Annotated in this window: 53 protein-coding genes, 1 tRNA gene, 1 pseudogene and 2 riboswitches (2 of these 57 only partly in view); of the genes and pseudogenes, 29 read left to right on the top strand and 26 right to left on the bottom strand. The window is 55.8% G+C overall.

The features are described from left to right. The 4 genes in view from NBV64_RS08665 to NBV64_RS08680 are tightly spaced (at most 4 nt apart) and all read left to right on the top strand, a layout consistent with a single transcriptional unit that may run on beyond the window. Positions 1-598 carry the 3' end of an AMP-binding protein gene (locus NBV64_RS08665; protein WP_250757104.1) on the top strand. 1,064 nt of this gene lie to the left of the window's left edge, so the window shows 598 of its 1,662 coding nt (coding positions 1,065-1,662); the start codon falls outside the window, past its left edge; the stop codon is at positions 596-598. Next, a complete protein-coding gene (locus NBV64_RS08670; RefSeq protein ID WP_250757105.1) occupies positions 595-1,788 on the top strand; it encodes an acyl-CoA dehydrogenase family protein in 1,194 nt (397 codons plus the stop codon). Before NBV64_RS08665 ends, NBV64_RS08670 begins: the two co-directional genes overlap by 4 nt. Further along, the gene (locus NBV64_RS08675; RefSeq protein WP_250757106.1) at positions 1,785-2,975 is read left to right on the top strand and encodes an MFS transporter; all 1,191 of its coding nucleotides are present in this window, start codon (positions 1,785-1,787) and stop codon (positions 2,973-2,975) included. Before NBV64_RS08670 ends, NBV64_RS08675 begins: the two co-directional genes overlap by 4 nt. Positions 2,976-2,979: 4 nt before the next feature. Further along, on the top strand, positions 2,980-4,020 hold the full coding sequence (locus NBV64_RS08680; RefSeq protein ID WP_250757107.1) for a hypothetical protein: 1,041 nt from the start codon (positions 2,980-2,982) through the stop codon (positions 4,018-4,020). A gap of 114 nt (positions 4,021-4,134) precedes the next feature. Here the strand turns inward: NBV64_RS08680 and NBV64_RS08685 are convergent, their stop codons facing one another. Further along, entirely contained in the window at positions 4,135-4,509 is a 375-nt protein-coding gene (locus NBV64_RS08685) for a DsrE family protein (RefSeq protein WP_009454590.1), read from the bottom strand. Between the two features lie 21 nt (positions 4,510-4,530). Then, entirely contained in the window at positions 4,531-4,875 is a 345-nt protein-coding gene (locus NBV64_RS08690) for a carboxymuconolactone decarboxylase family protein (RefSeq protein WP_009454588.1), read from the bottom strand. A 119-nt stretch (positions 4,876-4,994) separates the two neighbouring features. On the opposite strand from NBV64_RS08690, the gene NBV64_RS08695 reads away from it, so the two are divergent. From NBV64_RS08695 to NBV64_RS08710, 4 genes are all read left to right on the top strand, one after another. Then, positions 4,995-5,306 (top strand): ArsR/SmtB family transcription factor, encoded by a 312-nt coding sequence (locus NBV64_RS08695; RefSeq protein ID WP_009454586.1) that lies wholly within the window; start codon positions 4,995-4,997, stop codon positions 5,304-5,306. A gap of 87 nt (positions 5,307-5,393) precedes the next feature. Continuing rightward, a complete protein-coding gene (locus NBV64_RS08700; RefSeq protein ID WP_009454584.1) occupies positions 5,394-5,591 on the top strand; it encodes a YgaP family membrane protein in 198 nt (65 codons plus the stop codon). Positions 5,592-5,788: 197 nt separating this feature from the next. Further along, positions 5,789-6,337 (top strand): ATPase, encoded by a 549-nt coding sequence (locus NBV64_RS08705; RefSeq protein WP_009454582.1) that lies wholly within the window; start codon positions 5,789-5,791, stop codon positions 6,335-6,337. After that, entirely contained in the window at positions 6,330-6,518 is a 189-nt protein-coding gene (locus tag NBV64_RS08710; RefSeq protein WP_083053684.1) for a hypothetical protein, read from the top strand. Before NBV64_RS08705 ends, NBV64_RS08710 begins: the two co-directional genes overlap by 8 nt. A gap of 221 nt (positions 6,519-6,739) precedes the next feature. Here the strand turns inward: NBV64_RS08710 and NBV64_RS08715 are convergent, their stop codons facing one another. After that, positions 6,740-7,576, bottom strand: a complete 837-nt coding sequence (locus tag NBV64_RS08715; protein ID WP_060185896.1) for an AraC family transcriptional regulator — start codon at positions 7,574-7,576, stop codon at positions 6,740-6,742. Between the two features lie 285 nt (positions 7,577-7,861). On the opposite strand from NBV64_RS08715, the gene NBV64_RS08720 reads away from it, so the two are divergent. Then, the gene (locus tag NBV64_RS08720) at positions 7,862-9,532 is read left to right on the top strand and encodes a 2-isopropylmalate synthase (RefSeq protein ID WP_250757226.1); all 1,671 of its coding nucleotides are present in this window, start codon (positions 7,862-7,864) and stop codon (positions 9,530-9,532) included. Between the two features lie 76 nt (positions 9,533-9,608). Here the strand turns inward: NBV64_RS08720 and NBV64_RS08725 are convergent, their stop codons facing one another. From NBV64_RS08725 to NBV64_RS08735, 3 genes are all read right to left on the bottom strand, one after another. Next, entirely contained in the window at positions 9,609-10,079 is a 471-nt protein-coding gene (locus tag NBV64_RS08725) for a MarR family winged helix-turn-helix transcriptional regulator (RefSeq protein ID WP_250757108.1), read from the bottom strand. 33 nt (positions 10,080-10,112) lie between these two features. Then, a complete protein-coding gene (locus tag NBV64_RS08730; RefSeq protein WP_009454572.1) occupies positions 10,113-10,988 on the bottom strand; it encodes an alpha/beta hydrolase family protein in 876 nt (291 codons plus the stop codon). 107 nt (positions 10,989-11,095) lie between these two features. Beyond that, on the bottom strand, positions 11,096-11,968 hold the full coding sequence (locus NBV64_RS08735) for a LysR family transcriptional regulator (RefSeq protein ID WP_009454570.1): 873 nt from the start codon (positions 11,966-11,968) through the stop codon (positions 11,096-11,098). A gap of 143 nt (positions 11,969-12,111) precedes the next feature. Between NBV64_RS08735 and NBV64_RS08740 the strand changes: the two genes are divergently transcribed. The 10 genes from NBV64_RS08740 (at position 12,112) to NBV64_RS08785 (ending at position 22,206) form a co-directional block, all read left to right on the top strand. Beyond that, complete coding sequence (locus NBV64_RS08740) at positions 12,112-13,287, top strand: muconate/chloromuconate family cycloisomerase (RefSeq protein ID WP_250757109.1); 1,176 nt, start codon at positions 12,112-12,114, stop codon at positions 13,285-13,287. Between the two features lie 68 nt (positions 13,288-13,355). Beyond that, entirely contained in the window at positions 13,356-14,291 is a 936-nt protein-coding gene (gene catA / locus NBV64_RS08745; protein ID WP_250757110.1) for a catechol 1,2-dioxygenase, read from the top strand. 125 nt (positions 14,292-14,416) lie between these two features. Next, the gene (locus NBV64_RS08750) at positions 14,417-15,112 is read left to right on the top strand and encodes a 3-oxoacid CoA-transferase subunit A (RefSeq protein WP_009454565.1); all 696 of its coding nucleotides are present in this window, start codon (positions 14,417-14,419) and stop codon (positions 15,110-15,112) included. Next, a complete protein-coding gene (locus tag NBV64_RS08755) occupies positions 15,109-15,807 on the top strand; it encodes a 3-oxoacid CoA-transferase subunit B (protein WP_009454563.1) in 699 nt (232 codons plus the stop codon). Before NBV64_RS08750 ends, NBV64_RS08755 begins: the two co-directional genes overlap by 4 nt. Next, positions 15,804-16,607 carry a 3-oxoadipate enol-lactonase gene (gene pcaD / locus NBV64_RS08760; RefSeq protein ID WP_009454561.1) on the top strand — a complete coding sequence of 268 codons (804 nt, stop codon included), beginning with the start codon at positions 15,804-15,806 and terminating at the stop codon, positions 16,605-16,607. The genes NBV64_RS08755 and pcaD overlap by 4 nt, the downstream gene beginning before the upstream one ends. A 33-nt stretch (positions 16,608-16,640) precedes the next feature. Continuing rightward, a complete protein-coding gene (catC, locus tag NBV64_RS08765; protein WP_009454559.1) occupies positions 16,641-16,916 on the top strand; it encodes a muconolactone Delta-isomerase in 276 nt (91 codons plus the stop codon). A gap of 97 nt (positions 16,917-17,013) precedes the next feature. Beyond that, positions 17,014-18,177, top strand: a complete 1,164-nt coding sequence (locus NBV64_RS08770) for a benzoate/H(+) symporter BenE family transporter (RefSeq protein ID WP_060185891.1) — start codon at positions 17,014-17,016, stop codon at positions 18,175-18,177. 17 nt (positions 18,178-18,194) lie between these two features. Continuing rightward, complete coding sequence (locus NBV64_RS08775; protein WP_250757111.1) at positions 18,195-19,457, top strand: GTPase; 1,263 nt, start codon at positions 18,195-18,197, stop codon at positions 19,455-19,457. Further along, positions 19,457-20,998 carry a GTPase gene (locus NBV64_RS08780; RefSeq protein ID WP_250757112.1) on the top strand — a complete coding sequence of 514 codons (1,542 nt, stop codon included), beginning with the start codon at positions 19,457-19,459 and terminating at the stop codon, positions 20,996-20,998. The genes NBV64_RS08775 and NBV64_RS08780 overlap by 1 nt, the downstream gene beginning before the upstream one ends. A gap of 269 nt (positions 20,999-21,267) precedes the next feature. Then, complete coding sequence (locus NBV64_RS08785; RefSeq protein ID WP_060186076.1) at positions 21,268-22,206, top strand: ZIP family metal transporter; 939 nt, start codon at positions 21,268-21,270, stop codon at positions 22,204-22,206. 43 nt (positions 22,207-22,249) lie between these two features. On the opposite strand, the gene NBV64_RS08790 is transcribed toward NBV64_RS08785, so the two are convergent. Further along, positions 22,250-22,396 (bottom strand): hypothetical protein, encoded by a 147-nt coding sequence (locus NBV64_RS08790; RefSeq protein ID WP_250757113.1) that lies wholly within the window; start codon positions 22,394-22,396, stop codon positions 22,250-22,252. Positions 22,397-22,605: 209 nt separating this feature from the next. On the opposite strand from NBV64_RS08790, the gene NBV64_RS08795 reads away from it, so the two are divergent. Together NBV64_RS08795 and NBV64_RS08800 are read left to right on the top strand one after the other, a co-directional pair. After that, positions 22,606-23,220 carry an ATP-binding cassette domain-containing protein gene (locus tag NBV64_RS08795; RefSeq protein ID WP_060186075.1) on the top strand — a complete coding sequence of 205 codons (615 nt, stop codon included), beginning with the start codon at positions 22,606-22,608 and terminating at the stop codon, positions 23,218-23,220. 199 nt (positions 23,221-23,419) lie between these two features. Continuing rightward, a complete protein-coding gene (locus NBV64_RS08800; RefSeq protein ID WP_009454546.1) occupies positions 23,420-24,529 on the top strand; it encodes a histone deacetylase-like amidohydrolase in 1,110 nt (369 codons plus the stop codon). Between the two features lie 46 nt (positions 24,530-24,575). Here NBV64_RS08800 and NBV64_RS08805 read toward each other — a convergent pair whose 3' ends face one another. The 7 genes from NBV64_RS08805 to NBV64_RS08835 all read right to left on the bottom strand — a co-directional run bounded on the left by NBV64_RS08805 (position 24,576) and on the right by NBV64_RS08835 (position 32,682). Then, positions 24,576-25,511, bottom strand: a complete 936-nt coding sequence (locus NBV64_RS08805; protein WP_035267935.1) for a helix-turn-helix domain-containing protein — start codon at positions 25,509-25,511, stop codon at positions 24,576-24,578. Between the two features lie 232 nt (positions 25,512-25,743). Further along, a complete protein-coding gene (locus NBV64_RS08810; RefSeq protein ID WP_250757114.1) occupies positions 25,744-26,355 on the bottom strand; it encodes a superoxide dismutase in 612 nt (203 codons plus the stop codon). A 53-nt stretch (positions 26,356-26,408) separates the two neighbouring features. Continuing rightward, a complete protein-coding gene (locus NBV64_RS08815) occupies positions 26,409-26,888 on the bottom strand; it encodes a DUF2753 family protein (protein ID WP_021446677.1) in 480 nt (159 codons plus the stop codon). A gap of 302 nt (positions 26,889-27,190) precedes the next feature. Then, on the bottom strand, positions 27,191-28,624 hold the full coding sequence (locus NBV64_RS08820) for a hypothetical protein (protein ID WP_239055540.1): 1,434 nt from the start codon (positions 28,622-28,624) through the stop codon (positions 27,191-27,193). A 245-nt stretch (positions 28,625-28,869) separates the two neighbouring features. Next, positions 28,870-30,792: a DUF8189 domain-containing protein gene (locus NBV64_RS08825; RefSeq protein ID WP_250757115.1), complete on the bottom strand. Its 1,923-nt coding sequence runs from the start codon at positions 30,790-30,792 to the stop codon at positions 28,870-28,872. Positions 30,793-30,959: 167 nt separating this feature from the next. Continuing rightward, entirely contained in the window at positions 30,960-32,123 is a 1,164-nt protein-coding gene (locus tag NBV64_RS08830) for an NnrS family protein (RefSeq protein ID WP_009454535.1), read from the bottom strand. A gap of 79 nt (positions 32,124-32,202) precedes the next feature. Further along, positions 32,203-32,682 carry a MarR family winged helix-turn-helix transcriptional regulator gene (locus tag NBV64_RS08835; protein ID WP_009454533.1) on the bottom strand — a complete coding sequence of 160 codons (480 nt, stop codon included), beginning with the start codon at positions 32,680-32,682 and terminating at the stop codon, positions 32,203-32,205. Positions 32,683-33,095: 413 nt separating this feature from the next. Here NBV64_RS08835 and NBV64_RS08840 point away from each other — a divergent pair, with 413 nt between their 5' ends. Both NBV64_RS08840 and NBV64_RS08845 read left to right on the top strand, forming a co-directional pair. Further along, entirely contained in the window at positions 33,096-34,235 is a 1,140-nt protein-coding gene (locus NBV64_RS08840) for an FAD-dependent monooxygenase (RefSeq protein WP_009454531.1), read from the top strand. A gap of 268 nt (positions 34,236-34,503) precedes the next feature. Further along, positions 34,504-35,820: an MFS transporter gene (locus NBV64_RS08845; RefSeq protein WP_035274317.1), complete on the top strand. Its 1,317-nt coding sequence runs from the start codon at positions 34,504-34,506 to the stop codon at positions 35,818-35,820. Between the two features lie 140 nt (positions 35,821-35,960). On the opposite strand, the gene NBV64_RS08850 is transcribed toward NBV64_RS08845, so the two are convergent. Both NBV64_RS08850 and NBV64_RS08855 read right to left on the bottom strand, forming a co-directional pair. Beyond that, the gene (locus NBV64_RS08850) at positions 35,961-36,230 is read right to left on the bottom strand and encodes a hypothetical protein (protein WP_009454527.1); all 270 of its coding nucleotides are present in this window, start codon (positions 36,228-36,230) and stop codon (positions 35,961-35,963) included. Next, positions 36,227-37,030 (bottom strand): YggS family pyridoxal phosphate-dependent enzyme, encoded by an 804-nt coding sequence (locus NBV64_RS08855; protein ID WP_009454526.1) that lies wholly within the window; start codon positions 37,028-37,030, stop codon positions 36,227-36,229. Before NBV64_RS08855 ends, NBV64_RS08850 begins: the two co-directional genes overlap by 4 nt. A 77-nt stretch (positions 37,031-37,107) precedes the next feature. Between NBV64_RS08855 and NBV64_RS08860 the strand changes: the two genes are divergently transcribed. Beyond that, positions 37,108-38,415 carry an aminotransferase class I/II-fold pyridoxal phosphate-dependent enzyme gene (locus NBV64_RS08860; protein WP_021446672.1) on the top strand — a complete coding sequence of 436 codons (1,308 nt, stop codon included), beginning with the start codon at positions 37,108-37,110 and terminating at the stop codon, positions 38,413-38,415. 101 nt (positions 38,416-38,516) lie between these two features. On the opposite strand, the gene NBV64_RS08865 is transcribed toward NBV64_RS08860, so the two are convergent. Further along, positions 38,517-39,386 carry a DMT family transporter gene (locus tag NBV64_RS08865; protein ID WP_083053673.1) on the bottom strand — a complete coding sequence of 290 codons (870 nt, stop codon included), beginning with the start codon at positions 39,384-39,386 and terminating at the stop codon, positions 38,517-38,519. Positions 39,387-39,471: 85 nt separating this feature from the next. On the opposite strand from NBV64_RS08865, the gene NBV64_RS08870 reads away from it, so the two are divergent. The 3 genes and pseudogenes from NBV64_RS08870 to NBV64_RS08880 all read left to right on the top strand — a co-directional run. Continuing rightward, complete coding sequence (locus NBV64_RS08870) at positions 39,472-39,981, top strand: MarR family winged helix-turn-helix transcriptional regulator (protein ID WP_250757116.1); 510 nt, start codon at positions 39,472-39,474, stop codon at positions 39,979-39,981. Positions 39,982-40,020: 39 nt separating this feature from the next. Continuing rightward, on the top strand, positions 40,021-41,688 hold the full coding sequence (locus NBV64_RS08875) for a VRR-NUC domain-containing protein (protein ID WP_250757117.1): 1,668 nt from the start codon (positions 40,021-40,023) through the stop codon (positions 41,686-41,688). Positions 41,689-42,485: 797 nt separating this feature from the next. After that, positions 42,486-43,862, top strand: a pseudogene (locus NBV64_RS08880) (ATP-dependent DNA helicase); the annotation flags it as partial. Here NBV64_RS08880 and NBV64_RS08885 read toward each other — a convergent pair. From NBV64_RS08885 to NBV64_RS08910, 6 genes are all read right to left on the bottom strand, one after another. Then, positions 43,807-45,168 (bottom strand): D-amino acid dehydrogenase, encoded by a 1,362-nt coding sequence (locus NBV64_RS08885; RefSeq protein ID WP_031232121.1) that lies wholly within the window; start codon positions 45,166-45,168, stop codon positions 43,807-43,809. The pseudogene NBV64_RS08880 and the gene NBV64_RS08885 overlap by 56 nt on opposite strands. A 48-nt stretch (positions 45,169-45,216) precedes the next feature. Then, positions 45,217-45,297, bottom strand: a riboswitch (glycine riboswitch). Positions 45,298-45,301: 4 nt separating this feature from the next. Continuing rightward, a riboswitch (glycine riboswitch) is annotated at positions 45,302-45,389 on the bottom strand. 223 nt (positions 45,390-45,612) lie between these two features. Then, positions 45,613-47,379 (bottom strand): L-aspartate oxidase, encoded by a 1,767-nt coding sequence (nadB, locus tag NBV64_RS08890; protein WP_250757118.1) that lies wholly within the window; start codon positions 47,377-47,379, stop codon positions 45,613-45,615. Next, on the bottom strand, positions 47,379-48,518 hold the full coding sequence (gene nadA, locus NBV64_RS08895) for a quinolinate synthase NadA (RefSeq protein WP_250757119.1): 1,140 nt from the start codon (positions 48,516-48,518) through the stop codon (positions 47,379-47,381). Before nadA ends, nadB begins: the two co-directional genes overlap by 1 nt. Before the next feature lie 204 nt (positions 48,519-48,722). Beyond that, positions 48,723-49,769, bottom strand: coding sequence for an NADP(H)-dependent aldo-keto reductase (locus NBV64_RS08900; RefSeq protein WP_250757120.1), 1,047 nt, complete (start codon positions 49,767-49,769; stop codon positions 48,723-48,725). A gap of 82 nt (positions 49,770-49,851) precedes the next feature. Then, positions 49,852-51,510 carry an amidohydrolase gene (locus NBV64_RS08905; protein ID WP_250757121.1) on the bottom strand — a complete coding sequence of 553 codons (1,659 nt, stop codon included), beginning with the start codon at positions 51,508-51,510 and terminating at the stop codon, positions 49,852-49,854. Positions 51,511-51,878: 368 nt separating this feature from the next. Next, on the bottom strand, positions 51,879-52,295 hold the full coding sequence (locus tag NBV64_RS08910; RefSeq protein WP_009454502.1) for a YkgJ family cysteine cluster protein: 417 nt from the start codon (positions 52,293-52,295) through the stop codon (positions 51,879-51,881). A 458-nt stretch (positions 52,296-52,753) separates the two neighbouring features. On the opposite strand from NBV64_RS08910, the gene NBV64_RS08915 reads away from it, so the two are divergent. Beyond that, a tRNA-Val gene (locus NBV64_RS08915) sits at positions 52,754-52,830 on the top strand. Positions 52,831-52,990: 160 nt separating this feature from the next. On the opposite strand, the gene NBV64_RS08920 is transcribed toward NBV64_RS08915, so the two are convergent. Genes NBV64_RS08920 through NBV64_RS08930 form a run of 3 tightly spaced genes read right to left on the bottom strand, consistent with a single transcriptional unit; the run spans position 52,991 to position 54,922 of the window. Next, complete coding sequence (locus NBV64_RS08920; protein WP_250757122.1) at positions 52,991-54,211, bottom strand: tyrosine-type recombinase/integrase; 1,221 nt, start codon at positions 54,209-54,211, stop codon at positions 52,991-52,993. Between the two features lie 16 nt (positions 54,212-54,227). Then, positions 54,228-54,452, bottom strand: coding sequence for a helix-turn-helix transcriptional regulator (locus NBV64_RS08925; RefSeq protein ID WP_250757123.1), 225 nt, complete (start codon positions 54,450-54,452; stop codon positions 54,228-54,230). A 2-nt stretch (positions 54,453-54,454) separates the two neighbouring features. Beyond that, positions 54,455-54,922, bottom strand: coding sequence for a class I SAM-dependent methyltransferase (locus tag NBV64_RS08930; RefSeq protein WP_250757124.1), 468 nt, complete (start codon positions 54,920-54,922; stop codon positions 54,455-54,457). A gap of 17 nt (positions 54,923-54,939) precedes the next feature. Here NBV64_RS08930 and NBV64_RS08935 point away from each other — a divergent pair, with 17 nt between their 5' ends. Then, positions 54,940-55,976, top strand: the 5' portion of a protein-coding gene (locus NBV64_RS08935) for an HNH endonuclease (RefSeq protein ID WP_250757125.1). It continues 436 nt past the right edge of the window; the window shows 1,037 of its 1,473 coding nt (coding positions 1-1,037); it begins with the start codon at positions 54,940-54,942; its stop codon lies off the right edge, out of view.

Genomic DNA, 55,976 nt, shown 5'->3' on the forward strand with positions numbered 1-55,976 from the left:
GGTCTTGAGCAGTGTGGGGACCCCCAATCCGCAGGTGTGCGAGATCCGCCTGATTGATGACGAGGGTGCCGAAGTGCCGCAAGGTGAGGTAGGCGAAATCACCGCACGTGGTCCCTTGAGCCCCATGCAATATGTGAACGCTCCGGAGCTGGATGCCCAGTATCGGGACGAACAGGGTTGGGTGAAAACGGGCGATCTGGGCTATATCAATGCCCAAGGGCAGTTGGTGCTGGCAGGTCGCAAGAAAGACATCATTATTCGTGGTGGCGCGAACATCAGCCCGGTGCAAATTGAAGGCCTGGTCATGGCTCACCCGGATGTAGTCACTGTGGCTTGCGTGCCGGTTCCCGACGCGGATCTGGGCCAGCGTATTTGCTTGTGCGTGACGGTGCGTGAAGGCGTGCCACGTTTCTCCCTGAAAGAGATTACCGACTTCTTGCGTGAGCAGGGTCTGGAAGTGAACAAGCTGCCGGAGTATCTGCGCTTTTACCGCAGCCTGCCGCTGACGCCTGCAGGCAAGATCGACAAGCGCGCCTTGGCCGCTGATGCTGCTGCATTGGGCTCTGGGGCCAAGACTGCAGCGGGGATAGCAGCATGAACCACCTTGCCATTTCCAGCGCAGCCTTGAGCCGCAAGCTGCGGCAGTTTGTGGATACCGAGATCATCCCCAACGAGGGCATTCTGGCCCAGGGGGATAATCTGGCCCGCGAGCTGACTCTGGACCTGACACGTCGTGCTCAACAGGCGGGTTTGTTCGGCAGCTTCTACCCTATGCATCGTGGTGGTCGGATCGCCAGTTTGGTTGAGTACCTGCCTGTGGCCGAACAGGAAGGACGCTCTGAATATGGCCCTGGCATTTTCGGGGCAGATGCCACGCTGGATGCGTATATGTTGAGCCATCATGGCTCGGCCAGCGTCAAACAGCGCTTTCTGACGCCCTTGCTCAAGGGGGATGCGGTGTCCAGCTACGCCATGTCCGAGCCGGACAGCATTGGTTCGATTCCGGCCACCATGCAATGTCAGGCTCGCCTGAAAGACGGGCAATGGCATGTGAATGGCCGCAAGTGGTTTATTTGTCGGGCGCAACAGGCCAGCTTTGCGACCGTGGTGGCGCGCAGCGCGGACGGCCCCGTGAATGAGTCCTTGTCCATGGTGATCGTGCCCACGGATGCGGCAGGCTTTAAAGTTGTGCGCCCCTTGCCCTTGCTGGGGCGTTATCAGGGGCAGAACGAGCTGCTGTTCAACAATGTGACCGTGCCGGAGGACTATGTTCTGGGCAGCGCTGGGCAGGGCATTGCCCTGATGCAAAAGCGTCTGGCCCTGGGGCGTATTTTGCGATCCGTGCAATGGCTGGGCTTGGCGCAACGCAGTTTTGAAATCATGTGCGAGCGCATTCACTCGGAGCGCGGAGAACTGGCCCGTCTGGCGGACAAGCAACTGGTTCGGGCGCGGGTCTATCAGGTGTACCGGGCCATTAACTCGGCCCGTTGCTTGCTGCGTGAAGCGGCTGTCAAGTTCGACGCGGGTTTGCCCAATGCGGTGGAGGTGAATGTGGCCAAGCTGGCGTCGTCGGATGCGGTCAGCGCGGCAGCAGATTCCGCCATCCAGATCATGGGGGCCGAAGGGCTGGCCGATTGGAGCCCCTTGTCCGGCATCTATCGGGCAGCGCGTACCACGCATATTCTGGATGGGGCGGACGACGCCTTGATCAGTACCGTTGGCAAGCACTTGCTGCAAGCCCACTACGCCACTCAAGAGATGGCAGATATGAACAAGGCAGTCGCATGATGCTATCGACACGGGCAAGTCGTTCACCCTGGGTGCTGGCCAGTTTGATGACTCTGGCGATGGGCATGCCCATGATGGTGTTCTATGCCATCGGCGTCCTGGGCCCGCAAATCATTCAGGATCTGGGCATCTCGCGCGAGCAACTGGGTTGGTTGACCACCAGCACTTTTGGGCTGGCTGCCTTGCTTTCGCCGTGGGCGGGGGCCTTGGTGCAGCGCATGGGCAATCGGCACGGTTTGTTTTTGCTGTTCCTGCTGGTGGCCATGTCCTTCAGCCTGATTGCGGTGTTGCCGGGTTTCTGGGGTGTGCTGACGGCCTTGCTCTTGTGCGGCCTGGCGCAGTCCTTGGCCAACCCGGTGACCAATCAGGCCATTGCCCAGTTGGTACCGGCAGAGCGCAAGGCGGGGCTGGTTGGTATCAAGCAGTCCGGCGTGCAGGCTTCGGCCTTGCTGGCCGGTCTGGTCCTGCCCACCCTGGCCTACAAACTGGGGTGGCGGGGGGCGTTTGTGGTGTGGGTACCTGCCATGCTGTGCCTGTCCTACTTTGCCCTGCAGCTTTTGCCAGCCAGAGCCAGCACCGCAGCCGGCAGCATGTCCTGGCGCTTGCCCTGGCCCAGCCAACAACTTTGGCTGTTAATGGCCATTCAGCTGTGCGCGGGTCTGGTGCTGTCGTCCTTCATCACTTTTCTGGGCGTGTTTGCGCAGCAACTGGGCGTGTCGCCGTACTGGATAGGGATGCTGGTCAGTGGCTTTGGGGTAATGGGGATTGTGTCCCGAGTGCTCTTGACGCCTATCGCTGCCCGCTTTGGGGATGAAACCTTGTTGCTGGGCATTCTGTTTGTCATCCCGATTGTGGCCTTGTTGCTGATGATGATGGCTGCACCGGACAGGCTCTGGCCCCTGGGAGCCGGGGTGTTGGCCATTGGCTTGACCCTGGTTGCCACCAATGCCATTGCCATGAGCATGTTGCTGCGGGATGCCCGTTTTGGGGCGCCGGCTCGTACCGCAGGGCTGTTGTCCGTCGGGTTTTTTGGTGGCTTTGCCTTTGGTCCGCCACTGTTTGGTGTGCTGCTGCGCTCGCCCGAAGGCTTTGCCGCTGCCTGGCCTTTCCTGATGGGTATTCTGGTGTGCGCTGGCTTGTTGTGCCTGATTTTGTACCAGGTTCGTCGCATGGCGAAAGGGGAATGATGGAATGTCTGTAGAGGTATTGGGATCAGCCAGCATCGAGTCCATTTTTGCGAATATGGACCAGATTGCAGAGCAATGTGGGGAGCAGTTTCCCTTGTTCAGACAGTCCTCATCCGAGCAATGGACCTTGTCGCGACGTGGCTCCTGGTTGGGGGGCTTCTGGGCGGGCTTGTGGTGGCGACGCGCCTTGATCAGCGGTCAGGAGCAGGATAGGGAGCAGGCGCTGAACTGGTGTCAGAAGCTGCAAGTCTGGCTGGAAGAGCCCAGCATCAATCGAAGCTTTGTGTTCTGGTATGGCTCCGGCCTGGGCAGCATCTGGCATGGGGATAGAGAGGCCGAAGCCCATGTCGATCAGGCTGCACAAGCTCTGCTGAACAGCTTTGATGCCTCCAGTGGCTTCTGGCCCTTGGGTTCCGGGATGGGGGGCGGGGAGGCGGGCAATCACATGTTGAATGTGGATGCTCTGGCTCCTACGCTTTTAGTGCTGGATGCGCAGGGTGGGCCGGTGGCGCGTCAGTTTGGGCAATGGCATGTGGATGCCTGCCTGCGTTATCTGCAAAAACGCAGCGGAGCCTGGCGCGATACGGTCTTGCTACGCGGGAACGATGTGTTGGCCGAGCAGGGCGCTGAAACCTGGCAACGAGGGCAGGCCTGGGCCATGTTGGGAATGGCAAGCGCAACGCGCTTGTATGACAGAAAGTCCTATGCTCAAGCAGCCCTGAATGCTTGTCGATATTGGCATGAGCGCTGGGGGAGGTTTGCACATGGCTTTTTGACGCAGAAATCTCCGTTAAGCCCGGTAGACCGTTCGGCCTGGGCGATTGCTTCTTTGGCCATGTATGAGCTGTGGCAGATTCTGCCGGAACAAGAATGGCTGCAGGAGCAATCGCGCCTGTATCTGGATGCCTTGCTGACTCCCGAGTTAATTGAGACCGGCCGTTTTGTGGGGCATCTTTATAAAGTTGCGCCGGGGCAGACTGAACTGGTGGAATCGGCATGCGCCAGCTTCTTTTTGCTGGAGGCTTTGCTGGCGCATTCGGCTTGATGCGCTTACAGGTCGGTTGCTTGCTTTACTGAACATGGGCATGGCGTGTCGATAACAAACAGGCCAAAACACAGAAATGGTTGTGGCCTGCTTTGCATTTGACGATGCAGCTTATCAGGAAATCTGCAAAGAGCCTGTTGCGCCCATCAGCAGGTCGATCACATCCGGCGCGGAAATGATTTCAAAGCGTGGGTCCATCTGCTCGGCGCTCAGGCCGTTATGCAGCATGCAGGACTTGCACACGGCCACGCGTCCACCTTGTTCCAGATATTTCTTCAACAGCTCTGCTGCCGGTTCAAAGGGGGCGCCAATACTGATGGGGTCGGCGGCACCGGGTACACCCAGCGCGACTCCTTCAGCCATCAGAATCAGGCAGGCGCTATGTCCCTTCTGAACCGCATTGACAGCCATGGTCAGGGCCACAGTTACTTTGTCGGGATTGCCCTGGGCATGGAACAGCGTCGATACAAAAGCAGCGGGTTTAGGCATCACAATTCTCCTTGTTTCGGTTCAAGACTTGAATTCATTGAATGCGGCAACGGCATTGGCCGCGTACATCACGGATGGACCACCGCCCATATAGATCGCAACCCCCAAGGCTTCATGTACTTCTTCCAGACTGGCTCCCATCTGCGCCAAGGCCTTGCTATGAAAGCCTATGCAGCCCTCGCAATGGGTGGCTACGCCAATTGCCAAGGCTATCAATTCTTTGGTTTTGGCATCGAGGGCGCCGCCTGTCATGGCGGCCTTGCCCAGATCTCCAAACCCTTTCATCACGTCGGCTTGGGTCTGACGTAGCTGCGCCAGATTGCTGGAAATGCCTTGGGTCAGTTGCTTGTAGCTAGTTTCACTCATGCATGACTCCTGTCGTATTAACAAAAGCAAAGGAATGCTGAAATTGTTGACTGCATTAATTCAGTATATGCTAAATTAAAATCCATCTAAATTAATGCGCAAGAAAAGCTGGATAAACCATGATCCAAAGCAAATCCGACATCGAGCTGTTGCAAGAGAGCGCTGATCAAGCGGCCGCTTTGTTGCAGGCGGTGGGCAATCCCAAACGCCTGGTGATTCTGTGTCTCTTGATTCAGCAAGGCGAGATGAGTGTGGGAGCACTGAACGAGATGGTGGCGTTAAGCCCCTCGGCCCTGTCGCAGCATTTGGCGCGCATGCGCCAGGAAGGTTTGGTCAGCTACCGGCGCGAGGCGCAAACCCTGTATTACCGCATTGAGGACCCGAATGTCGCCACCTTGATTGGCACCTTGAAAGATATTTTCTGTCCCTGAGCCTGATGGCATCAGGGGCGGGGCGCATCGCCTGCAGGCCATCGCCCGACCCGTTTTCCCCTTGCTTCTTTGTTAAAAGGATTCGCCATGAAAAGCAATGTAGGTGGTTTGGATCGTATTGCTCGTATCGTTGTGGGTGTGGTGCTGATTGCGCTGGCAGTCACGAACGTCATCGGCTGGTGGGGCTGGCTGGGCCTGATTCCTCTGATCACGGGGCTGGTCGGTTTTTGCCCGCTGTACCCCATGCTGGGCCTGAGCACCTGCCCGCTGAAAAAGCGTCAATAGATCACTCGCTATGGCCTGGTAGCGGGGCATTCCCGCCTGCTCCTTGAAAAGGTTCCTTGTGCTCAAGGAGCCTTTTTATCGCCTGAAAACTCGCCTTGGCCAACGGATGCGTGGCGGCCAAAGCAAGGTGCTTGGCTGGCCTTTTCGCCAATGTATGATACAAATCTGTTCAATGTGGACATTGTTTAGGTGTATTTATGTCTGGCAACAACGCTGACACGGGCAAGAGCAAAAAGATTCTGATCATTGCTGGCCCGAACGGGGCAGGCAAGACGACGTTTGCGCGCTCTTTCCTCCCGGCCGAGGCGGAGGTGCTGCGCTTTATCAATGCAGATCTGATTGCTGCAGGTTTGTCGCCTTTTGCGCCAGAAAGCGCAGCCATCAAAGCGGGGCGTTTGATGCTGGACGAATTGAAAGAAGCGGTTCGCCTGGGCGAGAGCTTCGCGCTGGAAACGACCTTGTCTGGCCAAGGCTATGTTCGCCATATTGAAAAATGGCAGGCGCAGGGCTATCGCGTCAGCTTGTATTTTTTAAGTCTGCCCGACGCGGATATGGCGATCGCGCGGGTGGCAGAACGGGTACGTCAGGGGGGCCATAACATCCCCGAACCCGTCATTCGTCGCCGCTTTGCGGCTGGCATGAAGAACTTCCTGCATCATTATCGGGATACCGTGGATGATTGGGTTTTGTACGATAACGCAGGCAGTGTGCCAGTCCTGTTGGAGTGGGGAGAGAAAGATGAATAAAGAAGATATTTCCAAAGCAAAAAACCCGGACTTGCGGGCTTCGCTGGCCGCCTTGGAGCGTGCAGCGCGGTCGGCACGTTTTGTGGCCATGCAAACCAATACCTCGGTGGTCTTGGTAGAGAACGGCAAGATGATCAAGCTCTCGGCAGAGCAACTGCGGCAGGAAGTCTGCAAGAGTTGATGACGCTGGGCTGCTATCGCGGTCCTGGCCTGCTCGCGTCGTACTTTTGTTTCTGCTGAACAGCTGGTTTTGCGAAGTGCTCAAGAGGGCGATGGGTCTTGTAGACAGGCCTGAGATGGATGCATGAATATCCGTATAGCGCATGGGATCAGCCAGAAAGCAGGCTGGCAGACTAAGTAGTTACTCCAATCTGCCAGACATCCTTGTCGTCGAGATCGGCTTCAGACCATGCCCGCATCGTGCTCCCTATCAGGGTACTGGCTCAAAGTCGCCAGAAACTCCGAAGGCGGATAAGCAAAGGTCTTTTTAAAGGCTACTGAGTAAGCGCTCAAACTTTCATAGCCACTTTCCAGCGCCGCCTGCGTGATGGACCTGCCTTGCAGCAGAAACTGGATCGAGGCCATCAAGCGCATCTGTTGCCGCCATTTCCCCAGATTCATCCCCGTGCTTTTCAGAAAGCGCCGATGTAAGGTTTTCGGCGTCAAGGCGTATTGCTGCGCCACCTCATCCATCGTTTTTTGCTGGGCTGGCGAGCGCACCAGGTCTTCGCAAATCCGTCGCATCAATTCCTCTTGCGGCCAGGGCAAATGAAAAGGCAGGGGATGCAGCACACGCAACTCTTCTATCAATAGCTGTCCCAGTAAGGCGTCTCGTAACGGTGGGTTCTCTTGCGGAATCACCCGCACCAGTGCTGCAATCAATTCACGCACCAGTGGTGTGACATGGATCACGCAATCGTGGTCCGGTAATTGTGCGGCCAGAATTTCATCAATAAATAAACCATGCACATTCACGGCGGTGGTGGCATTGAGCTGATGCGGCACGCCGGGTCGCAACCAGACGGCGGTGGTCGGGGGCACCAGCCACTGGCCGGTGTCGGCCTGTACCAGCAGCACCCCTTCCGTGGCATACAAAAGATGCCCCCGGTGGTGGCGATGGCGGGGCACTTCATGGCCGGCAGGGTAATGCTCGATTACCCCGCTGACCAGCAAGGGCGAGGTATCGGAGTGAGACAAGTCCAGTGCTCGCCCACCGCGTTCAGGGGATGCGTAGCCCATATTCAGGAATGTCCAAAAAAATAAAACAAATGACTATTTTTTGATAGAAGGCCAAGTGTCTTGCAGTCTAAAGTGCTTTTATCGTCTTCATCAAGCACTTTGGGATTGAACCTGTCGTGACTCATTTGCACTTGCTATCGCTAGGCCTACTAGCCCTGACATCCGGTCGGGGTCCGTACGCCTGTGTGTGCGAATGGTCCTATCCTGGTTTCCCCAGACCCCGACTGTAGCCAGCTCCATGGAGTAGGGAAGCCAGGTATGTCATTCCCTATATTCGAGGTTCCCATGCTGACTGATCCTTCCCACAAATACCGTCCCTTTCCTGTCGTCAATCTGCCCGATCGCCAGTGGCCGCAGCGCACCCTGAGCCAAGCGCCCGTGTGGCTGTCTACCGATTTGCGCGACGGCAACCAGGCCCTGTTTGAACCCATGAATCGCGACCGCAAATTGCGCCTGTTTCAGGAGCTGGTCCGCATTGGTTTCAAGGAAATCGAGGTGGGTTTTCCCTCTGCCTCGCAAACCGATTTTGATATCGTCCGGCAACTGATTGACGAAGGCATGATCCCGAACGACGTCACGCCTATGGTCATTACCCAACTGCGTGAGGATCTGATCGAAACCACGGTACGCAGCGTGGCGGGCGCGCGTCGTGTGATTGTGCATTTCTACAATGCGATTGCTCCTGCTTTCCGGGAAATCGTCTTCAAGATGGAGGTGCCGCAAATCATCGAGATGGTGCGTCACCATGTGGGGGTGTTCAAGCGCCTGACGGCCAAGCACCCGGAAACGGAGTGGGTGCTGCAGTACTCACCTGAAACGTTCTGCATGGCAGAGCTGGAGGTGTCGCTGGCTGTCTGCAATGCGGCTATTGATGCCTGGGACGCGGGCCCAGTGCGGCCCATGATTATCAATCTGCCCACCACGGTGGAAGTGACGACAGCGAACGTCTTTGCTGATCAGATTGAATGGATGGATCGCCATTTGAATAGGCGCGAACATATCGTTCTGTCGGTACACCCGCATAATGATCGCGGAACGGGCGTTGCTTGCGCTGAACAAGCCATGCTGGCCGGCGCACAGCGTGTCGAGGGGTGTCTGTTTGGCAATGGCGAGCGCAGTGGCAATCTGGATGTGGTGACCTTGGCCCTGAATCTGTATACCCAGGGTATCTCTCCGAATCTGGATTTCTCTGACATCTCGGCAGTAGCGCGTATCGCGGAAGAGGCCACGTCCTTGCCCATTCACCCACGTCACCCGTATGTGGGCGATCTGGTCTTTACCGCCTTTTCCGGTTCCCATCAGGACGCGATTGCCAAGGGCTTTGCGGTGCAGAAAGAAGATGCCCCCTGGCGTGTACCTTATCTGCCAGTCGACCCCAAGGATTTGGGCCGCACCTACGACAGTATCGTGCGTGTCAACAGCCAGTCCGGCAAAGGAGGCATCGCTTTTCTGCTGCAACGCGACTACGGCATTGTGATGCCGCGCCGCATGCAGGTGGAGTTCAGTGCCATTGTTCAGCAGATTGCCGATTCCAGCGAAACGGAGCTGAACAGCCAGCAGATTTGGGAACTGTTTGAGACCACCTATCTGCAAGCCAATCAGCGCCAGGGGAACAACAGCTACCGAGCACATCGCCTGTTCGATGAGGCACAAGGGCAGCAGGGCATAGAGCTGCAATGCGTCAATGCCAATGGCGAGACTGAAACCTATACCGGAACGGGCAATGGGCCGATTGCGGCGACGGTGGCGGCCTTGAACCTGCCTTTGCGCATCGATAGTTACGAGGAACGCAGCCTGGGTTCAGGAGCGGACGCTTGCGCGATGGCGATTGTGGAAGCGGTCATGCCCGGTGTGCCTGGCTCGAAATTTGGTGTGGGCAAGCACGCGAATATCATTACGGCCAGTGTGATGGCGGTGATGAACGCGGCGGCGCGTTTTGAGGAGGTGGAGGGTTAAGCGCGATCATCCTGCTACTGAGGCCCACAACGATGTCTTGTGTTCAATCCGCGTCGTTGCGGGCCGCAATCTTCGATCAGGCAGGCTGCTCGTCCTTCTGAGCGATATCTTTATCAGCAGGATGATCCAGACTCACCACCTGACTCAACCAACGTGCGACCACTTTCAATTCATCTTTGGTAAAGCCATCCGACAACTGCTGATTCAAGTCCTGCAAGGTTGATTTGGCCTTGATGCTGGCTTCCTCACCAGTCGGAGTCAGCGTCAGGCAAATCTTGCGTGTATCCACATCGTCCGTCAGGCGTTGAATCAGGCCTGCTGCCTGCATGCGTTTGGACAGTCCGGTAATCGCAGCCGGTGCGACTTGCAAGGCGCTGGCTGCTTCTCCCACCGTGACCGAGCCTTGAGAGCGAATCAGGAACAGCATGCCAACTTGGGCCGCGCTGATATCTGTCCATGCCGAGGGCTGCTTCTGAATCCAGCGCTGCAAAGCCTTGTGGGCATGGTTCAACAAAAAGACAAAACGTGGCTGTGATTTCTGGCTCATTGTGGCGATGGCTGGATAGATATCGGTTAGACGTCAGGAATTCGATGCAGGGCCGGATTCGCTTTGTGCGATCAGCCAGTCGACCACTATAGGCCAAAGTGCCTCTGCGTTGCGTTTACGAAAGAAGCCCATGTGACCAATATGCGCCAAACCCAGCTGCTTGTGCTCTATTTGATGCCTTTCTATACGGGCCTTGCCTAGTGGTTCCAACAGCCTGGAAATAGCTCGCGGATTGGCCCAGGGGTCATCATCAAAACCCAGAACCAGCAAGGGAATATCGACCTGGCTAGCGCGTTTTTTGGCATCCAGCTGTGGATCGTCATAAAAATAATGAGGCTTTTGCGTCCAGCGGCTCCATTGCTGCATGACGCCACGTGGAAGGTCCTCGCCAAAGCCCAAACGCCGGGTCGGCATATAGCCGTAAAGGCTGCACAGTACGGGAGTAAGTACCCGCATGATCAGCCCCACCCGAAAGCGCTCCATGGGCTTTTCAATTAAAGCGGTAACCCCCGCATGTGACGCAATCATCACGGCAGCTTTCACGGAGCGAGTCGCTGGGGAGATAGCAATTGCATGGCCGCCAACGCTATGACCGATAGCCAACATGGGCAAGCCGTTAAAACGATGGGCGACCCAGTCTGTGACGTAAACCGCATCCTCCAGCATCCAGTGGGACATGGAAACATCGCATTGGCGTATATCCTTCTGACGAGATCGGCCGATACCCCGGTAGTCGTAGCTCAGAACAATGAATCCCAGGCTGTTCAGATGTTCTGCAAAAGGACGATAGAAATCCTGTGGAACGCCGGTGGCGGGGTGAATGATGATGGACGCTTTGGCATCAGGAGCTGGCCATAAGGTTGCGCTGATCGGGTCTTTTCCAGCCTGCTGAATCGTGACCTGTTGCATGCTTGTCTCTAATTTTAGTTAACGTGTTAATGATATTAGAGTGGCTTCAGAAGTGAGTCAATCCGGGAACAAAGAGGAAGGGGGGTGTTAGTGACGACAGTCAGACCTTACATTTCAGCGACCAAACCCTTGATCGCCTCGATATACCAAGCCTGATCGTTCATCCTGTGCGTCAAGATAATCGGTGAAGTCGCCTGCGGTTCTTCGATCAAGCGGTAGTGCAGATCGTTGCGCAGACGAGCCGAGGTTGGGATCAAGCACAATCCAGAATCGGCAGCCACCAATCCCAAGGCCGCTTGAATTTCCCCGGCCTCATAAACTTCGGCCGGGCGCACGCTGTGATCGTGCAGCAGGTGCAGAACATGGTCCGCGAAGCTGGGTCTGGGTTCTTTGGGATACACAATCAGCTTCTGGCCTTGCACTTTTTTCAGGCTCAAAGGCTTGTCTGAATCGGCCAGATCCGAGCTGGGGGGAATGGCCAGGGCCAGTTGTTCTTCCCGCAACACCGTTCTTTGTACGGACGCATCATTCAGTCGTATTCGCCCAAAACCCACATCAATCCGTCCTGACTTCAAGGCTTCCAGCTGCTGCATGGAGGTGAGCTCTACCGTTTGCATATCCACTTCTGGATACTGATGGCGCAGCTTGCGCATCAAAGCGGGCAGGCCGCCGTACAGGGTAGAAGCCACAAAGCCTATCGACAGAGTTTGTCGTTGGTGCAGTCCGATTTGCCGTGTCGTATGCACCAGTTGATCGACCCGGCTCAAGATCTGCAAGGCCTGCTCATAAAATACCCGTCCGGCTTCGGTCAGCCGCAAGGGGCGGTTATTGCGCAGCAGCAGTGTGACGCCCAGCTCCTCTTCCAGCAATTGGATCTGTCGGCTAAGCGGGGGCTGGGCCATGTGCAGGCGCTCCGAAGCCCGTGTGAAGTTGCGGGTTTCGGCAACGGCCACAAAATATTTTAGCTGACGTAGATCCATAAGGGAAAACCATACCTAGGCTGAATTGATGGTGTTTAGTTTCTTGATTTTTAATATTTATATCAGAAACTATACTCTAAAGGTATAGAACTAGACCTATTTAGTCTTGGAAATAACGGGCCTGCTTCGTGTTCAATCAAGGCATGGAACACACGCGATCTTCTCAACTATTAGCAGCTCCAGCCCTGATCGAAAGGGTGGAGACTTTGCTGCTGGATCTGCCTACGATCCGTCCTCATCAATTGGCGATGACGACCATGCAAGGCCAGACTTTGATGCTGGTGCGCTTGTACTGTTCGGACGGTACGGTGGGTGTAGGCGAGGGCACGACCATTGGTGGTCTGGCCTACGGTGCCGAGTCGCCCGAAGGTATGAAGCTGGCCATCGACACCTACTTCACTCCCTTGCTGCTGGGCGCCAATGCCAGCGCCGTGCCGGCTTTGATGGCTCGCTTGAACACGGCGATTCAGGATAACCGTTTTGCCAAGAGTGCGGTAGAAACCGCGCTGTTTGATGCCCTGGGCAAGCGCACCGGTCTGCCGGTTTCGCACCTGCTGGGTGGCCGCATGCGCGACAGCCTGCCTGTTGCCTGGACACTGGCCTCGGGTGACACCGCCAAGGATATTGATGAAGCCGAGCGCATGCTGGCGCAGGCTCGTCACCGTATTTTCAAACTCAAGATTGGTCGCCGCCCGGTAAAGGACGATGTGGCGCATGTAGCGACTATCAAGAAAGCGATGGGTGATCGCGCCGATGTTCGCGTAGATGTGAACATGGCCTGGAGCCCCTTGCAGGCTCAGTATGGTATGGCTGGCCTTGTCGATGCCGGGTGCTCGCTGGTGGAGCAGCCAGTGCGTCGTGCTGATGCTCTGGCCGATCTGAAAGGTCGTTTCCCGATTGCCTTGATGGCCGATGAATCCCTGACCGGCCCGGCCTCTGCGTTTGCGCTGGCCCGTGATGGCGCCGCCGACGTGTTCGCGATCAAGATTGAACAGTCCGGTGGTTTGCGTGCAGGTTTGCAAGTAGCAGCGATTGCCGAAGCCGCCGGTATTGAGTTGTATGGTGGCACCATGCTGGAAGGCGCGATCGGCACGATTGCCGCAGCCCATGTGTTTGCCACAGTGAACCAATTGCAGTGGGGCACGGAACTGTTCGGGCCCTTGCTCTTGACCGAGGAAATCCTGGCAGAGCCACTGAATTACAGCAATTTTGAATTACAGATACCTCAAGGGCCGGGTTTGGGTATCGTACTGGACGAGGATCGTGTCCAGTATTTCCGCCGCGACAGGACACAAGTCAGTGTTGGCTCGGCTGCCTAGGCGCAATAAGAAGCCAGTCGTAGCGGCTTTGCTTGGAACACTTTTTTCAGGATATTAGGAGACACAGAATGAGCGTTAAAATTTTTGACACCCCCGATGTACAAGACTTCCTGCGTTTGGCCTCTGGCCTGGATCAGCCCGGTGGCAATCCACGCGTCAAGCAGATCATGTACCGCATCATCAGCGATCTGTTCAAGACCATTGAAGATCTGGAAATCACCAACGACGAGTACTGGGCAGCCGTGGCTTACCTGAACCGTCTGGGTACGGCCAGCGAAGCCGGTTTGCTTTCTCCCGGTCTGGGCTTTGACCGTTTCCTGGACATGCGCATGGACGCCATGGACAAGGAACTGGGTCTGGACAACGGTACGCCACGCACCATTGAAGGTCCTTTGTACGTGTCGGGCGCTCCTGTGGCGCAAGGTTTTGTTCGCCTGGATGACGGTTCCGATACCGCTGGCGAAACCCTGATCATGCACGGCGTCGTGGCTGGTGCGGACGGCAAGCCTCTTGCGGGTGCTCAGGTTGAAGTCTGGCATGCCAATACCAAAGGCTTTTACTCGCACTTTGACCCCACCGGCGAGCAACAGCCCTTCAATATGCGCCGCACCATCATTACCGATGAAAACGGTCGCTACAAGTTCCAGAGCATTGTGCCCAAGGGCTACGGCTGTCCTCCGGATGGTCCTACCCAAGGCCTGCTGAACGAGCTGGGCCGCCACGGTAACCGTCCTGCGCACATTCACTTCTTTGTGACGGCTCCTGGCCACCGCAAGCTGACCACGCAGATCAATATCGACGGCGATCCGCTGGTGTACGACGACTTCGCCTACGCTACTCGCGATGGTCTGGTGCCACCGCTGACCGAGCACACGGATCCTGCCCGCATCGCTGCCGAAAACCTGGATGGTCCTTTTGCAGAGATCGTGTTTGATATTTCCTTGACCCCCTTGGTCGATGGCAAGGACAACCAGATCGTGAATCGTCCACGTCTGGCTGCCTAAGTCTTGCTTCAGTCCAGGGCCTGTGTTTGCCAAGTCAAACCAGGCCCTGGGCTGACTTGTTTTTGCTGTGCCTGACGTAAGGGCTGAGCCCATCCGTAGCGTCAGTGCTTTATACGGAGAACGGAGTGATCGATAAACAGGTAAGCAGTGTTGCACAGGCTTTGCATGATGTGCAGGACGGCGCCACGATTCTGGTCGGTGGTTTTGGAACGGCTGGCATACCCACAGAGTTGATCGACGGTCTGATCGAGCAAGGTGCTCGCGACCTGACTATCGTCAACAACAATGCGGGTAATGGCGATGTGGGGCTGGCGGCTTTGCTTAAAACAGGCCGGGTTCGCAAAATTATTTGCAGCTTCCCCCGTCAGGCTGATTCCTGGGTATTTGATGACTTGTATCGCAGCGGCAAGATCGAGCTGGAGTTGGTGCCTCAAGGCAATCTGGCCGAACGATTGCGCGCCGCCGGTGCGGGTATCGGTGGCTTTTTCTGCCCGACAGGCTATGGCACAGAACTGGCCAAGGGCAAGGAAACACGTTTGATCAATGGTCGCTGGCATGTCTATGAAGAACCCATTCATGGAGATGTCGCCCTGATCAAGGCCGAGCGGGGGGACCGTTGGGGGAATTTGACCTACCGCATGGCGGCGCGCAACTTTGGTCCGGTCATGGCGACCGCAGCTCGTACCACCATTGCCAGTGTGTTTGAGCTGGCGGAACTGGGTCAACTGGACCCCGAAACCATTGTGACGCCCGGCATTCATGTGCGTCGCGTCGTGGTGGTGCCACGCAGTCGCACAGAAGCAGGTGGGTTCAAGGCATGAACGGACAGAGCATGAAGGGGGACAGCATGACGCTCAATTATCAGCGCCGCAGTAAAGACGAATTGGCGCAGCGCGTCGCCCAGGACATCCATGACGGCGCCTATGTGAATCTGGGTATTGGCATGCCAACTCTGGTAGCCAACCATTTGCCCGCTGGTGTGGAAGTGGTACTGCATAGCGAGAACGGTATCCTGGGCATGGGCCCGGCACCGGCCGCCGGGCAGGAAGATTACGATTTGATCAATGCGGGCAAGCAAGCGGTGACGCTGCTGCCCGGTGGCGCGTTTTTCCATCATGCCGACAGCTTTGGCATGATGCGTGGCGGCCATCTGGATATTTGTGTGCTGGGCGCTTTCCAAGTGTCGGCAACCGGCGATCTGGCCAACTGGAGCACGGGTGAGCCCGGCGCGATTCCCGCCGTAGGCGGTGCCATGGATCTGGCCATTGGTGCCAAGCAAACCTGGGTCATGATGGACGTGCTGACCAAGCAAGGCGTCAGCAAGCTGGTTGAACAATGCAGCTACCCCTTGACCGGCCTGGCTTGCGTGAAGCGCGTATATACCGATTTGGCCACCCTGGCTTGCACGCCAGAAGGTTTGCAGCTGATTGATCTGGTGCCTGGTTTGACGCATGAAGCGCTGGAAGAAATGATTGGTTTGCCCATTGCCGCGGCAAAGCAGGGAGAGGGCCAATGACGGTCAGCCCCAGCGCCTTGAATACCGAGCGGGGCATGTTCCGCGTCAGCGTGGAAGGTGATCCGCTGGCCCCGGCCCTGATTCTGAGCAACTCCCTGGGCACCACGCAAGAGATGTGGGACCCGCAGGTGGCAGGTTTCGCCCAGTCCTATCGTCTGATCCGTTATGACACCCGTGGTCATGGCGGCAGTCCGGTCACGCCTGGCCCATACCGCTTCAAGGATTTGGGGCGTGATGTGCTGGCGATTCTGGATGCGCTGGATATTGAGCGGGCTGCGTTTTGTGGTCTGTCCATGGGCGGTCATACCGGCTTGTGGTTGGGGGTGAATGCCCCGGAGCGTTTGAATGCGCTGATCGTGTGTAATAGCGCTGCCAAGATTGGTACCGCTCAAGCCTGGCAGGAACGCGCCGAAGCCTTGCGTCAAGGCGGCGCCGCTCAGATGCGTACTTTGGCGGATTCGGCGCCTTCGCGCTGGTTTGGTGAAGCCTTTATCCAGCAATCGCCGGAGCTGGTAAAAGCGATGCAGGATAGTTTGGCCAAGCTGGACCCGCTGGGTTACGCCGCCTGCTGCGATGCCTTGGCCGAGTCGGATCTGCGTGATCAGATCAGCCGTATTTCGGCACCGACCCTGCTGGTCGCTGGCCAATGGGACCCGGTCACCACGGTGGCCGATGCCCAGGCCATGCAAGCCAATATTCCTGGCTCCAAAGTGGCGGTCGTACCGGCCTCGCATCTGTCCAATCTGGAAGCGCCCGAAGCCTTCGAGCGCGCCGTATTGAATTTTTTAGCCCAGGCCTGAGTGCCCGAGCGCTTGTTTTTAGAAAGGAACACCATGCTTTATCTGGTTCACATGATTGTTGATATCCCTGACTCCCTGCCAGCCGAAGAGGCTGCCCGTATCAAGGCTGAAGAAAAAGCCTACTCGCAGGATCTGCAACGCTCGGGCAAGTGGCCGCATATCTGGCGCGTGGTGGGTCAGTACGCCAACTACAGCGTATTCGATGTCGAGAGCAATGAAGAGCTGCACAATCTGCTCAGCGCCTTGCCCTTGTTCCCTTACATGCAGATTTCCGTGACTCCCTTGGCGACGCACCCGTCGGCTATTTAAGTTACGCAGCAGTAAAAAACTCAGGCTGCGATCCCAGCGCAGCCTGAGCACCGAGTAAAGTTGAGAATTCAAACAAAAAGACTGGGGAGACAAAACGATGGGATTGAAAAGTGGATCGGCGTCGGTCTGGGTGGCCGGATTTTTGTCGGTGTTGATCGCCTATGCCGGTCCTTTGCTGATCTTTATTCAGGCCGCACAAGTGGGCCGAATTGCAGACGCGGAGTTGATCTCCTGGATTTGGGCGATTTCCATAGGCGCTGGTTTGAGCGGTTTGCTCCTGAGCGCGTATTTGAAGCTGCCCATCATTACAGCCTGGTCCGCACCGGGAACGGCTTTGCTGCTGACTCTGTTTCCAGGCATCACCATGCCTGAAGTGGTGGGGGCGTATCTTAGCGCTGCCTTGATTATCGTCGTCATTGGTCTGACAGGCGGTTTTGAAAAGATTCTTTCCTTCATCCCCAAGGGCATTGCTGCGGGCATGATGGCCGGTATTTTGCTTCAGTTCGGTATGGCGGCGTTCAAGTCCAGCAGCGACATGCCCGCCATCGTATTGGTGATGTTGGCGGTGTACTTGCTGGGCAAGCGTTTTTTGCCGCGTTACGCGATTGTGCTGGTGGCCTTGTCCGGATTTGTGATGGCCATGGCCAGCGGGCAAGTGCATATGGAAGCGTTCCAGCTGGAGCTGGCCAGTCCGGTGTGGGTCAGCCCCGAATTCAATATCGCGACCTTGTTGAGCCTGACCTTGCCCTTGGTGCTGGTCAGTTTGACGGGGCAGTATCTGCCCGGCATGGCGGTCTTGCAGTTGGCGGGTTACCCCACGCCATCGCGCCCCGTGTTGGCTGGCACCGGTTTGGCCTCGATGTTGGTGGCCTGTTTTGGGGGCATCACCATTGTGCTGTCGTCCATTACCGCCGCTTTGTGTACGGGCAAGGATGCCCATCCTGATCCCGACAAGCGCTATGTGGCTGGTATTGCCAATGGCGTGTTTTATCTCTTGGGCGGCACCTTTGCCGGCTCGATTGTGTATTTGTTTACGGCTTTGCCCGCCTCCTTGATTGCAGCCCTGGCGGGTCTGGCGTTGATAGGGGCCATTGTGGCCAATGTGCGGGTGATGGTCAGTGAAAGCGGCTATATCGAGCCGTCTGTCATCACATTTTTAACCACCGCATCAGGTATGAGCTTGTTTGGACTGGGCGCTGCATTTTGGGGCGTGGTGTTTGGCTTGGTGGCTTATCGCCTGCTTGGGTCCAAACATAAGTGAAACAAAAGGAAGAGACTATGAATCAGTTGGCACTATCCCTTGATCAAGTATTGGAGCCTGTGTTGGCCGTGTTGCCACAGCGCCGCTGGGATCTGGATCGTTTGCGCGTTCTCTTGCAATTGAACGTGCCGCCAACGGTGACCGTAGTCGGTAAATACAATCACGGCAAAAGTCGTCTGCTCAATGAGTTGATGGGCAGTGATGTTTTCAATGTGGCTGATCGCCGTGAAACGGTCGCATTGGCCGAGCATGTGCATGAAGGGGTGCGCTGGCTGGATGCGCCCGGTCTGTACGCAGACGTGGCCTTGCAGGACGATGCTCTGGCACGTGAAGCCATGGGTTTGCAGGCGGATATTCGTCTGTTCGTCCACGCGGCCAAAGAGGGCGAGCTGGACGCGCTGGAAAGCAATTTGCTGCAAGAGCTGGCCGCAGACCATCAGCGTTCGCAGCGTCAGAACCTGATGGTCATCAGCCAGATTGACCAGTTGGCCGATGACGAGCAGCATGAAAAAGTGCTGGGCGCGATTGCGCAACAGTGTGCCGGTGTGACACTGCACCCCGTGTCCAGCACCCGCTATCGCCAGGGCCGTGATGGGGGCAAGCAGCGCATGCTGGAGAAAAGCGGAATTCCCGCTTTGCAGGCTTCTTTGGAAGCGGCCTTGAAACGTGTGCCGCAAGCCCGCGAGTTCGAGCGTGAAGCCTTGCTGACCGAACTGACGCAAGAACTGAACGCCTTGCAGCAAACGCAAGAGCAAAGCCTGCATAGCCTGCAGCAGACGCAAAAGCAGCAGCACATTGATTTTGTGGACGGTCTGCGCACGATTCTGGAAGGTATCGAGAAGGATCTGGAGCCGGTGGTCAATGCCCCCGGCGTGGATCATTCCCTGGTGCCGGATACCTTCGAGTTTGGTTTCAAGATGACGGCAGGCAAGCAAGAGCGTGCCCGTTTGCAGATTGCCTATTCGCGTGCGTGTATTGCGATCAATGGGCATCTGGTGGAATACGGTGCCGTAGGCTTGCCAGCGGCTCAACGTACCTCGGTGCGCAGCATGGATACCGTCATGATTGCGGTGATGGGTGTGTCGGTGAAGTACCGAGATGATCTGCGTCGTATTTTCTGCGAGCAGGCGGGTCGCGACAAGCTGGTTCAGGATTTCACCCATTATTTTGAAGTCTCGGATGGCCGTGTTGCTTTGGAGAAGCAGATCGAGGCGACTGAAAATCAGCTTGAGCAAACGCGTCAGGCTTTGGAAGGTCTGTCCACATTGGAGCATGCGTAATGTCGGTGGAAAGCACGTTTATCAAGGCGGTTGCGCAGCTCAATCCTGCCAGTCAGGATATGCAGCCCGCTATTGCCAAGATGGAGCAGTGGCTGGCGGATTTGGGCCAGACGACCGTGGCGCAAGCCTTGTCCTGCACGGCTTTGGCCGAGCAGGGGACATTGGCGCACAGTGCTCGACAACTGAATCAGCAGCTGCAGGAACAAAAAGAGGCCTGGGCGGCTTCCTGGTCTGCATTGGCACCGGCGCAGGAGTTGGCGGATCGTTTCCGCGATCGCATCATGTTGCTGGTGTTTGGCTCCTTTAATGCCGGTAAAAGCTCCTTGTGTAATTTCCTGGCGGACCGCTTTCGTCGTCAGGGTCATAGCGTGGATTTCTTCCGTCTGGCCGATGGGCAGATGCAGCCCATGCCTGAAGGTTTCCAGGAAGGGGCAACAGAAACCACGGTTGCCTTGCAAGGGGTGTGTCTGGGCGAGAAGCTGGTGTTGCTGGATACCCCCGGCTTGCACTCGGCCAATGCGCATAACGCTGCTTTGACACAGCAGTTTCTGGAAAGCACGGATGCGCTCTTGTGGTTGAGCAGTTCCAGCGCACCGGGGCAAGTACAGGAGTTGGGCGATTTGCTGGTGGAATTGCGCCGCAACAAGCCCTTGCTGCCGGTGATTACCCGCAGCGATCGCATCGAGGAAGATGAGATCGACGACGAGATTGTCAAAGTGCTTTGCAACAAGACGGCCGATAACCGCCAGTTGCAGGAAGAGGACGTGATGACGCGGGCAGCGCAGGCCCTGAACCATTGGGGCTTGGGCAGTGACTTGCTCAAACCGGCCTTGTCCCTGTCCGTGCATATGGCGCGCAGTCAGCAGGATGAAGAGCAGGGCTTGGAGCAGGCGGGCTTCGAGCGCTTGTATCTGGCGGTGCAGAACCTGTTGAAGCCTGCCTTGGCATACAAGCAGCGTAAACCTGCCGAGCTGCAATTGCACCATATAGAAGAAGTGATTCTGAGTCCCTTGACGCAAACGCTGGAGCAGGCCGCTACCCAATTGCGTCAGCGTATTGAAGAGCAAACGCTGGTACTGCAAGGAGCCGTGCAAGCTCTGACAGAAGGCACCTGGCGGCGAGTGGTGCCCCAATTGCCCGAAGTACTGGAAAAACATGCCGCCCAGCAAGATGTTGCCGCTGTGCGTACCGAACTTGGCCAGAACTTGAGCGAGGCGTTTGCGGAGTTAAGCCAGACTATCCTGGCGAATTTCCAGTTGATGCAGCCAGACGTGCCGACACTGAATCTGCCTGCGCATATTGGCTATGAAGTGTTCCAGGAGCAGGGGGAAGGGCAAGCGCCGTTGATCGACTACAACCGTCTGTACATGAGCTTGAGTGATGGGGTGATGAATAGTGCCCAGGAGCTGGCGGAACAAGTCGTGAAGCAGGCTGAGCAAAGTCTGGAACAGCTCCAGCAAGAGCTGATTCAATTGGAAAATGCTGTGGCTGAACAGGCCCAGGCTTTGGAGGCAATCAAGCATCAATTGCATACTGCCTGAGCTAGTATTCATTCGGTTTTGCATCGCCATGCAAAGCGCAGATATCAGGCTGGATGGCTGTCAAACCCCAAGCTGATTTCATGGATTGTGGCTTATTTGTTGAAATACTAATGAGAATTGTTATCATTTCGATATTTATGTTTTAAATCGAAGATGAAGTCGCTATGATGGTTTGTACAGCATCCATGCCTTTGCAAGAGCCGTTTTACGGCTCTTTGCGTCTGTATCAGGCAAACCTGGATTGCGTAATTTTCTGGGGGCGCACGGCTATGAAACCGAAAACAAGCCACTACTTTTCACCCAATAAGGGAAGCTCGCCTCACTGGCGCCAACACCTGCGCCTGTGGGTTGGACTCATCATCTCCATGGGGGGCGTCTGGGCGCTCTGTCATCAGTTCTGGCTGTACGCACAAGATCACCCGGTGGTCTTGCAGGCCCTGGTGGGCGGCTCCATCGCGGCACTGGCCACAGCACTGGGCACCGTGCCCGTCATGTTTTCTCAAACCATGTCGCAGCGTACGCAAGATACGCTGTATGGCTTTGGGGCGGGGGTGATGCTGGCCGCTTGTGCTTTCTCGCTGGTTCTGCCGGGCCTGGAAGCGGCACAGAACCAGCAAGTGTTTGGCGGTGGTGCCTGGGGCGCGGGCTCCGCCGTGGGCCTGTCCATCTTGTTGGGGGCTGCAGCCTTGATGCTGCTTGATCGCATCCTGCCGCACGAACACTTCATCAAAGGGCGTGAAGGTCCTGGCAGTACGACGTCCACCAAGCTGCGCCGTACCTGGCTGTTTGTGATCGCCATTACGCTGCACAACTTCCCGGAAGGTCTGGCCATTGGCGTGGGCTATGTGGGCAATGAAGGGGTGCGTGCCAATGCGTTGGCTACGGGTATTGCCATTCAGGACGTGCCTGAAGGTTTGGTGGTGGCACTGGCCTTGTTGGCTGCTGGTTATAGCCGTACCTTCTCGGTAGTTTTGGGTATGGCCAGTGGTCTGGTTGAGCCGGTTGGGGCCGTGCTGGGTGCGGTGGCCGTCAGCAGCTCGCTGGTGCTTCTGCCTTTTGGTCTGGGCTTTGCAGCGGGTGCCATGCTGTTTGTGATCAGCCACGAGATCATTCCCGAATCGCACCGGCAAGGACATGAAACCTTTGCAACCGGCGGTTTGATGATCGGTTTTGTCTTGATGATGTTGCTGGATACGGCCTTGGGATAAGCAAGTCCACGCGGAGAAATAGCCTGAACAAGCTTGTCTTGTTTCAGGCTATTTTTTTGGCTTTGGCTTTGGCTTTGGCTTTGGCTTTGGCTTTGGCTTTGGCTTTGGCTTTGGCTTTGGCTTTGGCTTTGGCTTTGGCTTTGGCTTTGGCTTTGGCTTTGGCTTTGGCTTTGGCTGTAGATCCGCGCATGAATGCCTGGCAAGATTGTTCCCGACAAGGTTTTTGCTTTATTTCTGCTGAACCCTGCATGGTCACGGCGCAGCAAGCAGCCCAAACATCAGTTAATAAAGACCTATACTAAGGCGCCTGTTTGGGGCAGCCCCGAACTTATTTTTTTATCTCGCCTCGGCAAAGCATCTTGTATCTGTCCAGGCGCTTCTTTGGCAGTGATTTCCAGCATGCTACGCATAGACAATCTCAGTAAAAACTATGGCGACTACCCCGTTTTCAAGGGGCTGACTCATACATTTAAGCCTGGCTGCGTGGCGCTCTGTGAAGAAGACAGTACCGGCAAATCTACCTTGCTGAACATCATTGCAGGCTTGCTCGAGCCGGACACGGGGGAAGTGTGGATAGATGGGCAGTCGCTAATGAAAACACCCCGACAAGCCCGCGCTCGTATGGCTTATGTACCCGACAACTGCATGCTGTTTCCGTCCCAGACGGGCCGTGAACTGCTGGCGCAAATCGCCGCAGAAAAGAACACCCGCGTGGATGATAATGCGCTGGATTTCGCCTACCGATTAGGGTTGGAGCCACACTTGGATAAGCGCTTCGAGCAGATGTCGACAGGCACGCGCCGCAAGGTTTTTCTGACGGCGGCGGCTTTGGGTGACCCGGCTGTGATTCTTGCCGATGGCCCTAGCAATGGCCTGGATACGCAAGCTCGTGCTGCTTTGGCTGAACAATTCGAGATCTGGTCACAAGACCGTGTTGTGCTGTTCGCTAGCTACGATGCCGAATTGGTTGAGGCTTGTGGAGCAGAAGTAATCAATGTTGCCGAGTTAGTTTAGGTCTTGGGTGTGGCCGCCATCTATAAGTAAATCAGCTTTAAGAAAGAGGCAGAGAACGCTTTGGAAAACAAGCGTCCTCTGCCTCTTTTGCCGTGAGTGTTCCCTGATCAGCCCATAAATTCGGCAATCCTACGGATTCTTTCCGCCGTTCAGATCCCTACTATGGTTCTGCCAAACAAACCAAAAGAAAGGAGACGACATGGCAACAGGATATATTTGGAACACTCTTTACGGCTGGGTAGATACGGGGACGGGCAGTCTTGCCTCGGCCAATCTGGGGGCCCGTTTACAACCGATCAGCCACCACTTGGCCCATCCCGATACGAAGCGCCGCTTTCACGAGCTGGTATGCGCCTCCGGGCAAATTGATCATCTGACCAGCATCCAGGCCAAACCTGCACGCGACAAGGATATTTTGCGTGTGCATACGGCAGAGCATCTGGAAAACATGAAGCGTGTCAGTGCCTTGCCAACCGGCGGCGACACCGGCGACGGCATCACCACCATGGGTAATGGCGGCCTTGAAATTGCCATGCTTTCTGCCGGTGGCGCCATTGAGATGGTCAAGAAAGTGGTCAGTCGTGAAGTCAGTAATGGCTACGCACTGGTAAACCCACCCGGCCACCACGCACCCCGTGCTGGTGCGATGGGTTTTTGCATTTTTAATAACACCTCGGTGGCCGCGGCGTACGCTCGCGAAGAACTGGGCCTGGATCGAGTCGCGATTCTGGATTGGGACGTGCATCACGGTAATGGTACGCAGGATATCTGGTGGAATGACCCTTCGGTTCTGACCATTTCCCTGCACCAGCATCTATGCTTCCCGGCCAATAGCGGTTTCACGACTGAGCGCGGCGAGGGCGAAGGCTTGGGCTACAACCTGAATATCCCATTGCCTCCTGGCGGTGGGAATGCCGCCTACCTCTATGCCATGGAAAAAGTGGTACTGCCTGCGCTGCGCGCCTATAAACCGCAGCTGATTATCGTGGGCTCGGGTTTTGATGCCAGCATGATGGACCCGCTGGCACGCATGATGGTGACGGCTTCCGGTTTCCGTCAGATGGCACGTCAAATTATCGACTGCGCCGAGGAAGTGTGTGAAGGTCGTATCGCTTTTGTGCAGGAAGGGGGGTACAGCCCGCATTACTTGCCATTCTGCGGTCAGGCTGTCATCGAGGAGCTGACCGGTGTACGTACGCTGGCTGATCCTTACGCGGACTTTCTGGGCGGGATGGGCGGCGATACGCTACTGGATGCGGAACGTGCTTGCGTGGACGAAGCCGCAGGCTTGTTGAGCGGTCTACGCTAATACGCTGTGATGTTCATGGTTTGAACGCTACTCCGGACCTTGTCGTTTAATGGCAGAGTCCGGGCACGGCAGCCAGGATAGCACCATGCGCATCCGGCACATACCAGTGATTCAGAGCCGCTTTAACAGCGGCTTCTGTGCGTCTGGTAATGCCCAGCTTGCGCAGCAAGGACGTGACATGCGAATGCACAGTGCGTTCGCTTAAAAACAGACTGGCCGCAATTTCCCGGTCGGTATAGCCCGTTACCAGCCAGCCCAGTACTTGCATTTCCTTGGCACTGAGCGCGGCGGGCAAGGGAGCGGGGACCAGTCGAACCAGAACATCCCCCTTGGGAAAACGCTGTGCTTGCAGTCGATAGCTTCGTTTGCCTTCCAACCAGAACGCTTGCAAGGTTGAGGTCTCCTGGCCCATGAAGGACAAGGCTTTAGCCAGTGCGGGGCTGAATTGGGAGGCATTGGAGAGCATGTCTTCACGCATGATCAGGCCGCCTGCCTGTGGCACCAAATGCAAGACGATGCCGTTTTGCGCGACCATGTTTTGCATGGCCTCTTCCAGCAGGATTTTTGCGCCCAGCGCCAGCGTGCGGACGTGACGATTAAAGCTGCCGGCCTGCTGGGAAGAAAAGTGAATCATCCCCAGATAGGAATCCCCGCGCTGCAGTTCTACCGTCATGCCATCCTGAAAACCGCCACGCAGCAGAGCATCGGTATAGATAGCAGTGCTGCGAAAAGGAGGGTCCATGGTGTCCGAGCACTCGGAAATGGAGGGGGGTAGCAAATCGTGGGGAGAGGCTTGCGCCGTAAATCCGGGTGGATAGATTTGCGGAAAGCCCGTCCCCAAGGCAGAGGCACAGTTCAGGTTATAGCCTTCGCAATGCAATTCCAGATGCGTACGGCTTTGTGGTGCACAGCCCAGAAGCTGCACCGCATCGAAGTGAAACAGGGAACGTAGGGATTGGATACGATCGCAGAGACTCAACATGTGGGGGCCTGGGAATGTGTGTGGTAAGGGCGCTAACAATCAACATAGCGTTTGGTGATGCACAGCGCAATTGGGCCAAACCCAGGCGTGGATACTGGACTGTGTAGAGATGTGCCCCTAAAGCCAAAACCCTCCGAAACTGGAGGGTTGCTTGGAAAGGCAACAAGCTAAAGTGCTTGTTGCTACCTGTCTCCGAGTAAGGCGACAGGGTTTGACGGGGCGTAAAACCGCTTTATTTAACGGCTTTCAGGTATCGTCTCAGCACTTCGGGCCAATTAATCACATTGAAAAAGGCCGCAATGTATTCAGGCCGACGATTCTGATACTTCAGGTAGTAGGCGTGTTCCCACACGTCCAGGCCCAGTATGGGCGTGTTGCCGTGCATCAGCGGGCTGTCCTGATTGCCGGTGCTCTCTACCACCAGCTTCTTTTCCGGGGTGACACTGAGCCAAGCCCAGCCACTACCAAAACGTGAGATCGCCGCTTTGGTAAAGGCATCCTTGAATGTCTCGAAACCGCCCAGATCCCGGTCTATGGCATAAGCCAGATCGTTGGGAAGGGTGCTATCGGCATCGGGCGTCATGACGGTCCAGAACAAGCTGTGGTTGGCATGACCGCCACCATTGTTGCGCACGACATTGCGCAGGGATTCAGGCAAGGTGTCCAGCCCGGCTACCAGCTCATCAATAGGCGGGTAGGGCAAGTTGGCCGCTTCCAGTGCCGCATTCAGATTATTGATATAGGTCTGATGATGTTTGCTGTAGTGAATCTCCATGGTCTGGGTGTCGATATGCGGCTCCAGAGCATGGTAGGCATAAGGCAGGGCAGGTAAGGTGTAAGACAAGACGCACTCCTCGATAAACCCCAGGCCGGTGGCGCCTGGGGGACAGAATGAAACTAATGAGAAAAAGAGCGTTCCTGCGGGCTGACCGCCCCTAAGAACAGGGCAGAGCAGGTAGGGACATGATGGGGGTAGCGTCGCGCATAGCGGGCCAGTTCGGCATAAGTGCGGCGGCTGTGTTGCCAGGCAGCCATGCGCCAGTCGTCTGCCAGACGGGTATTGGCAGCGGCGCAGCACAAGGTTTCATGAGCTGTGCACAGGTGCAGACCCTGTTCGTCACTTTGACCCAGTTGCTCGCAGGCATCGGCCAGATTCAAATGGGCAATGACCCAGGCGGCAATGGTGGCGTCGGCCCCTTCGCAAGAGCCAAACAGCAGCGGTTTCACATACGCACGAGCTTGCTGATAGTGCGTGATGGCATCGGTGTAATTGTGGGATTGAAAGGCCTGGTTGCCCTGTGTGATCAAATTGCGCCAGGAGGCCAGTTCGTCGCGTTGGGTAAGAGCGTGTTGGGACTGTTGGGCGAGTGTCTGCATGCATTGCTCCTGATAAAAGGTAGCGCATCAATAATGAAATTAATGATAATGATTTGCATTTATATTATCAAGGTAATCCCAAAAGCAAATCGTAAGCAGATCAAACGTCAGGCAAAAAAGGAGGGGGAGCACTTCTTAAAGCCAATATCAGTGCGGCTTTGCGGGCAGGGTGAGCGTGCTTAGGTGTATACCCGTAGCGTGAAGACTCTTGCCTCAGATCAAGGCCAGGATGGCCGCCAGGCAAGAAAAAAGGCTGAAAGCCCGGGAGCTTTCAGCCTTGATATCAGCTTGTCTGAATGGTCTTAACGACGTTTTACCGACAGCTCATATTCCATATCCTGGTCGTAACTACCCAAGGACATGGCTTTGACTTCGTATTCGCCCGCTTCCAGCTGGACTTCCAGACGTGCGTTCATGTCGCCGCCGCTATCATCGTCTTCAGCAACGGTTTGACCGTCTTTACGCAGCACCAGGTAGGTATCGAAGATAGGCGAGGTCATGTCAATGACGTAGCTGCCAGGTTGACGTACAGTCAACTGGTAGCTGTCGCTGGTGATGCCTTGCAGCATCAGAGCCTGGCGAGGCTCACCCACACGGATGGTTCCGCCGCCGGCATTGGCAGGGACCTCATCAGCCGAGGCGGACAGGGCAAACAGACCGGCCTGGTTGGAGCCAGAAATCTTCACCTGGTGTTCGCCTGCAGCCAGTACGCCGCGGACGCGTTGTTGGCCGGCTTCATCACCGTATTGGTTGGCACTGGTGGAGTCTACTTCCATCGTGGCCTGGAAGCCCTGGGCGTCCATTTGCACGGTGACCAGTTTGGGTTCGGACAAGGTGAAGCTGTAGGTTTGGGTTTCACCCGTGAACAGACCGGTTTTGCCATCGCCGTCCAGAGTCAGACTGTCGCCGTTTTTCAGCTCGATCTCGCCGGTCATTTCTTCGGGCTTGATCTCCAGCGAGAAGCCGCCCTGGAAGTTTTGTGCGCCCATGGCCGAGCTGGCCTGCACGATGTATTCGCCGGCTTTCAGATAAACCTGCAGACGTGCATCGGTGCCGCCACCGCTGTCATCGTCCGAGGCCAATTCCATGCCGCGACGATCCATCAGCTTCAGATAGGCGTCCATGCTGTTTTGCTCGGCCTTCATGGCCAGGCTGTACAAGCCGTCCTTGTCGATATTCAAGCGGTAACGCTTCTGGCCGCCCAGTGCCCAGTCATGAATGGTCTGGTCTTGAGTCAAAGGCTCGCCGGTGTAGGCTTTCAGGGTATCGACGACGACCTGGAACGGACCGTAGGAACTGGTGTTGAAGCCGCTGACAACCACTTGGTAGGTGTCGTTGAAATCCGCCTTGAAGCCCAGTGTGGTGGCCTGGCCTTTGGTTTCGCTATCGGGGCAGTCTTCGCAGCGCTGGGTACGGGTGACCAGTTCGCCGTTGCGCAGCACGCTGATTTGCGGGCGCAGGGGACCGCTCACGCTGATCTTGATGATCTGGCCGGCTTCAGCCTTCACATCAAACAGGCTGCTGCGTACGCCATCGCTCAGGTTCAAGAAGCTCTTGCTGGTCAATTCGCCGGAGACGGATTGGCCCAATACCAGGGTTTGAGCAGCACCTATGCTGCTGGGGGCGCTGCTGACCGGGCCGCTGGCCGGTACGGGTACGTTTTTGGCGTAATAAATCGCGCCACCGGCGCCGATGACGACGCCCAACAGGGCTGCAAATAAGGTAGTTGGCTTCATGATCTCTGAAGAGTAGCTAAAAGAGTAAGGCACCGATAAGCCGGCAGCCGTTAGCGGGCGATTGTACTGGAGCTGAGAGAGCCAGCGCACACTGTTGCAACAAGATACTACGATATGGCCCTGGATTCCGGGTTTATGGTTGGGGCTTGGATCAATAACTGGATTCGTTTCCTGGCCCGGCTTTGTCTTGAAAGCCCGGTGCATGCCTGCGTACTTTGTTACGTTTTAAGCGGATGCTTCGCTCCTCAAGGCTGCACATAGTCTTGGCTGATGAAGGCAGGGGCCTCGCTAAAGGATTGTCCACCTCCTGGTGGTGGAGCCTGGGTCAATGCTACTTGCACCCATTTGCCGTGACGGCGTTCCAATAATCGATAGCGCTGCTCGGGACCAATCGGACGACTGGCCAGGTAAAGGATGCCGTTTTGTTTGTACAGAACGGGCTGGGACGCGGATTGCTTGTCCACTTCCTGTTCCTGCCCTTGATCAAGTAGCACAATGGCACCACCCGGACTCTTTTGAATCGCCACAACAACCTGTTCTTTTTCGCCCAGGCTAAGAGCGGGCGTGCCTACGTAGTTCAAACCCAGATCTTGCGGATGAGACCAGCGCTGCTGGCTGTCTTGGCTCAGGCGCTGCAAGTGCTGGCTCTGGCGATCGCGCATATACAGCTCAATCTGACCTTGCGCATTCAGGATAGAAGCCAGTCCGCCGCTGATGGGAGGGACCGGAACCGCTTGCCAGGCCTGCCATTTCGAATCATTTTGCTGAGAGGTCTGAAAAAGCTGGCCTTGCAGATTGCTGGCAAAGACATGGGTGCGTCCCTGTTTATCCAGGCTTAGAGTGGCGGGGTAGGCGGGCTGTTCCAGTACAGGGAGGGCTTTCCAGGCACTCCAGCCGTAATCAGGCTGACGGGCGGCGCTCCAGTAAAAGCGGCCATCGGTGCCCATGGCCAAGGCCTGGCTGTCACGGCGGCTGACCATCGGTGTGTGCAGTACGCGTGGGCCGGGTATTTTTTGCCAGGCGAGCCAGTCGTCCTCATCGGGGGCACGGCTGAACCAGACTTGCCCGCTTGCATCGCGTGCAAACAGGCCGGGGCTGCCGTCTGCATACTGGAAGGCGCTCAAGGCATCCGCTGTGCGTCCGCCCAGGGTGGTCCAGCGCTGTTCTTGCACATCCCATTGATTGATGGCGTCGTTTTGTTCACCCGAGACGAAAAAGCTGAGCCTGCCTTCCTTGTCACTTAACAGGCTGGCCGGATAGTCGGCACGGCTGGTGTAGTAACTACGTTGTACCCAGGCGGCGGCAGGACCAGCGGGTTCCTGGCACACAGCGGGGCCTTTGCAGGCGTGTTGATCATGCCAGGCGTAGCGCCGGAAAATCTCGGTTTTGCTGTGAATTTCATTCAAGGTCAGATTGCGGGCCTGTTCTTGAATCGGGTAGTCCACATAGCCAATTTGCGCGTAATTGCCGGGGGCGGCCAGCATGGCTTCCCGAACCAGTCGGGCGCTGGCGATATGGTCCGGGTGCCCGTGTCCGCTACAACGCCAGCACAGCTGGGTGTAAGGCACGGGATTGGTGTCATCCAGATAGCGAACGCTGGTAGGCCGATACAGTCGTATCAAGGCCGCCAGCGTTTGAACCAGTTGCTCGCGGTTCAATGTTTGTTGAGGACTATCCAGTGTTTGTACGGTTTGGCCGGGTACGGATTCTGCACGGCTCAAGGGAGTCAGGCTTCCCCAGCCGGGGCCCAGCCAAGGGTCTTGCAGACGCAAATGACTAAGCTGAATGCCCGGCCTGGCTCGCAAGGTAAATTGCGCGATCGAGGCACTGCCGACCATCAAGCGGGTTTGCTGCCATTCATTGACCAGCCCGGCCATATAGGCATAGGCGGCGCGCACACCTTGCTCGCGGCTATACATATATTCCAGCCCGCCTTTGCGTTCACTGGCGGTCAGATACAGAACCTGCATGCAGCCACCTGCCTGGATATTGCTGGACAGGTCCGGGTTCATGAACAGCAGATCGTCATCCATATGGCCCACGACGACCAGATCTCGGCTGCCGTGACAAGCGTCGGCGGCCTGGGCAGAAAACGACAAGAGCAAAGCACACAGTCCGCCAAGCAGCCTGTGTTTCAGGGAAGGACCAGCCGAAAAGGCGAGATACATGAGGATGAGAGCGCGGAAAAAACAAGGATCAGAACGATCCGTCCCGCGTTGCTTGCAGAGGGTGCAAACAACGTGCCTGCTTAGTATAAGCAGGCACGGTCAAGCAGAAAATAAAGATAAACGGTGCCAGGGACTTTGCTTTTTAAAGTGTGGCGCCGACGCTGCGATCAGTTCAATCTGGGGCGAATCAACATGGGGGCAAACTGATGCAGGTAATTGAGCATGGCCAGAATCCAGCATAGGCCAGCCGCATGCAGCAAGGGCAGGCTCCAACTGCTTGGGATCAGGGCCAGCAAGCGCAAGACGCAGGCGGCAATCAGGAAACCGTAACCCAGCACCACTTTGGGTGTGGCACGCAAGGGGCGGCCTAAATGACCCAGGGCAGTACGGGTCAGCATGCCAATAATCATCACGCTGAAACCTGCCAGACCCACAATATGTACCGGCCAGGCTGCGCGCAGAATCCAGCCTGCTTCATACGCCGCAGCACTTAACAGACCCAGTGCCAGACCGGCATAGCCCAGGTACAGAATCCACAGCAGCGGCGTGTTGCGGCTGGCCCAGGGTTTCCAGCGTACCCATTGAAAGCAGGCGATCAAGCCCAAAGCGGCCAGAACCAGGGCTAAAGGCAAACGCCAGGGGCTTAGCGACAAGGCAATGGCGATGGCACTCAAGCCCATTTGCCAATGGCCGCTACGAGTTTGAGCAGGCAGGCTCAGGCCCGGCAAGGCGCGCATGGCAAAGAAGGGGATGATGCGACGGGCAATCAGCAAGGTGATCAAGCCCATGGTCCAGAAGCCGCTGTAGAAGTAGGGCATGGGGTCTTGCCCTTGCATCAGGCTGTACATGAACAGAGCATGGCTAAGACCCAAAGCCAGCATGGCGAGCGGAATACCGTAATTGCGCTTGTTGCGGGCGATCAGGATGACGCGCCCCAGTTCAGCTGCAGCAATGGCAAAAAAGAGGGCATCGAGCAGCAATGCCGCCATCATGCCATGGGGAAGTAGCAGGCTGAAGCGCGCCAGAATCCAGATCAGACACAAAGCCCCTAAAGAGGGGCCACGCAAGGTGGGTTGCCCCGTCCAGGTGGCGCTGGCAGTCAGCAAAAATCCCACGGCAATGGTGCCGATAAAGGCCCAGAGCATTTCATGGGCGTGCCAGTACAGGGAAGGGATGGCCGCATTGGCCAGCCATCCGGGCGTATAGAGCCAGAGCGCAATGCTGGCAGCGCCCCAAAGCGTGGCTAAAAGATAGAGGGGACGAAATCCCAGTTCCAGGAATGCGCGCCATTCTGGGCGGGTAGAGGCAGGGGAGGCAGTCAAAGGAGTCATGGCAGATCAGTTATAAGATGTATTTTAAATATATCTTAAAGGCCGAATAAAACATAGTCTCTTCAAGTGATGTTCAGCCTTATTCTTTGTCGCTCATATCCAGGGTGCTGTCTATCATTTTGCGCAGAAGATAGACGATGGCCACGCGTTCTGCGGGGTTCAGATTGCCCATGGTTAGTTCGCTGATGGTATGGGCGCGAGGGATGACACGATCGAGCAGGTCCAGCCCTTCCTGGGTCAACTCCACAATGACCTTGCGTCTGTCGTCCTTGTCCGGTGCCAGTTCAATCAGGTTGCGTGATTTCAGACGCTGAATAATGCCCCGTATAGTGGCCTGGTCGACCGCGGTCGCTTCGACCAGCTCGGTTTGCGAGCTGGGTCCATGGTCGCGCAGAGCGCAGAGCGTCACGAACTGAATCGCAGTTAGTTGGCTGTCGCCCACGTAATGCTGAAAGATGGCCGTATGCCGCTGGCCCGCCTTGCGCAGCAGGTGGCCGATTTGTTCGGTGACATCGTAGGACAAGGTTTGAGGCTCAGAAACGGGGGAGGTAGGCTGCATAGTCTTTCTGTCTTGTTGTGGAATGGGCAGGCCAGTTAAAGAACAACTGAGCAAGTATACCTTCCTGAGGACCGGTTCACGTCTGATCCAGATCAGTTATTTCGCGTTTAAAGCATCTGTTATTTCAGGGTGTGCACCGCAATAAATGAGTCTACACACTGTTAAATCGGAAAATTAAATAAATTTGAGGTATGGATATTCAAGGCTCGTTTTTGTTTTTGATTTTTTAATTAACTTCTTGATATTATTGTTTTAATAGCTTGTTTAAAGCTTCTTTATGGGCTGTTTAAATCTCCTTTGGATAGGTGTAAACCCTAGCTCAATCACCTGTTTTCATGCTTAAACTTAGTGTGTACACTACTAAAAAACATGTGGTGAGCACTTTTGATGAGTGCCGTGATTTGGAGCTAACGATGGAAAAAACAGTCAAGATTGCGATTGTAGGGGCCGGTCTTGGCGGAGCCGCTGCGGCGACTCTGTTGCAGCAAGCTGGCTTTGAGGTAGAAGTATTTGAGCAGGCGCCAGAATTCTCGCGTTTGGGTGCCGGTATCCACGTGGGCCCCAACGTGATGAAGATTTTCCGCCGCATGGGTCTGGAAAAAGCGCTGGACGATATGGGTTCGCACCCGGATTTCTGGTTCAGTCGTGATGGCGAAACGGGTGACTACCTGTCCCGTATCCCTTTGGGTGAATTTGCCAAGAAAGAATACGGTGCGTCGTACATCACCGTGCACCGTGGCGATATGCACGCTTTGCAAATTGACAGCATCAAGCCGGGCACCGTGCACTTTGGCAAGCGGTTGCAAAATCTGGTGGACCGTGGTGACGACGTTTTGCTGGAATTTGCCGATGGCACCAGCGTAACGGCTGACATTGTGATTGGTGCCGATGGCATCCACTCCAAGATCCGTGAAACCCTGCTGGGTGTAGAAGACCCGATTTACAGCGGCTGGGTGGCACACCGTGCCCTGATCCGTGGCGAAAACCTGGCTCGCTTTGCCGACGAGTTCGAGGACTGTGTGAAATGGTGGACAGACGACCGTCACATGATGGTGTACTACACCACTGGCAAACGTGATGAATACTATTTTGTGACTGGCGTGCCACATCCTGCCTGGGATTTCCAGGGTGCGTACGTAGACAGCTCGCAAGAAGAGATGCTGGCCGCATTTGAAGGCTATCATTCCACGGTTCAGAATCTGATCAAATCGACTGAAAGCATTACCAAGTGGCCATTGCGTAACCGTAATCCGCTGCCTTTGTGGAGCCGTGGTCGTTTGGTCATGTTGGGCGATGCATGTCACCCCATGAAGCCTCACATGGCTCAAGGGGCTTGCATGGCGATTGAGGATGCCGCCATGTTGACGCGCTGCTTGCAAGAGACCGGCTTGTCGGATTTCCGTACGGCTTTCGATCTGTACGAGCTCAACCGCAAAGAGCGTGCGACTCGTGTTCAGTCTGTCTCCAACGCCAATACCTTCTTGCGTACGCAAGAGGATCCGGCCTGGGTTTACGGCTACGACCTGTACGGCCAGGACCTGAAGTCCAGCTAAGCAGTGCACGGTGCTGAGTCCGGGAGCGATCCGGGCTCAGCGCATCAATCTGATCGGGTCCCGCTGTGTCTGGCCTGCCTTTATAGATAAAGCAGGTATGTCCAGTCGGGAGTCACCGTTGATACATCATTCTTCATCTGTAAACGGTCTGCAGCCCAATGGGGGGAATGCGGACGCGTTCAGGGCCCTGCTGTGTTCTGTCAGGCGCTGTTCTTAGGCAGTTTTCTGGTTCACCAGGCATACCAATAATTATCTGGAGATATACAAGGTGCATTCATCCATCCAAAGTCCCACGGCTGTGCCTGCAGGTCGGGACGGAAACGGAGATCTCTATAAGAAGATCGTCTGGCGTCTGATCCCCTTTCTGTGCTTTTGTTATTTGGCTGCTTATCTGGACCGCATCAACGTGGGTTTTGCCAAGCTGCAGATGCTCGATCATTTGCAGTGGAGTGAAACGGCCTACGGTCTGGGTGCAGGCCTGTTCTTTCTGGGCTACATCCTGTTTGAAGTGCCCAGCAACCTGATCCTGGAACGTGTGGGTGCCAAGCTGTGGATTGCCCGCATCATGATTACCTGGGGCATCTTGTCTGGCCTGACCATGTTTGTCACCACACCCACGCAGTTCTACATCCTGCGTTTCGTGCTGGGTGCGGCAGAGGCCGGCTTCCTGCCAGGTGTCTTGTACTACTTGACCCTGTGGTTTCCCACATACCGACGCGGCAAGATCATTGCCCTGTTCATGATTGGCCTGCCTTTGTCCAGCGTGATTGGTGGTCCTTTGTCCGGCTGGATTATTGGTCACTTTGATCACATGAATGGCTGGCGTGGTTGGCAGTGGCTGTTCCTTCTGGAGGCGATTCCTAGCGTGCTGCTCGGTTTCCTGACTTTCTGGGCCTTGCCAAACAACTATCAGTCTGCGAAATGGCTGAGTAATGACGAAAAATCTCGTCTGGCCGCTGACCTGGCTGCCGACGATGCCGAAGGCAAGGGCGTCAAGCACAGCTTTAAAGATGGTTTCTTCAACCTGAAAGTGTGGATGCTGGGCGGGATCGACTTCTCTATTCTATTGGGCACCTACTCCATCAGTTTCTGGATGCCGTCCTTTATCCGTGCGGCGGGTGTGCAGGATCCTTTCCAGATTGGCCTGATGACGGCGATTCCATCGATAGCCGGTGTGGTGGGCATGCTGATGATTGGTGCCAGCTCGGACCGCTGCCGTGAACGCCGTTGGCACTTGATCGTGCCGCTGACCATCGGTGCAATTGCGCTGGTTGCCAGTACCTTTGTGGCGCATCACGCCTGGTTGACCGTTCTGGCCTTCACCGTGGCTTCGGCTGTGATTATGGGTGCTGTGCCTGTGTTCTTCAGCTTGCCAGCGACGTTCTTGAAAGGCACTGCCGCAGCGACCGGTTTTGCTCTGGCATGTTCCTTGGCTAATATCGCCGGTCTGGTCAGCAACTCCCTGATTGGTTGGGTGACCGATCTGACAGGTTCGGGCAGCGCTGCTCTGTGGCTGTTTGCCGGTAGCTTGATGGTGAGCTGCTTGCTGGCTTTCGCCTTGCCAGCCAAACAGGTGAACCGCTAAGTTGCTGTTTGCTCCTGTCGTCTGAAACACAAAAACATACCCGGCTGTTAGCCGGGTATGTTTTTTTATGGTTGCGGCGTCTTGGGTACGCCGCTTTGCCGAACCACGGTGTCAGGCTTGTGACCGAACACCAATCAGGTTCAGGCAGTAACTTTGCTGCCCTGTTGCAACCAGGCTTGCAAATCAACAGTTTCGTACAAAACCTGTGCGCTTAGAACACGTATGCCGTGCGGGCCGCTATCCAGAATGCGGTGTTCGCCTTTGGCTTGTTGCAGTTCCAGTTCGCTGTCAGGCAGCGTCATCAGGTGGCGGGCCACGGTAAACAGCTGCTCGGGTGGGCAGCACGGGCTGGACTCAAAGTGTCCGATTTCTTTACCGTTTTGGCGGATGATCAGGCGTAGTGGATTCATGATGTTGTTGCCGTATCGGAGACGGGCCAGTAAAAGTTATTGGGCGTGGCGCGTGCACCAAAAATGGCTTGTCCAACGCGCACAATCGTGGAGCCTTCGGAAATAGCGACTTCATAGTCACCCGACATACCCATGGACAGCTCACGGATGTTTTCCGCGTGGGCAATGTCATTGCGCAATTGATCGCGCAAATTGCGCAGCAGGGCAAAACAAGGCCGTACCCGTTCCGGGTCAGCGTCCATCAAGGCCAAGGTCATCAGGCCTTTGACTTTCAAAGCAGAAAACTGTGGTAATTCGCGCACAAAAGCATGGACTTCTTCCGGGGGTAAACCGAACTTGCTGTCCTCGTTGGAGGTGTTTACCTGCACGAAAACGTCCAGACTGCGGCCTTCAATTTGCAAGCGGCGGTCCAGGGCTTCTGCGGTCTTGAGCTTGTCCAGTGCATGAAATTCAGAAGCAAAGCGTGCAACGGACTTGGCTTTATTGCTTTGCAGGTGTCCAATAACAGCCCATTCCAAATCTGGCAGTTCTTCGCGCAGGGCTTCGTACTTGCCTTCGGCCTCTTGCACCTTGTTCTCGCCCAGCAATCGGCAACCAGCCTGGTAAGCCAGGCGGATGCGATCAATCCCGAAGGTTTTGCTGACGGTGAGCAAACGTACATCGCCAGCGGCACGCCCGTAGCGCACACAGGCGGCATCAATTCGTTGTTGTACCAGGGCAATGCGTTCCCGAAATGCCTCTACACTGGTGGAGGTGGGATAATGCTCGGTGTGAAGTAGATCAGGGGCGGATTCGGACATGGCGCACCAGTAAGGAAGAAAAAAAAGATAAACTCGACCCTGCGGGTCGCGCATAAACTATTATGTCATAGGTCAAAATGAATATCCAGGGAAGCAATGCGAAGGAACTTTTCGATGATATCCGACAGCAAGTGGCACTGGGGCGAATCGCTCCGGGCCAGATTTTGCCGCCGGTACGCGAACTGGCTCAAACACTGGGCTTGAACCGCAATACGGTTGCCCTGGCATACAAGCGCCTGGTCTCGGCCGGGGTGGCCGATGCACAAGGCCGTCGCGGTACAAGGATTCGTGAAGCGATCCGGGAGCTGGCGCGGGAAGGGCATGGGGCCAGCTCGGCCTTGCAGGATCTGGCCAGTGGCAATCCGGCGCCGGGCTATTTGCCTGCACCTACCCAATTGATAGCCGGGGTGCGCGGTCAAACCCAGGCTTTGTACGGCGCCGATCCGTTGGTGCCCGAATTGCGCGCCGTATGTCAGCAGGTGTTCCATAAAGATACCCCCCCCGATACCGATTACCACGTCAGTTACGGCGCAGTCGACGCGATCGAGCGCTTGCTGCAAGCCTTTTTGCTGGCGGGCGATAAGGTCGGGATCGAAGATCCCGGCTACCTGAACAGCATCAACTCCGTGCATACGCTGGGCTACAAGCCAGTGGGTATTGCTGTTGATAGTGAAGGGATTGTGCCGGCCTCGCTGGAGGCGGCTTTGGAAGATGGTCTGCGCGCCTTGATTCTGACCCCGCGTGCGCACAACCCTACGGGATGTTCGCTAAGCCGTGCCCGTGCCAAGCAGATCGAGCAAATTCTGAAGCAGTATCCCGAATTGTTGCTGATGATTGACGACCACTTCTGGATGCTGGCCAGCAGCCCTTATCGAAATGTGATTCCTGCCGACCATTTGCGCTGGGCCTTGATCCGTTCGGTGTCCAAAGGCCTGGGCCCGGATTTGCGCGTGGCTCTGGTCGCGTCAGACCTGCAAACCAGCGAGCGCTTGTCGCAACGTCTGGCTTCGGGGGCTCAATGGGTCAGCCATCTGTTGCAGCAAATGGTGGTTCATGGGCTGACCGATGCCGACATCAAGGCGCAGACTCGTGTTGCACAAGCCGCTTACGTACAGGCTCGCGCCGATCTGATGCAAGCCCTGAAAAAGCAGGGCATTCCTTTTTGGGATAGCGAGGAAGGCTTCAATCTGTGGATTCCGCTGGATCGGGAAGCCGAGCCGGTACTGGCAGGCTTGGCCGCACGTGGCTGGCTGGTTCGATCCGGCCAAGTCTTTGGGGTGAGCAATCCCGCTCAAGGCTTGCGTGTCAGTTTTGCGAATCTGAATGCCAAAGACGCTCAACGCTTTGCAAGCGATTTGGCTCAAGTTCTGCAAGAACGCTATTAGTCACTATCTTGCTGCTTCTAGCGGAGTAGCAAGATAGTGAACTCTCTTACGCGCCCATCCAGATAGTTAATAGGGGCGCTATTTTTATGGGCGCGAGATGCTTATTTGGCGGGACGATTGCTGATCCACTGCACCGCCAGCACACTGCCCATCACCAGAATAATGCCCAGCAGGCTGGAGCCTGTCATGGCCTGACCCAAAATCAGCCACCCCAGAATTACAGCGGTCAAAGGGCTAAGCAGACCCAGCGAAGACACGGCCACAGAGGGTAAAACGGCAATCCCGCGGAACCACAGGGTATAGGCCAGGAGTGCACCGACCAGACACAGGTAGAGATAGCCACCGATTTGCACGCCGCTCAAGGAACTGTCCAGCGGTGGGTCCAGCCACAAGGCCAGAGGGGCCAGCATCAGTCCACCCAGCATCAACTGCCAGGCCGTGAAGGCCAGAATGGGCATGCCACTGCGCCACCGATGCGACAGGTACGTGCCCAAGGCCATGCACAGGGCCCCGACAATGGCCGCGACCATGCCCCAGGTATCCCATTGGCTCTCTGGCGATAGCAGCAAAATACCCATGCCGATAATACCGATCACGCAGGCGACCAGGGCCATGGTGACCGGACGTTTGCCTTCCAAAGCCCAGGCCAGGCCAATCACCACCAAGGGTTGAGCCGCACCCACAACGGCAGCCAATCCACCCGGCAGGCGGTAGGCCGCAACGAATAGCAAGGCTTGAAATGCCCCGATGTTCAAGGCTGCCAGAATCAGGGTCTTGCCCCAGTCGCCTGGGGCGGGCATGCGTCGGCTCCACAAGAGCAGCATCACGCCAGCGGGAAAGCAGCGCAAAAAGGCCGCGATAAAAGGGCGGTCGGGGGGCAGAATTTCTGTGGTCACAATGTAAGTGGAACCCCAGATGGCGGGGCCTAGTGCGGTCAAGGCCGTCACCAGCCAAAGGGAAAGTCGGTTCATGATGAAAGTATCTTGATGTCGAGATAAATGCCAGTGTAGGGATGATTTATCTTAATATCAAGATAAATATCGAAATCGAGAAATCATGAGCGAAGAACACGACGCGGTAGACCTGATCATTAATCAATGGCGCGAGCAGCGGCCAGACTTGCAGAACCTGGACGCCATGGCCTTGTTGGGCCGCATGACACGCTGCTTTCAACTGGTCCAAAAACAAATGAGCGAGAACTTCAGGTGTCACGGCCTGCAACTGGGCGAATTTGATGTGCTGGCCAGTCTGCGCCGCTCCGGCCCGCCGTATACCTTGGCGCCTACCGCCTTGTTTTCCACCTTGATGGTTAGCTCCGGCACCATGACGCATCGCTTGCAGGGCCTGGAAAAGCAGGGCTTGATCGAACGCATTGCTGACCCGGAAGACGCCCGCCGTATTCTGGTGCGTTTGAGCCCTGCAGGTCTGGCCTGTGTGGATGCGGTCGTGGTGGATCATTTGGCCAATGAAGAAAATTTGTTGGAAGGGCTGGATGCCACGCAGCGCCAGAACCTGAATACCTTGTTACGGGACTGGATGCGCTTGTTGGAGTCGCGCCCGGCTTGAAGGAGTGCTAAAGTAGCTGGATATATACACAGCCTGCTTATGATTCCGCCCGAGCTTCCTCCTTTTTATTATCTGCACAATTTTCACCAGGTTTTGCAGTGGGTACAGCACGCCAGTTCCGACCTGCTGGAGCCTGAACACGTCCAATGTGGCCATCGTTTTGGACATGCTTCCCAGCCTGCGCAAGCCTTGCTGGTACGCTTGCTGATGCGTAAAGGCCCGGTGTTCCGTATCGACAAGCTGCGTTATGCCGAGATCGAAAATTTGGAAGAGGCCGTGCAAGAGCTGGCGGCTTGCGAGCTGATAGAAACCGATCCTGAACTGGATCTGGAAACGTTGTTTGCTGTCCATACCGTTCCCGAGCTGCGCCGCTTGTTCAGCGAGCTGCCAGCCACCGGGCGCAAGTCAGACTATCTGGAATGGATTGGCCAGACGCAGGGCGAACAGGCCCGGCCTTTTACGCAGTGGTGTGCAGATCCCGGCCTGCACGCTCCGACGCTTCGTCTCTCACCACAAGTCATGCATTGGGCACAGCGTTTGCAACTATTGTTCTTTGGTAATCATTACCAGGACTGGTCCGAGTTCGTGCTCAGCGATCTTGGCTTGTATAGATACGAAACTGTGATTCTGGATCAGTCTAGTCGGGCGTTTCGACATAATGAGGACGTGCGCCTGTATGAAGCCTTGTCCGAGCTGCGTGATGCGCAAGACGAGGCCGATCCAGATCTGTGGGCCCAACGCTTTGCCGCTGTTCAGGCTGTTGAGACCGACAGTGATTGGCTTCAACGACGCAAGGCGAAAACCCTGTTTCAGCTAGGCCAGCAAGCCGAGCGCCAACATTGGTGGCCGTTGGCCGAGCAAGCCTATGTGCAGACCAACTGGCCGGGCGCCCGTTACCGTCAATTGCGGGTGCTGGAGCGTCAGGACAAGCATCAAGGGGCTTGGCCCTTGTTTTGTCAGGCGTGGGAGCAGCCCGAAAATGAGAGTGAAACCCAGAAGCTGCTGCGTATGCTGCCCCGGCTGCGTCGAAAACTGGCGGTAGAAGCTCCGCCCAGCCCGCCATCCACTAAACCTACAAGCCGCACGCAACGTAGTGATCTGGTTTTGTTTGATGACGGCAATCGGGTCGAGTCCCAGGTGTTGGCCCATTGGGATAGTCCCTTGGCTCCGGTTTTTTACGTAGAAAACGCCTTGTTTCCGGCCTTATTGGGATTGTTGAGCTGGGATGCCATTTTCGCTCCCTTGCCCGGTGCATTTTTCCACCCTTATCAAGCCTGTCCGGCCGATTGGGGTAACCCGGACTTTGTGTCGCGCAGACAAAACTTGTTTGATCAATCCTTAAGTGTGCTGGACGGTGCAGACTATAAAACCGTGATCTGGCAACGCTGGCAGCAAAAGCGCGGCATACAGTGCCCCTTGCTGATCTGGCCCGCCTTGGATGAATCCTTGATCGAACAGGCCTTGCATTGCATCCCCACCCAGCATTTGCAGCTGGTGTTCAAGCGTATCTTGCAGGATTGGCGGGACAACCGTTCCGGTTTGCCGGATTTGGTGCGCTTCATGCCGGCTCAGCAAAGCTATGAATTGATTGAGGTAAAAGGCCCCGGAGACCGCTTGCAAGACAACCAGCGGCGTTGGTTAAGTTATTTCGAGCAACATGCCATCCCTGCGCGTGTTTGCTATGTGACCCGGCCTGAATCACCATGAAAGCCTGGACGGTAGGTGTACGAGCCTTATGCGAATTTACTGCACGTAGCGGGGATCTGGACCTGCGCTTTACGCCTGCGGCCACAGCACAGGAAGGTATCCTTGGCCACCAGCAGCTAAAGCTGCGTCGCCCCGAGCACTATGAAGTCGAGGTGCCCCTGTCGTACGAGATGGAAGGACTGCTGGTGCGTGGTCGAGCCGATGGGTTTGATCCTGTCAGCAACTGCCTGGAGGAGCTGAAAACCTATCGTGGGGCCTTTGATGCTATCCCCGAGCACCATAGACGTCTGCATCAGGCACAAGCCAAGGTCTATGCCGCCATCTTGTGCCAGGAGCGTGATTTGCCGGGGATGACGGTTAGCGTGGTGTATTACCACGTGGACAAGCACAAAGAGACCAGCATCTCCGAGTATATGGAGCGCGCAGCGCTGTGGGCCTTTTTCGAGGAGCAATGCCGCGCTTATGTAGAGTGGGGGCGGCAGGAGCAAAAACACAGGCTGGCGCGCGATCAAGCTTGTACAGCGTTGCAGTTTCCCTATGAACAATTTCGTGCCGGTCAGCGACAGCTAGCCGTGGCCGCGTTCCGGGCCCAACGTGACGCACAGTGCCTCTTAGCCCAAGCGCCCACCGGTATTGGCAAAACCTTGGCCGTCGTATTTCCAGGCCTGAAGGCCATGCCCGAGGCGGGTTTGGACAAGCTGTTTTATCTGACGGCCAAGAACTCCGGTCGGCAAATGGCGCTGGACGCCTTGCAGCGCTTAAGCCCGGAAGGCGAGGGTGCGTGGCGGGTGCTGGAAATGGTGGCCCGTGACAAGCAGTGCCCCCATCCGGATAAGGCCTGTCATGGTCAGTCCTGTCCTTTGGCCGAAGGTTTTTACGACCGTCTTCCGGCTGCCCGTCAGCAAGCTCTGGAGCAACCCATGCTGACTAGCCAGCGCTTGCAACAAGTGGCTAGCGAGCATCAGGTCTGCCCCTATTATTTGAGCCAGGAAATGCTGCGTTGGGCAGACGCTATTGTGGGCGACTACAACTACTTTTTCGACACGCATGCGGTGCTGTATAGCCAGACCCTGGCCCAGCAATGGCGCAGCGCGGTTCTGGTGGATGAGGCTCACAATCTGGTTGAACGTGCCCGTTCCATGTATTCCGCGTCTTTCTCGCAAGTGCAGTTGCGCATGGCGCGTAAAGCCTCGCCTTCGGCCTTGAAGCGTCATTTCGCCCCTTTGACTCGCTTGATGGAGAACTTGATACCTGAGGAAGGCGGTGACCAATGGGGGCTGGAAAAGATCCCGGAGGATTTGCTGGAGCAGTGCGACTATCTGGCGGCCCGTTTAGGCGCTTATGTGGCCGAGAATCCCATGCCGCAAGACAGCCCCTTGCTGCAGTTCTATTTCGAGCTGCTGTACTTTGTGGACCTGGCCGGACAGTTCGGCTCGCATTCCTTATTCGATATTTTGGCGCAGCGCGATGGCGTGCTCCTGAACTTGCGCAATATCGTGCCTGCTCCGTTTCTGGCCGAACGCTATGGCGACGCGCACGGGGTAGTGCTGTTCTCTGGCACCATGAACCCCTCGCAGTTTTATCGTGATGTTTTGGGTCTGCCGCCCAGCACAGCAGAGTTGAATGTGGCATCTCCTTATCGGGCTGAGCAGTTGCGGGTACGTCAATATGCCGGTCTGTCCACGCGCTATGCTGACCGGGCCCAGAGCCTGAGCGGCGTTTGCGATATTGTCGGGCAGGCGTATCAGGAGCAGCCGGGCAACTATCTCTTGTTTTTGAGCAGCTTTGATTATCTGCAGCAGGTCAGTCAGGCCTTGCAGGAGCGCTGGCCGGATATGCCGCTTTGGCATCAGCAACCGGGCATGAGCGATCTGCAAAGAACGCAGTTTCTGGACCGCTTTACGCTGGATGGGAAGGGAGTGGGTTTAGCGGTGCTGGGTGGGGCGTTTTCAGAAGGGGTGGATTTACCCGGTAAACGCTTGATCGGTGCTTTTATTGCCACCCTGGGTTTGCCGCAGTTCAATCCGGCCAATGAGTCCGTCAAACAAGTCATGGCCCGGCTCTTTGGGGAGCGGCGGGCCTATGACTATACCTATCTGTATCCGGGACTACGCAAGATTACACAGGCCGCGGGTCGTGTGATTCGCGATGAACAGGATCAAGGCTTTGTGTATCTGCTGGACGAGCGCTATGGGCAGCGGCGGGTGCAGCAGTTGCTGCCGGACTGGTGGCAAATTGAGCAGGTGCGGACTGACGCTCGTTCTGGGCAATCACTTCGGTAATGATTTGGGCGGTGGCGGCTGACAGTGTCCAGCCCAGGTGACCGTGGCCGGTGTTGTAGTACACGCCAGGGCGGCTGCCTGCTTTTACGCGCGGCATCATGTCCGGCATCATGGGGCGCAAGCCAGCCCACGGTACAACACGGTCGGTAGCCGCGTCGTGGAAGTTGCGACGGGTCCAGTTGGTCAGCGGGGCGATACGGTCGGCGCGAATGTCCTTGTTGGCGCCGTTGTATTCCGCCGTACCGGCCACACGCAGGCGGTCCTTGCCCAGACGGCTGGTCACAATCTTGGCTTCTTCGTCCAGCAAACTGACCCAAGGGGCGGCATGTTGGGCTTCCGGCGTATCCAGGTACACGGAGATCGAATAGCCTTTGACCGGGTAGATGTTGATGTAGTCGCCCAGCATATGGGCCAAGTGACGGCTACCCACGCCAGCGCAAACTACCAAGGAATCCACAGACAGTGTATGGGTGTGGGCTTCAGCGCCTTCACCGGTACGCAACTGGATGCGGTGTGGTGGGCCGCAATCAATACCCAGGACTTCCGTATCTTGCAGGAACTTCACGCCGCGCTTGGCGCAGGCATCGGCCAGACCGCGTGTGTATTTATGAATATCGCCTGTGGCGTCCGAAGGCGTAAAGAAACCGCCGTAGTAGGTGCCTTGCAGAGCAGGTTCGATCTGGTGGATTTCTTCGTTGGTAACCGTGCGGCGTTCCAAGCCGCCTTTGTGCAGCAGTTGGCTGACTTTCTTGCCAGATTCAAAGCCGCCGGGGGTGTGGTAGATGTGCAGAATGCCGCGCTGTTCCAGGTCGAAATCAATGTTTTCGTCCTTGGCCCACTGGTACAGATTCTCGCGGGCGCTGATGGCCAGCTTGACGGTGTCCACGGTGTTGCGCTCGTAACCGGAAATCGCGCCCACAAATTGCGCCATCCAGCTGTATTTATGCCAGCTTGGTTTGGGGTTGAACAGCAGTGGGGCGTCTTTGCGCATCATCCACTTCAAGCCCTTGAGAATGGTGCTGCGGCTGTTCCAGACTTCGGCGTTGCACGCAGATAGCTGTCCACCGTTGGCGAAGGAGGTTTCCATCGCGGGGTAGCGCAGGCGGTCGATAACGGTAACTTGATAGCCTTTCAGGCTAAGGGCGTAGGCGGTGGTGATTCCGGAAATACCGGCGCCAATGACGGCAATATGCGACATAACAGGCTCCTGACAGGTGAATTACCACCGAGTAGTGGCAATACCCCATCTGTCCTGTGACCTGAGAGTTTATCCAACCTGTGTGTCTGGCTGGGCTCCTTCGGTGGGCGTCAAACGCCGCTCTCCAGAGTGTCGGGCTGGTACGATCCTTTTGCCTGAGAGATTCCGGGGTGGTTGCTCCGTCGGCGCCTGACTGAACAGGTCTCTTTCATACCGCCTGTAGTGACGCGACTACAGTAGCTGTGCTTACAAAAGTTTGCAATCAGGGTAAACCGGGAGCTGCATGCAGCGCTTGGGGGATTTCCATGGATAGATGCGATTGTCGGCTAAGCTCGGGAAGTTGTTGAGACTGCCCGTCCTTGATGCCGAGTTATTACTTACTTTTCGTCTAATTTGCGCCCGATATTTCGTTGATTCCGGAGCGGGGCTCGTTTCTTTATGGACTTAGTCCAAGCGGTAATGCGCACCCAGACTGTGTGGTCGGTCCAAGGCTGCCTGGGTTAGCAGCCAGGCAGTGTCCAGTTGCAGGCTGAGGGTCCGTTGGTCGAGGCTGGGGGGGAGAAGGCTAATTTGCCTGCGCCACCGGTCCAGGGTGTGCAAGGCTTGCATCAGTCCTTGGCGATTGCGCAACAGGCCGACATGCTCTTGCATCAAGTTGCGCAAGGCGGGCAGGGAGGGTGGATTGTTTGTGGATGGGCTGCGGTTTTTACGGTTGCCGTTGCTATAGCTATTGTTTTTGCCATAGTGACGTCCTTTGTCGTTGATTATGTTTTCCATTGCATTGGCTGCCGCCGCAGTCATAAGGGAATGTCTTGGGTTTGGGGTCGAGCGCGAACTAGCGTTCAAACTCAAACCCCAATTCGGGCCGACACTAGCCTGGGAACTGGAACTGGAACTGGAACTGGAACTGGAACTGGAACTGGAGTTTGGATTGGAGTTCTTGTATGAACATGAGCGTGACATCGAACTTGTATTTGCAATGTCTGTCTCAGGGATCAAAGCTGAACGCTGGTTTCTCTTGCTTCCAGCAATCGCCTCGGCAGCCGCCCGCCCCATGACGACACACTCCAGCAAGGAGTTGCTGGCCAATCGATTTGCCCCATGCAAACCTGTGCAGGCCGCTTCACCCACGGCGTACAAACCAGCTACCGTCGTGCGGCCTGACAGGTCTGTTTCAACCCCCCCGCAGCTGTAGTGCGCGGCAGGCGCTACCGGCACCCAATCCTGACGTAAATCCAAACCCCGACGCAAACCTTCTTCCAATGCTTTCGGGAAATGCTGCTGCAAAGTGTCCGCACCAAGATGGCGTACATCCAGCCAGACATGGCTGCTACCTTCTTGCCGCATCTGTGCGGCAATCGCACGCGACACAATATCGCGTGGAGCCAGTTCCGCTCTGGCGTCGTAATCCGGCATGAAGCGGCGACCTTGCTTGTCCAGCAGATGTCCACCCTCACCACGCAAGGCTTCGGTTAGCAAGAAGGTGGGACCCTCCGCATGCAAGCAGGTCGGATGAAACTGCACAAACTCCAGATCGCGTACCGCCGCACCAGCGCGCCAGGCCAGGGCAATGCCTTCTCCCAAGGCGCTGTCGGGATTGGTGCTGTGCGCGTACAGGCTACCTAGCCCACCAGTTGCCAACACGACATGATCCGCCAACATAGTTTCGTAGCGACGAGTGTGCTTGTCGTAGATATCCACGCCAGCCACCGCGCCTTGCTCATTGTGGCGCAGGTCTAATGCCAGGCAGTCTGTACGCTGCTGGATATGAGAGGCTTGAGTCAATTGGGGCAGGAGAGCCTGCATGATGGCATAACCACTGGCATCGGCCGCGTGTACGATGCGTCGCTGGCTGTGCCCACCCTCGCGAGTCAGGTGCAATTGGCCATCTTCCGTTCTGTCCAGAGGAACCTGCTTTTTCAGTAGCCAATGCACCGCTTCTGGCGCGGCTTGCAAAATCCCGCGCACCGCTTCTTTATCCGAGTGCCGAGCACCCGCTTCCAGCGTGTCTTCAATGTGTTGTTCCAGACTGTCCTGGGCACTGAGTACGGCGGCCAGACCTCCCAAGGCCATCGGGCTGGCCCCACAGGGAGCGGGGGCGCTGCTGAGCAGAGTCACTTTCATGGTGGAGGGCAAGGATAGAGCCAGACTGGTGCCAGCCAGCCCCGCACCGATGATTAACACCTCCGTCTGTGTCGAGCCTGATTGCATCAAGCAGCTCCTACATGCTGGAACTGCTGACTGTGCTCGGCCAGGTCAGCACTAACGCGCAAATTGTTCTGCTGAGCGGCAGCAAAATCCATCATGCGTTGCAAAGAACGTCGGGCGCCTTCACGCAGGTCAGGATCTACTTGAATGCCAGGGCCTGGTTGACTTAATCGTTGATGCAGTGCTTCCAGACTGTTCAAGGCCATCCAGGGGCAAAAGGCGCAGCTTTTGCAGGTAGCACTTTCGCCCGCGGTAGGGGCGGCCAAAAAGGTTTTGCCCGGCGCTTGCTGGCGCATGGCATGCAAGATTCCTTGATCGGTGGCGACGATAAAGGTGTCGGCAGAACGATTGATGGCAGCGCGCAGTAGCTGCGTTGTCGAGCCAACCACATCCGCCAGCGCAACAACAGAAGCGGGTGATTCAGGATGCACCAGCACCTGGGCATCGGGGTGCTCGCTCATCAAGGCTTTCAAGCCATCGGCCTTGAATTCGTCATGGACCAGACAGGAGCCTTGCCAAAGCAGCATGTCTGCGCCGGTTTTTTTTTGGATATAAGAGCCCAAATGACGATCCGGTGCCCACAGAATTTTTTTCCCTTGGGCATGTAAATGCCGCACGATGTCCAGGGCGATGGAGGACGTCACCACCCAATCCGCCTGGGCTTTGACAGCCGCGCTGGTATTGGCATACACCACCACCTCCCGATCCGGATGCGCAGCACAGAATTGCTTGAAATCCTCGGGGGCGCAACCTAGATCCAGAGAACACGTCGCCTCGTCATGTACGGCCAGTACGCGCTTTTCAGGGCTCAGAATTTTGGCGGATTCAGCCATAAAGCCCACGCCGGCTACCAAGACCGTGCTGGCCTCATGTTCCTGCCCAAAGCGCGCCATTTCTAATGAGTCGCCCACGCAGCCCCCGGTTTCCAAGGCCAGGTCTTGAATATCCGGGTCTGTGTAGTAGTGGGCCACCAGTACAGCGTCTTGCTCTTTCAACTGCTTGGCCAGAGCTTGCTTCAAGGCGGCCTTATCGCTTTGCAGATTGAGTTTGGAAGGAACTTCATGCCAGGTAATCTGACGGCTCAAAGTGTCCTTGGCGTCGGGCTGACAGACATCCACGGGGAAATGCTGAATCATGTTCATCCTTGATGCTCATTTTGAGCATAAATAGAATAAAAAAATGGGGAATATGAATTTCTGATCGGAAAGAAGCGCGTCTCTATTGTTATGCTTTTTTTGAGCATAAATAAAAAAACAGCACACTGCAAGCACAAGAGCAGGGTAGGGAAAGAAAAAAGAGGGGTGCCCCGCCTTGGACGCCTGTGCCCAAGGCGGGGTGAAAGCCAATTAAGGCGCAGGGTTCGGGGTGTGGTGATGAATAGCGTTGATCTTGGCGATTAACTCATCACTTAATTGAACATCTGCACTGGCGATGTTCTCGCGCAGTTGTTCCAGCGTAGTCGCACCGATCAGGTTGCTGCTGGTAAAGGCTTGCTGGTTTACCCAGGCCAAGGCCAATTGGGTAGGCGTCAAACCGTATTCGCGAGCCAGTTCGTTGTAGGCCACCGCGGCCTCACGAGCGCGGGGAGCATCGTAGCGCGTGAAACGGTCGTACAGCGTCAGCCGTCCTTTCTCGGGACGAGCTCCGTTGTCATATTTGCCCGTCAACACACCCATCGCCAAAGGTGAATAGGCCAGCAGACCCAGGCCTTCATAACGGCAGAATTCGGACAGCCCTTCTTCAAACACGCGGTTCAGCAGGTTGTAGGGGTTCTGGATCGTGGCAATCAAAGGCAGAGAGCGGGAGCGCGACAGCTCCAGAAATCGCGAAACACCCCAAGGCGTTTCATTGGAGACACCTATGTGACGTATCTTGCCTTGACGCACAAAGTCATCCAGTACCGACAAGGTTTCCTCGATTGGGATAGTGTCTTCTTCTTTCCACGGGTAGCTGCGCTGCCCAAATGTCACCGTGCTGCGATCCGGCCAGTGCAGTTGATACAGGTCCAGATAGTCTGTTTGCAGTCGACGCAGGCTGTCATGCAGGGCTTGTTCCAGATTCTTGCGATCCAGGCTGGTACCGCCATTGCGGATATGACCAGGGCGTTTGGGGTCACGTTGGGGGCCAGCAATTTTGCTGGCCAGAACAATGTCCTTGCGGCGGCCGGTTTTAGCCAGCCAGGTGCCGATATATTGCTCGGTCAAACCTTGCGTAGCCGCCATAGGGGGCACAGGGTACATCTCGGCGGTATCCACCAGATTCACACCCAGTTCCAAAGCAAGGTCCAGTTGAGCGTGCGCATCGGCCTCGCTGTTCTGTTCCCCGTATGTCATGGTGCCCAAGCCAATCAGGCTGACATCCAGGTCTGTATTGCCCAGCTTGCGGTATTTCATTTGCTTCGACTCCCGAAAGCGCAGGGCCGGGCGGCCCTACAAACCGTGCATGGTAGCGTATTTAGCCAGCCTGCCGGGCAGCTTATTGTGCAGCTGTGTACACCAGACGACCTTGGAAAATAGTCATCAACACCTTGGTGCCGCTGATTTCGCTAGGCTCAATCTTGAATAAGTCCCGATCCAGCACAATCAGATCAGCAGATTTCCCTGTTTCCAAAGACCCCGTTTCTGTTTCGCGGCCCAAAGCCTTGGCACCGTTTTGCGTAAAAATCTGCAGTGCTTCGGTCAGATTCAAGGCTTGTTCAGCGCCCAGTTGCTCACCCTGCCGCTGCCCGAAGGGATTGGCGCGCGTCATCAGAGACTCAATCGCGGGCCAAGGGTTGTTGTCCTTCACACCAGAGGGCCAGTCCGAGCCGGCAATAATGGTGGCGTCATGATCCAACAACATACGGGCCTGGAACATGTTCCTGCTGCGCTCACCCACTACCGAGCTGATGGCGTCAGTCAAACCGGAGGGGTACCAGATATAGGGAGAAAAGTCGGCGGCTACATTCAGAGCCTTGAAGCGCGGTTTGTCCTGATCGTCTACAAACTCCGAGTGTGCAAGCTCGTGCATCAAACCTTGAGGACCATTGGCGTTGCGTGCTTTTTCAATAGCGTTCAACGCCACGCGAATAACCCGATCACCCGCGGTATGCATCTTCAAACCATAACCGGCTGCATCCAGGTGAGAGACGACGCGATCCAGTTCATTTTCAGGAACGACCAAGGCCCCCAAGGACAGAGGATCATCCTGGTGAGTATCCGCGTAGGGCTCCAGCATGGCGGCTGTATGTGCCGCGGTAGGAACCCCGTCGGTATAGATCTTGACGTAGTTGGTCTTCAGGTCAGGGAGGGCATACTGCTTGCTGATGCGGTCAATTTCAGCAAAATCAAAAACATGCTTGCTGTCCTTGCCCGAGATACGGATGGCGGTGGCGATATGGGCATTCAAACCCTCTTGCTTGGCCAGGTTGTAATACGAGCGCACAACAGCCTCGCTGGCATCGGCATCCTTTAAACCCGTAATCCCGAACTGGTTGGACTCCTGGATGGCATAGCGCGCTGCTTTCAGATATTGATCATCCGTCCAATCCGGTACAAAAGAACGGATATAGCTATTGGCCTCGACTAAAACCCCGTTGGGTTCGCGGCTATCAAGCTCGTGCTTGACGGTCATGCCGCTAGGAGGCGTAAAGTTGGCATCAATCTGCAAGAGGCCCAAAGCCTTGGAGTTGACCCAGGCGTTGTGACCCGTGTCGTCGGTCAACACAATAGCCTTGTCGCCAGAGACGGCATCCAGCCATGCGCGCGGCGAAGCAATTTTGTGAGTCTTGAAGAAATCACTGTCCCATTGGCCTCCCTGAATCCACAGCGTTTCGTTACGCGCCACGCAGGCTTTCAAGGTGTTTGCCAATACATCCGGCGTTACCGTGAAAGGGAAGTTGCACTGGAACAGATGCTTCAAGCCACCCCATACAGGATGGGAGTGTGCTTCATTGATACCGGGCATAGCCATTTTCCCGCCAAGATCAATCAGCTGAGTCTTGTCCCCACGTCTGGATTGCAGTTGCTCTGTACTGCCCACGGCTTCAATTTTTCCATCACGTATCGCAATGGCTTCAACCCAAGCCTGTTCCGGGTTTTGCGTATAAATACGCCCATTCACGACTAGCAGGTCGGCCGCAGGTGAGGCTGCCAATATTATTGGGCTGATAGTACTGATCCCAGCCAGGCATGCCAATGAGGCAACTGCTAAACGTGAACGACTAAAAGGCATGTCTCTTTGCTCCAGTATTGTTATGACGATGTTTGAGGTGTTGGATATAGCTTTCTTGTGTTTTTGAGAGTTCAAAAAAGCGATAGCCAACACCTCAAGGCTACAGCTCTGGAGCAGGGGTTTCTATAGGTAAAAACACAATGAGAGATCTACGAATATGCCCAAAGTTATTCAAGCAATAAAATACCTCTGAACGTGTGAAAGAAGCTTTATGTATCAATTGGTAGCCAACAAAAAAGCCTTCACGCATCAGCAGTGAAGGCTTTCCGAGAGAGGCTCAGCTACGGGTATCAGGCCGCCTCATCATGCTCCGGCAGGGCGGGTGGAGCAGGCAGCGGGCGGGTAGGCAGTAAAGGCAAACCGTGTTTGCTGCGCAAACGCTGGCAATCCACATTTGGGCTGCCATCCAGTTCCCAGATTTGGTAGTCACGACAGGGAGTAGGGCGATCCGGATAAATAGCGCAATGAATCCCAGGCTGGCCCAAGGTGCCACGCAAGGCAATACAACGACCTTCCCCTTGCTCGGTTCCTTTCATACAGGCGCGCAACGGCCCAACCTTGGTGGTCAACTCGACCGGTACCGTACCGCCAGTCTCGCCACTTAACTCACCACTATAGAAAGACACCCGAAAGTGCGAACAGCACACGCCGCAGCTTAAACAGGGGTTTTCATCAAAAATCTCGTCATTGGGTGGCGTATAAAGCACCGCTTCCAGCGTAGTTTCCTGAACTCCGGGTAAATCCAGTAGTGGAGTCGGGGTGGGCGGGAGAGAAGAGCAAGTCATGTGCGTAGGTGTCCCGTAGCAGCCGCAGATCTGTTTCGGACGAGATTGATGATCTGCAGGCGTAAAGCAATTATTTTATTTTTGCCCGAAGAACTTGAATAGAAAAATCGTGCGACAGTGGGCCAGCTTGATGCTGGCTGGAGACAGATTGTGTGTATCTGTATGTTTCATGGCTCTGCCTTGCCAGGAAGTACATAAATTTATGGAAATTCGTCAATTTTTGTTTAATTCTTATAAAACAATGGATTACAAGATTTCTCGGTCTTGGGGAGCAATTTTTCCAGCTAAGACATATAAAAAAGATCATATTTTTTATAGAAAAACGCAAAATAGTGTTGACAGCCCCATAGGGAAGATCTATTATTTCATTTCTTCACCGCAGGCGGTTAGCTCAGTTGGTTAGAGCGCTACGTTGACATCGTAGAGGTCGCTGGTTCGAATCCAGTACTGCCTACCAGAATACATGCACACAGCTCCAAGCTGTGCCAAGAAAAGCCCCAAAGATCAATGCTTTGGGGCTTTTTTGTTGCTCGTCGTTCCAAGCTGCGCCAAGCCAGTCCCAGATCGTTTGGGGGTATGGATGGGGGTATGGTGTAACAGGAATGGGGGTATGGAAATTACGAGGCTTTTACGAGCTGTTCGTCCAGATAATCCGACCACCACTGCATCAGTTTTTTGCGCTCCTCCAGGTACATGGCGTGGTTGTATGCACGTCGAACCTTGTTTCTATCGCGATGGGCCAGTTGCCGTTCAATGGCGTCAGGGCGAAAGCCGCTGTGCTCATTCATGATGGTCGATGCCAATCCTCGGAAGCCGTGTCCTGTTTGCAGCTTCTCATAGCCCATGATTTTTAGGGCACGGTTCATGGTGTCGCTGCTCATCACAGCACCGCGGCGATTATGGACATTGGGAAACAGGTACTGAAAGTGCCCCGAGTGCTGTCGCAAGCTTTCCAAGATCGCAAGAGCTTGGGTTGAAAGCGGGACGATATGGTCGGGCGCGCTCTGCTTTTGTGCCAGGCGTCCCTTCATGCGCTCGCCCGGTATCAGCCATAGGGCATTCTTCCAATCAATCTCGTTCCATTGCGCCCACCGCAGCTCGTTGGTCCGCGGAAAAGTGCGCATCATCAGCTTGATGGCCAGCCGCGTCTCTGGTCTGCCGTGATAGCGCTCAACGCTGGCGAGTAGGGCGGGGAGATCCGTTTCTGCTACGTGCGGGAAATGCTCTACCGGTGGGCGTTCTTGCAAAAACTGCCGTAGCCCTTGTGTGACGTCTACCTGAATCAAGCCAGTACCGCAGCCGTATCGGAAGACCATGCCGACTGCTTCCAGCACCCGAGCAGCCATCTCTAGCGCACCGCGCTGTTCCACTTGCTGCACCAGTTCCAGTACAGCTTTTCCAGTCACGCTGGAAATCGAACGCTGGCCGATATGAGGATGCACGTTCGCGGCAAGAGCATTCGAGATCCGCGTAAAGTAGCCTTCACTCCATACTGGTCTACGGGTTTCCAGCCATTCGTCTGCGACCGCCTTGAACGTGATACCCATTGTCGCCGGCGGGGGCGCCTCGCCAGGGTCAAGGCCTTCCGATAGCCGGGCCTTGGCCTTTTCGCGCTGTTCTCGGGCGGCAGCAAGGCCTATCTCCGGATAAGGGCCGAAGGTCAGGATGTTTTCTTTCCCTGTCATGGGACGCCGGTACTTTAATCTCCATCGCTTGGAACCGGATAGAAGCAGCTCAAGGTACAAACCACCGCCGTCAAAAAGGCGGTTCTTGCCGCCCTTGCTGAATTTTGCTGCTTTGCACTTTGAGTCCGTCAGCGGTGGAATCTTCTTTGCCATGTCTTTGGGTTTCCTCTTATTTATAGGAGTCGGGGTTGTTGAGCCAGGCAAGGATGTCTTCGCCTTTCCAGGCTGTGCAGGCTCTGCTTACTAGCTTGGCGGCCGGTGCCTTCCCGGCAAGTACTCTTTTGCGCCAGGTCTCGCGGCTAAACGGGATACGGTCGGCGAACTCGTCCCACCGGTACAGGCCTTCGGGGTGGATGGTGGGGGCGCTCTTTTGAGAATGTTGGGTGTTGTTCATGACTATCCTTTCATGAAGGTGATCCAGTGGGTATCGGCACGTTTCCCGCTGGGATGGCCGAACAGGGGCTTGTGAGGGGTCAACTCAAGAATCTGGCGCGTTGGAATCTGGATCTCATTCCACTTAAAGATCAGCACCCCCTCGGGCTTGAGGACGCGAAAGCATTCCGCAAAGCCACGGCGCAGATCGTCCCTCCAGTCATCACTGAGGATTCCGTACTTGGCACGTAGCCAGGACTCCCGGCCAGCGTGACGCAGGTGAGGGGGATCGAAGCACACAAGACGAAAGCTCTCGTCAGGAAACGGCATTGCCCGGAAGTCCATATTCAGATTGGGCGTGATGTTGAAGGCTCGCCCGTCGCAAAGCGTATGGTTCTCGCTGCGAATATCTCCGAATAGGGCGCGTTGGTCCTGGCGGTTAAACCACATCATGCGGCCACCACAGCAGGGGTCTAGAACAAGCTGTGTCATGTAAATAGCTCCTATATATGGACGCAAAAAAAAACTCACTAAGCGTTACACTTAGTGAGCTAAGTTCGATTATTAAAAGGGGTTTGGGCGTGACTGAATTTAATGCTTGGGTTTTTCAGGGGAACCCTAATTCTTATGACTTAGAGAAGTACATACAGTCTTCTAGACAGATTTACTGGAATACTCCCAATCGCAATAGAGCAAAGATAGCTATTGGAGATCCTGTCATTATTTGGCGTTCATCAATTGATCGAGGGGCTATCGCGGTCGGTTATGTGAATGAGCTTCCTACAAAAGCTGCTGAGGTTTTACATCCAGAGGTTATAGGGAGGGAGTTTTGGGTGGAGCATGAGGTTGGTAAGGAAGAAGAGTGGAAAACAGGGATTCAATTAGCAGGTGACATCCGCTTGAGCTCTGCCCAGGGCATGGTCACGCATGAACAGTTTATGCAGCATCCGCTGTTGCAAAAATCGCAAATCATACAAAATCCTAGAGGAACTATATTTAGGTTGTCCCAAACCGAATTTCAGGCGTTTGAAAAGCTGTGGGGAAGCTCGTCATTCCATAGAGATGCGTGTTCATTTTGGTGGGTCAATCACAAGCAAACCCGTCGTCAGGAAGTGGAAGGTGGATATATCTGGAGCCCCACCTCTAAGAAGAATGGCGCTTTTAATCAGACCTATGAAAATCTCAGGCTTGTGCAAGCTGGAGATATAGTTTTTTCCTATGCTGATGGCCAAATTAAGGCGATCGGTAGAGCGCAGGCGGGTTATGAGAACGCCCCTAAGCCGAGTGAGTTTGGTTCAGTAGGCGATGTATGGGATCAATCCGGATGGCGGGTCCCAATTGCCTGGGAAGAGCTGGAGAACCCAGTACGGCCAAAGTCACACTTAACGGCTATTGCCCCGTTACTACCAACGAAACATTCACCTATTCGTGCCGCGAATGGTGATGGGATTCAAAGCTGCTATTTGGCAGGTATTTCAGAGAGCCTGGGAAATCTTCTTCTTGAGTTAGCGGGTAGAGACCCTCTGTCTACTGGAGAGTCTGAAAT

It is taken from the genome of Alcaligenes sp. DN25, from assembly GCF_023674485.1.
Lineage (GTDB): Bacteria > Pseudomonadota > Gammaproteobacteria > Burkholderiales > Burkholderiaceae_B > Alcaligenes > Alcaligenes phenolicus.

Bases quoted from the DNA above. Each gene is read 5' to 3' on its own strand.
- NBV64_RS08730 (WP_009454572.1), bottom strand. From the start codon at position 10,988: ATGCAACAGGTCACGATTCAGCAGGCTGGAAAAGACCCGATCAGCGCA.
- NBV64_RS08860 (WP_021446672.1), top strand. From the start codon at position 37,108: ATGAATATCCAGGGAAGCAATGCGAAGGAACTTTTCGATGATATCCGA.
- NBV64_RS08850 (WP_009454527.1), bottom strand. From the start codon at position 36,230: ATGAATCCACTACGCCTGATCATCCGCCAAAACGGTAAAGAAATCGGA.
- NBV64_RS08795 (WP_060186075.1), top strand. From the start codon at position 22,606: ATGCTACGCATAGACAATCTCAGTAAAAACTATGGCGACTACCCCGTT.
- pcaD (WP_009454561.1), top strand. From the start codon at position 15,804: ATGACGGTCAGCCCCAGCGCCTTGAATACCGAGCGGGGCATGTTCCGC.
- NBV64_RS08835 (WP_009454533.1), bottom strand. From the start codon at position 32,682: ATGCAGCCTACCTCCCCCGTTTCTGAGCCTCAAACCTTGTCCTACGAT.
- NBV64_RS08875 (WP_250757117.1), top strand. From the start codon at position 40,021: ATGATTCCGCCCGAGCTTCCTCCTTTTTATTATCTGCACAATTTTCAC.
- NBV64_RS08785 (WP_060186076.1), top strand. From the start codon at position 21,268: ATGAAACCGAAAACAAGCCACTACTTTTCACCCAATAAGGGAAGCTCG.
- NBV64_RS08695 (WP_009454586.1), top strand. From the start codon at position 4,995: ATGATCCAAAGCAAATCCGACATCGAGCTGTTGCAAGAGAGCGCTGAT.
- NBV64_RS08690 (WP_009454588.1), bottom strand. From the start codon at position 4,875: ATGAGTGAAACTAGCTACAAGCAACTGACCCAAGGCATTTCCAGCAAT.
- NBV64_RS08885 (WP_031232121.1), bottom strand. From the start codon at position 45,168: ATGTCGCATATTGCCGTCATTGGCGCCGGTATTTCCGGAATCACCACC.
- NBV64_RS08805 (WP_035267935.1), bottom strand. From the start codon at position 25,511: ATGTTGAGTCTCTGCGATCGTATCCAATCCCTACGTTCCCTGTTTCAC.
- NBV64_RS08675 (WP_250757106.1), top strand. From the start codon at position 1,785: ATGATGCTATCGACACGGGCAAGTCGTTCACCCTGGGTGCTGGCCAGT.
- NBV64_RS08930 (WP_250757124.1), bottom strand. From the start codon at position 54,922: ATGACACAGCTTGTTCTAGACCCCTGCTGTGGTGGCCGCATGATGTGG.
- NBV64_RS08900 (WP_250757120.1), bottom strand. From the start codon at position 49,769: ATGAAATACCGCAAGCTGGGCAATACAGACCTGGATGTCAGCCTGATT.
- NBV64_RS08925 (WP_250757123.1), bottom strand. From the start codon at position 54,452: ATGAACAACACCCAACATTCTCAAAAGAGCGCCCCCACCATCCACCCC.
- NBV64_RS08680 (WP_250757107.1), top strand. From the start codon at position 2,980: ATGTCTGTAGAGGTATTGGGATCAGCCAGCATCGAGTCCATTTTTGCG.
- NBV64_RS08700 (WP_009454584.1), top strand. From the start codon at position 5,394: ATGAAAAGCAATGTAGGTGGTTTGGATCGTATTGCTCGTATCGTTGTG.
- NBV64_RS08870 (WP_250757116.1), top strand. From the start codon at position 39,472: ATGAGCGAAGAACACGACGCGGTAGACCTGATCATTAATCAATGGCGC.
- NBV64_RS08825 (WP_250757115.1), bottom strand. From the start codon at position 30,792: ATGTATCTCGCCTTTTCGGCTGGTCCTTCCCTGAAACACAGGCTGCTT.
- NBV64_RS08755 (WP_009454563.1), top strand. From the start codon at position 15,109: ATGAACGGACAGAGCATGAAGGGGGACAGCATGACGCTCAATTATCAG.
- NBV64_RS08720 (WP_250757226.1), top strand. From the start codon at position 7,862: ATGCTGACTGATCCTTCCCACAAATACCGTCCCTTTCCTGTCGTCAAT.
- NBV64_RS08790 (WP_250757113.1), bottom strand. From the start codon at position 22,396: ATGCGCGGATCTACAGCCAAAGCCAAAGCCAAAGCCAAAGCCAAAGCC.
- NBV64_RS08815 (WP_021446677.1), bottom strand. From the start codon at position 26,888: ATGCAGACACTCGCCCAACAGTCCCAACACGCTCTTACCCAACGCGAC.
- NBV64_RS08820 (WP_239055540.1), bottom strand. From the start codon at position 28,624: ATGAAGCCAACTACCTTATTTGCAGCCCTGTTGGGCGTCGTCATCGGC.
- NBV64_RS08735 (WP_009454570.1), bottom strand. From the start codon at position 11,968: ATGGATCTACGTCAGCTAAAATATTTTGTGGCCGTTGCCGAAACCCGC.
- NBV64_RS08920 (WP_250757122.1), bottom strand. From the start codon at position 54,211: ATGGCAAAGAAGATTCCACCGCTGACGGACTCAAAGTGCAAAGCAGCA.
- NBV64_RS08780 (WP_250757112.1), top strand. From the start codon at position 19,457: ATGTCGGTGGAAAGCACGTTTATCAAGGCGGTTGCGCAGCTCAATCCT.
- NBV64_RS08775 (WP_250757111.1), top strand. From the start codon at position 18,195: ATGAATCAGTTGGCACTATCCCTTGATCAAGTATTGGAGCCTGTGTTG.
- NBV64_RS08725 (WP_250757108.1), bottom strand. From the start codon at position 10,079: ATGAGCCAGAAATCACAGCCACGTTTTGTCTTTTTGTTGAACCATGCC.
- NBV64_RS08740 (WP_250757109.1), top strand. From the start codon at position 12,112: ATGGAACACACGCGATCTTCTCAACTATTAGCAGCTCCAGCCCTGATC.
- NBV64_RS08770 (WP_060185891.1), top strand. From the start codon at position 17,014: ATGGGATTGAAAAGTGGATCGGCGTCGGTCTGGGTGGCCGGATTTTTG.
- catA (WP_250757110.1), top strand. From the start codon at position 13,356: ATGAGCGTTAAAATTTTTGACACCCCCGATGTACAAGACTTCCTGCGT.
- NBV64_RS08670 (WP_250757105.1), top strand. From the start codon at position 595: ATGAACCACCTTGCCATTTCCAGCGCAGCCTTGAGCCGCAAGCTGCGG.
- NBV64_RS08715 (WP_060185896.1), bottom strand. From the start codon at position 7,576: ATGGGCTACGCATCCCCTGAACGCGGTGGGCGAGCACTGGACTTGTCT.
- NBV64_RS08840 (WP_009454531.1), top strand. From the start codon at position 33,096: ATGGAAAAAACAGTCAAGATTGCGATTGTAGGGGCCGGTCTTGGCGGA.
- NBV64_RS08830 (WP_009454535.1), bottom strand. From the start codon at position 32,123: ATGACTCCTTTGACTGCCTCCCCTGCCTCTACCCGCCCAGAATGGCGC.
- NBV64_RS08855 (WP_009454526.1), bottom strand. From the start codon at position 37,030: ATGTCCGAATCCGCCCCTGATCTACTTCACACCGAGCATTATCCCACC.
- NBV64_RS08710 (WP_083053684.1), top strand. From the start codon at position 6,330: ATGAATAAAGAAGATATTTCCAAAGCAAAAAACCCGGACTTGCGGGCT.
- catC (WP_009454559.1), top strand. From the start codon at position 16,641: ATGCTTTATCTGGTTCACATGATTGTTGATATCCCTGACTCCCTGCCA.
- NBV64_RS08865 (WP_083053673.1), bottom strand. From the start codon at position 39,386: ATGAACCGACTTTCCCTTTGGCTGGTGACGGCCTTGACCGCACTAGGC.
- nadB (WP_250757118.1), bottom strand. From the start codon at position 47,379: ATGCAATCAGGCTCGACACAGACGGAGGTGTTAATCATCGGTGCGGGG.
- NBV64_RS08800 (WP_009454546.1), top strand. From the start codon at position 23,420: ATGGCAACAGGATATATTTGGAACACTCTTTACGGCTGGGTAGATACG.
- NBV64_RS08705 (WP_009454582.1), top strand. From the start codon at position 5,789: ATGTCTGGCAACAACGCTGACACGGGCAAGAGCAAAAAGATTCTGATC.
- NBV64_RS08685 (WP_009454590.1), bottom strand. From the start codon at position 4,509: ATGCCTAAACCCGCTGCTTTTGTATCGACGCTGTTCCATGCCCAGGGC.
- nadA (WP_250757119.1), bottom strand. From the start codon at position 48,518: ATGAACATGATTCAGCATTTCCCCGTGGATGTCTGTCAGCCCGACGCC.